This window comes from Rickettsia argasii T170-B (assembly GCF_000965185.1).
Lineage (GTDB): Bacteria > Pseudomonadota > Alphaproteobacteria > Rickettsiales > Rickettsiaceae > Rickettsia > Rickettsia rickettsii.
This window is the reverse complement of sequence record NZ_LAOQ01000005.1, coordinates 1-57,671: the sequence shown is the minus strand read 5'-3', so window position 1 is coordinate 57,671 and position 57,671 is coordinate 1. Positions and strand designations below refer to the sequence as shown.

Sequence of the window (57,671 nt, the reverse complement as noted above, 5' to 3'; positions counted from 1 at the left end):
AATTTAGAAAATAAAAAAATTACCATTTGGCCTATTCAAGAATTTTTAGATACTCTTTGGAATAATGAAATATGGCGATAAAATAATTAATAAATTTTTTCTTAAATTTTAATTTAAAACTAAACAGCATGGTTTATTACCCATATAAATATATGGACATTTAGTATAGAGCTAAGTATTATTAAATTAATCGATTAAATGCTAAAAATGCATTCTTCTTTTGAATGGGATAAAGAAAAAAATAAAATTAATATTGGTAGCATAACGTAAGCTTTTATGAAGCTCAAAAAGCTTTTCTAGATATCAAAAGGATAATCCTTCAAGATGTAGACCATAGTGTTACAGAAAAAAGATATTTTTGTTTAGGTAAAGTTGATGGTAATATTTAACAGTCCGTTTTATGTTCCGAGATAATCATATAAGAATTTTTGGAGCAGGATACTGGCGTAAAGATAAGAGAATTTATGAGCAAGAGAATAAAATACACTGATGGGGAAATAGGGGCAGTAAAAATAGTAAAAGATTTCTTAGCACATCCTAGAGAACTTTTATTAAAAGATGATTCCGTAAAAGTAACCATTTCTTTAAATAAAGAGAGCGTAGAATTTTTTAAATTAGAAGCAGCAACTGCACATGTCCCTTATCAAAAAATGATTAGGATTTTACTAGATAAATATACTAAGCACTATAAAGCAAATAAAATGGTATAATACTATAAACTGAGCTGGCGGATAGGGTGGGATTCGAACCCACGGTACGGTTGCCCGTACGCCAGTTTTCAAGACTAGTGCCTTAAACCACTCGGCCACCTATCCAAGAAGATTCATACCAAATAATCTTATATATTTCAAGGGAAATCTTGCAATATATGAATTTAAATTACAAATCCGAATTGTTCTTTCACTTCATTAACCGTTTCAGAAGCTCTAATTCTTGCTTTTTCTGCTCCTTTGTGCAGTATTTTTAATAAATATTCTTTATCATTCATTAATTCTAAATATTTATCACGTATCGGTTGTAGATTTGTAATAATAATTTCTGCCAAATCTTCTTTAAATTTTGCGAAACCTTGGTTCTGATAATTACCGATTATTTTTTCCAAGCTTTCTTCGGATAAACTGCTATAAATATCTAATAAATTACTAATTTCCGGTCTTGTTTCTTGATCATAGCTAACAAAACTTAAATGATCGGTTTTGGCTTTTTTTATTTTTTGATGAATAAGATCGTTATCGTCTTTTAAATTGATACGGGAAAAATCCGAAATATCAGATTTACTCATTTTCTTTAATCCATCCCGTAAGCTCATGATTCTTGTGCCTGTTTCGCTAATTAAAACCTCAGGAACTTTTAGAATTTCTTTGTTAAATTTTCTATTTATTACCCCTGCAATATCTCTTGTTAGCTCTAAATGCTGCTTCTGATCCTCACCTACAGGCACTATATCGGCTTTATATATTAAGATATCCGCTGCCATAAGTACCGGATAGGAAAATAACCCAAGACAAGCCTTTTCTTGATCGCTACCTGCTTTATCTTTAAATTGCGTCATGCGCTTTAACCATCCAAGCGGTGTAACGCAATTTAGTAGCCAAGCAAGTTCAGTATGCTCTTTCACCATACTTTGGGCAAAAATCGTTACTTTGTCGGGGTTAAGCCCTGCTGCTAAATAAACAGCAAGCACCTCCATAATTGAATTGTTAAGTTCTGATGGCTTAATATCAACCGTGATAGCATGCAAATCTGCTAAGAAGAAAAAACAATTATATTCTTCCTGCATTTTAACCCAGTTTTTAATTGCACCAAGATAGTTACCGAGATGTAAAGAACCGGTTGCTTGCACACCGGAAAGAACAGTTTTTTTCATTTAATACCTTTTTATTTTACTCATTGTAAAATTATGTTATAAATACCATTTTAATTAATATAATTATCTTAATAATTATGCTGTGGCGTTTAAGAATTTTATCATTTTACGGATTATTATCGTTATTTACATTTATTTTTTTTCTTATATGTTACATACCAGTAACATTTTTCAATGTCAACTATCACATAAGATATAGAATTGCCATTATCTTTTCTTATGCTTTTGTGTGGCTTGCAAAAATTTGTTGCGGTTTAAAATATGAAGTAGAGGGGCTTGAGAAATTACCGAAGACTACTTCAATAGTCGTGTCTAATCACCAATCCTTTTGGGATCAAATGTTTATGCAACTGATTATTCCTAAACATTCTTGGGTATTAAAGCGTGAATTATTTAATATACCTCTGCTTGGTTGGGGACTTCGGATGGTTAAACCTATTGCGGTTGACCGTGGTACTAATAGCTCGGTTGCTCAGATTTTAAGAGAAGGTCAGGAAAAAATAAAAGAAGGATTATGGTTAATAATATTTCCGGAATCAACTAAAGTTCCGCCTGATAGAACGGTAAAATTTAAACCAAGTGCCGTAAAGCTTGCTTCAATTACTAAAGTTCCAATTGTGATGATAGCTCATAATGCCGGTTTATTTTGGCCTAGAGGTTTTTGGTTTAAGCAACCTGGCACTATAAAGATAAAGATTATAGGTGTAATAGAAAAAGAAGAAATAGAGCAAACAGACGTACGTATACTTAATGACAAGGTTGAGCAATTGATTAACAGTGAAAAGCAAAAATTATTAAATTAATATTAGGTTTTAAAAATAATTAGTATTATCATAAAATTACAACTTAGTTCTTATGGAGTTATTTATGGTAAGGACAGCACCGTTAAAATTAATTGCGGTTATCGATAGTAAGCAAATGATGCTTTACGACGCTCAAGGAGTTAAAATTACTACTAATACACCTTTAAAATTATCTTTGGATTTAGAGGAGCATCACCACCATAGAGAAAAAAGACAAAGCCTTTACCAAAATAAATCTACACCGGCTTCGTTATTTGCGCCGCATACTTCGCTAAAAGATATAGCACATAAAGAAACAGCAAGGAGCGTTATTAAACATTTAGAGAAAGTAACTACTGCTGATCAAGCTAAATATAAGGAATTGCTAAGGATTTAGTGCAACATAGCGTATATGCAGTGGAACGAGCAGTATTTTCTTAGATAATCTTTATATGTCATTCCCGCGAAAGCGGGAATCCAGTAAAACCTATAAAAAACTTGTTTTTTTAGGTTTATTTTGTCAATAATCTGTAATTTTTATACTAGTATTAAGGTGATTCTTTCTAGACTCCAACTTTCGCGGGCATGACATAGAAGTCGTACAACAAGGTTTTTAGTTGTTTGCAATGATGATACAAATTAGGTGCCTAACTTATTAAATATTTCTTTTGTATTATTTGAGATAGTTAAACCAATTTGCTTATCTGTATCCTCAAAAGTTTTTATAGTCTTTTCATTAGGAATCTTAATATGTGGTTTGAAAGGCAAACCGCCGCTATTTATACATTGAGTTAGGAAAATATCCTCATGGCTTCTGACATAGTCATCCCCATTTGCTTAAATATTTCTGCTGCTTCAATTTTTATATCTGCTGAAACACGTAATCTAATATCTACTGTATTCATAATATAGCTCCATTCAGTTATTATTATCCGCTATAGTCAAAAATGATTTGAATTCACTTACATAGTCTCTCGTCGCTCTCCTATTATCTATAGGCTGCGCTTCTCACTCCTTGTAATTTACATCCAACTGATTTGACTACATTTTAGTATATATGGTGGCATGCGTCAATACACTCATATTTTAATTAAGAATAGTTGCACTAATAAGAAAAAGTGGTAAAATATCATATCGAACAAATTAAATATTATGAATAATTATGCCGCAAATTTATTTTAACGGTCCGGAAGGACGAATTGAAGGAAGATATGCAAAAGCTACCTCGCCTAACGCCCCTATTGCATTAGTTCTTCATCCTCATCCTTTATATGAGGGTAATATGAATAATAAAGTAGTTTATAATGCCTATAAGATTTTAGCAGATAACGGTTATACCGTCTTACGTATTAATTTTAGAGGAGTAGGGGGGTCACAAGGTAAATTTGATAACGGAGTCGGTGAAGTGGTTGATGCGGGGGCAGCTCTCGACTGGTTACAGCAGAATAACCCAAATGCTCAGTCTAATCTGATATTAGGATTTTCTTTCGGAGCATGGATAGCTATGCAACTTGTAATGCGACGTCCGGAAATAAATCATTTTATTGCTATTTCGCCGCCGGTTAATACAATTCATAAATATGACTTCTCATTCCTCTCACCTTGTCCTATTCCAGGGTTTATATTACAAGGAGATAATGATAGTATAGTATCGGCAGATGATGTAAAAGACCTAGCAAATAGATTATCTAAGCAACAATCCCATATTAAAGTTGATTATAAAATTATCAATGGAGCTGACCATTTCTTTCGTTATAAAACTGAAGAATTTTCTAAAGCAATAAATGCTTATTTAATAACAATTCAATCTAATTATCATCACCATAATAATAATGTAAATGAAGAAATTAGTAAGCACCCAAAGAAATTATTTTTATATTAGTTTTTGTTGTGTGGTTCGGCTTATCCATCATTGCGAGCAGGCGTTGTTGCGTAGGTACCCAAGTCGTCATTGCGAGGAAATTGCGTAGCAATTGACGAAGCAATCCAGTAAAAAATTCTGTAAATCAGAATTTTTTTTATTATTTTTCCGGATTGCCACGCAGTCTACGGCTGCTCGCAATTGACGATTTGCTATCCACGTGGGAATGACATAAAAGAATCCATATCACAACGTCTACAATTCTAAATAAGCTTCTATTGCCAAAATTAATATTTCATCTCTTTTAGCATCTAACTCTTGAGTTAATTCTTCGTAAATTTGCCTATCTGATAGAGAAGTAAAATTTTTAAATAGCTGCACTAATTTTAAAGAGGGGATAATACGAAAAGCATCTTTTAATATTTTGATCTTTTTATTGACATTAAGCTTATTATTTAAATTAAAGTAAAATTCTAGTAATTCTTCGTTATAAAAATTTAAATCTACAGCCGTTGCCAAATAATCTATAGCATTAGCCGTATTATTACTTTCTACTTCTTGCTTCGCTGCTAATAAATAATACTCAGCAATTTCCGGCATAGACTCATGTTTATGAAATTTTGCGAGCTTATTCGTTATAAAAATAAATTTCGTCCATAGAGAAAGTCTAGCATAACAACGCATTAAAGTAATTAAATTGTCAATATCAAGTTCATTGAAATTATAAGCCTTTGTTGCGTAATTTTCTGCTTTCTCATAAAAAGATTTATAATAATAAAGTTTTGCTAGATTTTTGCTACCGTAAAAAACAAATTCTTTAGATGTAATAAGTTTTTGAAAATAGGAAATTTTTCTATCTACATCCTCTTCAGTTACGGCTAAGATTAAATTATGGAATTCTTGTGAATCTTTTAGATCTTCAGAAAATAAATTTTTGCGAGCAATAGAAGCAGATTTAGCTTTATTATTCATAATATATTCGGCAAAAGCTAAAATTAAAGCATATCTATCGTGATTAATTTTTCGTTTACTAAAAATATTATGTATTTTAGATGGTAAATCGATAATTAATATTAGAAATCTAATGATAATAAAACAAGAAATTAGTAATAAAAGCCCTAAAATAAGACTAAAGAACAAGGTAGTCTCTATATTATAATCATATAAACTAATAAAAACTTTTGAATCAAAGCTCTCTATAAAAGTAAACCCGAAATAAAGCAGTAAAAAAGTAGCACATATTAATAATAACCTAAACATCTTTATTTACAAACTCCTGCATAAATTTTTCTGAATAAAGACAATCGATTAGATAGTTTAAGTTCTCTAAAATTAGAGGTTTATCTTGTTCTTTTATCATCATAGCAGAAGTTTTTTTTTCAATTTTGATAAACTTCTCCAGCCACTTATGGTTGGTAGGAAAAATTACTTCCGTACTACTTGATTTAGAAAAAAGATAATTATTATATGCTTCTAAGTTATTTAAAATATTCCTTATATCTTGAGGCAGCAGGCGGGATTTTACTATTCTTAGTTCTTTACTATAATCCTTATCTTGCATGAAATTATATACTAATAGATTTACATTTAATAAGTAATTAATATAGTCAAGTGATACCCATACGCCTATCTCGTCGCTCGTCGCTCTCCTATTAGTTATAGGCTTCGCTCCTTGTTCCTTGTATCCAAATGAGGCTGAATTGACTACAGTTTCTAATTTTGGTTCTACTAAATTAGTTGGTGCTTCAGGAAACTTTAAAGAACTTACGTAATTTAAAAGCGACTTGGTAGATAATAGAGGAGCTGCTTCCTTTTCTTCCAGGGTAGTATTTTCTTTATTTTCTACTGCTTGATCAGGAATTTGGCTTAAATCCTTATTTTCACTTTTAAACAGTTTTAAAATATCGGATCTATTATGATAAAGAGAAAAAGAAGATAAGACAAATATTACTATTGCTATAAAAAAGATATTTTTGCTTTTAAATAAACTATCGAATTTGTGCATTTTCAGATAATAACTTGATTATATCGTTAAGGTTTTGATCATCACAATAAACCACATTTTTTATAAAAGGTCTAACTATATTTGCGACTTTCAAACTTATGGCTACAACTAAACTATCTTGTAAGTACTCTAGTAAATTATTTTGCAGTAATAATTTTACTAAAGTCCTAGCACTATTTTGAGAAAAAGTAATATAAAATCAATATTATTTTTAAATTCTTTTATAATAGATACGGGCAACTCATTCAAATATTCTACATTATAAATGATATGTCTAACTATTTTGCTAGGTAAATCTTTAGTAATTTCATTTGAAGATAAATATATAGTCTGCTCATATAAATCAGGAGGAAAATGCTTAATCAAATCTTCCACGTTTTTAGCAGTATACATTACTTTCTTGCCTAATAATCGTTTTGACTTACTACCTACTACCCAAATATCTTGTTTTAAGTTATGACCGGTTAAGATACTTGCCGCATATTTACTAGTTATTATTATATTTGAGTAATTATCTAAAATATCTATATTAAAATCTAGAGTTTTATATTTAATTAAAGGACAATGAATATCACGTAAATCTAAATTATATTTACTTATTTCATTTATAGTTTCATTATTTTCTTCAATATGTCTAGTTAATAAAACCGATTTCATACAATATTTGTACTCCAATATAAAAAGCAACTGCCCAAATAATAATAGCAGCTATTTTATTAATTATAGTTAAAATCGTACTACTTTTATTTAGCTTTCTAATATTATAACCTGCAACTGCTAAAGAAAAAAACCATATCCAAGATATAAGTATGCAAGTTAAGGTAAATATAATTTTTGCAATACTGCTATACTTTAAAGCACTAATACCTATTACTATAATCGTATCCATAATTGCATGCGGATTTAATATTGACACCGATATAGCAAATAAAATTTGTTTTTGAGCTGAAAAAGCCCCGGAATTCATTGTAAGATCAATAGGCGGCTGATTCCAAGTATTATAGCCCATATAAATTAAGAAAATAAATCCAACAATAAATATAGATAATTTTAACCAAGAAATTTCAAGAATTAACAAAGATATCCCAAGAACTGCCATACATATAAGTATAGTATCACATATTGAGGCTGCAATTATGCTAGGTAAAGCCTTGCTAAACTTTGGCTGTTTTGCTCCTTGATTGAATATAAAAATATTCTGTACTCCGAGCGGCACTATTAAACCGAGAGCTAAAACGATGCCATGTAAAAAAGCACTTAATATATCATTATTCATTTAAATAGCCATTTTATATACTAGATTGTTACTGCTTCTATTTTATTAATTATTTTTAATATTATAGCATTTTTATTTAATTTTCTCATATTATAACCAATTATTGCCAATTATAAAAACCATATACAAATAAACATGTAAATAATTTTAATGTCATTTCCTTGATATTTGTAAAAACCAATATTTAATATACTCATTATATATGGGTTTAATATAGATAATATTGATATCACAATATAGAAACTAAACTTTGTTTCCACATAGAAATAGGCTAAGATTCTATTGTTAAATTAAAATATGATTGATTCCAAGTATTATATTCCATACAGATTAGAAAAATAAATCCAATTATGAAAAAAGGTATTGCTATATACCAAATCATAAAAATAAAGAAGAAATCATGATTGAAAACGATTATATGTATAAGTATATTATAACATATCAAAGCAACAATTACACTAGGTAGAGCTTTTTTGAAGCTACGATATTTTGCACTTTGATTTAATATAAAAATATTTGGTATAATGGAAGAAATAGCAAAATATGGTATTAAAAATATTATACTTAATATATATCATTCATTATTGTAATTTAGTTTTTATTTTTAATAATATTAATAAAGACGGAATAGTTATAATAATAGTAAATAAAAAGAAATTTTGCCAACCGAAATTTACTACCATATAGCCTGAAATTATAGGAAAAATTGAGCGCGAAATCCCCATCATCGATGAAAGAAAAGAATATTGAGTAGCTCGAAATTTACCTTGACAGAGTGCAGAAATAAAAGCGATATAAGCAGTCATTGTCATACCGCCGGTAATACTTTCTATTCCTATCGTAATAAATAATAATAAAGAATTTTTACCGTTTATTTCAAGAAAAATAAATAAAATATGTCCTAAAGCATGAATAATACCAAATAAAAATATACTATTTAATATATTTTTATGTTTCATAATAACACCGCCGACAAGTCCACCGATTATAGCTCCTACAACTCCACAAAACTTTCCAACACTTGCTATTTCAAAAGCATCATACTCAAGATGAAGCAAAAACGGATTAATCATAACATTAATTAAGTTATCCGGTAACCTATATAATACTAGGAAAATTAATATAAGAATAATGAAATAAACAGAACCTATAGGTTTTAACGCATTATATATAAAATTTATTATGTTTTTTTTATTTTGATTATTTTTTATATCATTCTTGATTATCTGTATATGTATGTTCTCGTTTAAACAACAATACTTAATTCCTACCATCAATAAAATTAAATAAATAAATACTAAACCGGCAAAGATTTTATATATTTCATTAAATGTTAAATAAAGAGATAAATAAATAGCTCCAGAACCGGCTAAAAGCATACCGACCCGATAACCGAATATATATATTCCTGAAGTAAACCCAAGAGATTCTTTAGGTACTATTTCCGTTCTTAAAGCACTTAATATAGTATCTTGTGCAGCACTAAAAAAAGAAATAATTAAAGCCGTGAAAGCAAATAATAATAGATTAGTACTAGGATCTAGAAAGCTGAAAATATATATAAGAAATATCAATGCACTACTAGTTAAGCAAATCCAAGATAATCTATGACCGAATATGTTGTTTAAATATTTAATTTGCACTGCATCAAAAATCGGTGCTAACAAGAAATTAATAGAGTAGGGAAGCGTTATGAATGATAATATACCGATTGTTTGCAGTGCTATATCTTCTTTAGCAAGCCAATAATTTAAAGTATTACCGGTAATCATTAGATTAAAACCGCTAATAAACCCAAACAACCAAATAATACATAAACGAGAGTTATTTAACATGAATTTATTTATATACTTCGAGTAAATGAAGAATTGATAGACGAAGATCAACTTCAAAAAGAGCAAGGAGTCTATAAGGCGAGGAGCGGAGCATATACTTTTTTGAAGTTGATCGAGTATATATGCCTTTAGCTCTAAGTTCCTATAGGCTTAATATGCAAAAATGTGAGTATTCTGTTTATTTGCGGCATGTAATGTAATCATGTTATTTTAATTTCTCAATATCTTTCTTATCTAATTTTGTTATTTTCATAATAGCTTCTAAAGAAAGTCCTTCTTTTTTTCATTTCTTTAGCCATAGTAATTTTCTCTTTTTTTCTACCTTCTTCCAATACCTTCTTGTTTCCAGCTATGAGCTAAGCTATTCATAAGGTTTCCTCCTAATGCAGGGTTTAAATGCGATTTAAGCATTTTTTCTATTTCTATTTTATCATTTTCCCTAATCTTATTTAAGGTGTAGAGGACAAAATTAACTCTATATAATCTATACCGATATTAACTTTAATAAATTCTGGTAAAAGATCAGCTACTTCTTGCCATCTCTTTAATAAATCTCGTTCGTGGATATGTTTAAAAAAAACTGCAAGATTCCAGACCAAGCTTTTTCTTTTAATTTTTCATCAGAAATATTTTGAACATTAATTAACTGATAATCATTAATCCATGTATTTTTTACAAGTTCACTGTTTTCAAATAACTCCCATAGATTAGTAGGTGCATTATAGTTTTGTACACCATTGTAGAACACACAAAGGTACACAAAAGGAAATTTTTTATTTCCTGTCGCCTTCCTTATGATATTCAGCAATTTTTAACATATACTTAAACACACGAAAAGCCATATACGGATCAGGAGTGCTGTGGTTTTCCAAAAGTAAAAATAAATATCCATTTTCATTATTAAATTTAGCGGAAAATAAAATATCTACTATAGATTTCTTTAGGCTACGCTCTACAAAACTATCTTTTTTCCATTCTAAGAGCTTCAAAAGAAAGTAAAGTTTTGATATGTGGCAGTAGGTAGGTTTCAAAGAACTCTTGAGTAACTATAGGGTTTTCAAATGCAACTCTTATAACCTCATCATGTTTTGGCTTGCTATTTTTCTTTTTAGACATAAATGTTATTTTTTGACAAAAAACATTATATAAGGTTCTTTATTATGAGTATATAAATAACTAATAAATTTTTTATCGCTATTTGTAATAATTATTGCTCTTTTGTTATTAATGGTTAAAATCCATTTTAATACTATCTTTTTTTATTTTTCTAGCAGTAATAATTACTGCAACTTTTTTTCGTAAGTAATTACAGAATTTATAAATTACAGGTTGTATTATAGATATTGGGAATTATAGTTATAAAAAGTTCTATAGTACCATATGTGAAGATCAATTAAATTTTGATCTAGCACTTGAGCAATTAGAAGATAGCGAATCTTTAAACTCAACAGATAAAGCAAGGTTAGAAAAAATTTGCTCTTTTCAAGTAGAAGACGGAATGGTGCGTTTGGAGGTAACACAGGGTTATGATTGCTTACTAAGTCTTTATCTAGACAAAAATGCTACTTTAGTTCAGCAATATAAAGCGATTAAAAACGATAGTTACGGTTTAGATACTTTATATATTAAAAAATGATGATGATTTCCTAAAATATTATAGCGGTTATACAGCGGATTAGATTCCTTTTTTAAACAGTTTACTCTCTTAATATACCGGGAACTTACTGCTAGATGTTTATATAGGCTTAGCTTAATTCATGTATTAGGCAGGTCATCTTTTAATGAACAAACTATACAAACCGATTACAGGCTTGCCATAGAAGAAATACAAAATATAATTAAACTAACCGGTATAAAGCAAAATAACATACTCGATATAGCATTGACTATTTAATGATAAGTTTGCTATTCATGCCGGCACAGTAATATCCTCTAGTCTACTAAATAGTGACTTAGATAGTTTCTATAGATTTCATATTGTTATGAATTCTAATGACCCCGTTAGTCAAGAATCAATGGAAAAATTAGCTTCCATGAAATATATCAGAGATTATTCTATAGATTTTACTACTTTTCCTGAAAATATATTAAATCAAGCTTTAGCCGATAAGAAAATAAAATTTACGGATAATTGGCCTAGTTCAATAATGTATAGGTTATATTTTGATCAAATCTTTCCTCATCTAGATTCTATATTATATCTTGATGCAGATATTGTAGTACTGCGTGATTTAAATTCTCTTAAAAAAATAGATATGAGTGATTATATATTGCTGCGGGTAGCATAGATACAGGTATTACATATTGTAGTCATAAAGTGACAAAAGAATATAAGAGAAATATAACTCATTCTTATAAAAATAGCAGGGTAGTATTTTTAAACTTAAAAAATATGCAAGAAAAGCAAGATAAAAATATGCTTTTAGAAACTTTACAAAATTCAAAATGTGATTTTTCTTTTCCTAACCAAGATTTATTAAATGTTGCATTTCAGCATTATATTTATCCCTTATCGATGAGATGGAACTGTTGTACATATTTTGAGACTCAAAGCCCTTATTTTTCTTATTTCATTTTACACTATGCAGGACCTAAGCCATGGACTACCGATAAGCAGGAATTATGGAAGACAAATCAGGACACATGAGATAAGATCACAAATATTACTGGTGATATAAAGAAATAACACCTTGGAGTAGTATAAATTAATTATTTTAATTGACTTTAGCACTTAAGAGATTTAAAAATTAACTTTAATATGTAAGGTTACAATAAAAATGTTACCGCCTAAAATTTTCTTTGAAAAAGTTAAAGAAATAATTTGGCCTATAGAAAGGAAAGAATTAAAGCTATTTATACCTATGGCTTTAATGATGTTATGTATCCTTTTTAATTTTGGGGCTTTAAGATCTATCAAAGATAGTTTAGTAGTACCCTCTATGGGGGCTGAAATTATTAGCTTCTTAAAATTATGGTTAGTATTACCCTCGTGCGTAATTTTTACCATACTTTATATTAAACTTAGTAATAACTTAAATTTTGAATATATTTTCTACATTATAGTCGGCAGTTTTTTACTATTTTTCTTATTATTTGCCTATATTATTTATCCAAATCAAGATATCTATCATCCTAATGATGAAATGATAAATAAATTAATTGCTTCATACCCTAATTTTAAATGGTTTATTAAAATAGGTAGTCAATGGAGTTATGCACTGATGTATATTTCCGCGGAATTATGGAGTGCAGTAGTCATAAACTTAATGTTTTGGCAGTTTGCCAATCACATTTTTGATACTTCTAAAGCTAAAAGATTCTATCCCGTTCTTGGAATGGTCGGTAATATCGGTCTTATAATAGCAGGCAGCGTACTTGTCTTTTTCTCAAGCGGGCAGGACGTCATTGATTCAGAATTATTACCGGATTCTTTTAATTCATCTGCCGGAAATGCTATAATGCTTCAGCCAATCATGTCAATTATTGTTACTGCAGGAATAATTGCTATGCTTCTATTTAGAATAATAAATAGATTTATTTTAACAGATTCCATAAATGTTTTAGATGCAAAAAAAGTTACAGCTAAAATGAAAACAAAACTTTCGGTAATTGAAAGTATCAAATTAGTAATTCACTCAAAATATATAGGTCGTATTGCCTTATTAATAATCTGTTATGGATTATTAATAAATATAGTTGAAGGACCTTGGAAAGCAAAAATAAAAGAATTACATCCAAACACTATAGACTATGTTAACTTTATGGGCAGGTTTAATATTTGGATGGGGATATCATGCGTTACTTTCATGATAATAGGCAGTAATATTCTTAGAAGACTCGGTTGGCTCATTTCTGCATTATTAACTCCTATTATGTTGTCTATTACCGGCTTGATGTTTTTTATCTTTATAATTTTTATTGAAGAAATAGGAGAATGTTTCGGTGGTTTTAATCTTCTATATGCAGCGATTATTGTTGGAGCAATTCAGAACATACTGAGTAAATCGTCCAAATATTCACTATTCGATTCAACAAAAGAAATGGCGTATATTCCTTTATCTTTAGAACTTAGAACTAAGGGAAAAGCTGCCGTAGAGGTAATAGGTACTAAATTCGGTAAATCGCTTGGAGCATTTATACAGTCTTTGATATTTATTATTATTCCGACTGCTACCTTTGATTCTATTATAATATATTTATTAGTAACTTTTATAGTTATGATGAGTTTATGGATTTGGAACGTTATAAAATTGAATAAGGAATATATAGAGCTGTGTAAGTAAACGTCATTGCAAGCGGGCATTGTTGCGTAGATACCACCCAGTCATTGCGAGCAGTTGTAGACTGCGTGGCAATCTCATGCAATAATAACAAACTCCTGAGATTGCTTCGTCAATTGTTATGCAATTTCCTTGCAATGACGAAAAAACTTATCCATACAACAACAGAAAACACACTATAATACCGATTTAAAGATGAAAAAAATTCTTAAAATAATATTATTTATAACTATCTTTATTATACTCGCATATAGTGGGCTGTGGTTTACTATTATGTTCTCTTTATCACACTCTATAAATCAAAAATATGCCGGTACCAACCTTAATATAGAAGAGGCTGATAATAATCCTAATCAGCAATATCTTATTAAGTTTTCTAAAGTTCAGCCATATGGTTTTCCTTTCAAATTAGGTATTTCAGTAATTAATTGGCAAGAAGAGAGTATTAATAGAGTAACTGAATTTACCACACCGATAAATATCGGTTATGATTTACTTAAGCAGAAATTATTTATACATTTTTCCGGAGAAGCATTTGGAAAATTTAAGCCGGTTCAAAGAGGCTTTGGAGTAAGATTTTATAATGAGAACTGTATATTATCAACAAAAATACCGTTAAATTTAAAATTATTTGAAATAGTACGATTTAAAAAAGATTTATTTGAAGTTATAAATTTAATAGAAAATATTAAATTTACTTCCAGTAAAACAGAAATTTTTGACTTAGTTGATAATCAAAAATTATATGAAGAAGATCATACTATACTTACTATGTTATTTGACAAAAGTAAGTATTATACAAGTAAACAGGATTTCCTTGATAACATACCGCAAAAATTAGCAATTTATTATGAAACCGAAATAGTACAAAGTAACCTTGAAGATAGAATAATACCTGCCGGCTTATTATTATATCGACCCGCTTGGAATAATAATTTCAAATTTTCCGGTAATTTCTTGATTAGTACTAGTAGTGTGCATTTTAAAGATATTGCTAAAGATTTAACAATTGAAGTTACTAATGCAAAAATCAATAGTAATAACTTTGAAAATAATATTAATTTATTATATAAAGGTAAGTTAAACGATTTCGGCAATAATAATATTGATCTTTTGGTAGATTCGCAATTTAAGCTAAAACCTGGTTTTATAATAGGTGCATTAGAATTTATAAAGAAATATTACGATAAGCAAACCTATTTATTTAAACTTTCTGATAATAAGCTATATAAAGATTTTAATAATGAACTAAGCTATATTTTAAATAATAATAAACAATATAATTTTAGTATTTTTGAAGATAGGGAATATAATTTTAATTTAAATATTAATTTAGTGACTGAATTAAACAAATTAACTAGAGCACAGATAAATGCTTTAAGTCTCTATTCAAACGCATCGGGATTTAATATAACAAATGAAACTATAGTAAATGCTCTTAAAGATTCTTACAGTAAAGGTACGATAGTAATTAATGATTACTCTAGAATAATAGATGTTTTAAGTGCATATATATACGGAATAGGGGATTTTAAAGATTTTTCGGAAGAGAGTAAGGAAGTATACGGGAATGCTTTGAAATCATTTTTAAAAACTATTTCCGATCACCCGAATTCATCTAATTTAATTGATGCTAGCATTGAGTATGTGTTTGATTTATCCGATTTAAACAAAGCTAAAATAGGTAATATAGATGATATAAATAAACTTATACCTTTATATTATTTATCTTTATATCAAGCAGCAGTAAAAAAAGTGCAACCCGGTGAAAATGTAAAAGAAAAAATTATGGAGTTAATTCCTAATGTTAATAAAAAAATATTAGAGGAATGTATACTCGATGAACTTCGTTAATCATCATTACGAGCGACTGAAAGACGCGTGGCAATCTCAGGATTTTGGCACGAGATTGCTTCATCAAAATTTTCAATTTTTTCTTGCAATGACAGAATAATAATTTAATCATTAGCTGTTTAAAAAGTGATGAAGAGTTAATAGAAAAGGTCGGTAAATATTTACTAGAAGCAGGAGGTAAAAGAATTCGTCCGCTTTTAACTTAATGACAGAACAATTTATAAAAATACCAACCATGAATATTATAGTAAAAATACAGCAAGATTTAAAAGATGAAGTAACTAAGTTAAACAATTTAATCATTAGCTGTTTAAAAAGTGATGAAGAGTTAATAGAAAAGGTCGGTAAATATTTACTAGAAGCAGGAGGTAAAAGAATTCGTCCGCTTTTAACTATAATAACTGCTAAAATGTTTGATTATAAAGGCGATAATCATATAAAGCTCGCAAGTGCCGTTGAATTCATTCACACCGCCACATTGCTTCATGATGATGTGGTAGACGACAGCACTTTAAGAAGATTCAAACCTACGGCTAACGTTATTTGGGGCAGTAAAACAAGTATTTTAGTGGGTGATTTCCTCTTTAGTCAGTCTTTTAAGTTAATGGTAGCTTCCGGCTCTATTAAAGCTATGAATGTTCTAGCTAAAGCTTCGGCAATTATTGCCGAAGGGGAGGTAGTACAGCTAGTGAAGTTAAATGAACGACGTATTATAACTATAGACGAATATCAGCAAATAGTTAAATCTAAAACCGCCGAACTATTTGGAGCTGCTTGTGCAGTTGGAGCTATTATAGCAGAGCAGGTAGACCATATTTCTAAAGATATGCAGGACTTTGGGAAATTACTCGGTACGATATTTCAGGTTATAGATGACTTGCTTGATTATTTGGGTAATGATAAACAGGTAGGCAAAAATATTGGCGATGATTTCTTAGAAGGAAAAGTTACGTTACCGCTGATTTTTTTATATAATAAGTTAGAGCAAGATAAGCAGCTTTGGCTCGAAAATATCATTAAATGTGATAAGCGTACTAACGATGACTTTGTAAAAATACATGACTTAATGGTAAAGCATAAAATTTACAATGAAACAGTTAATGATTTGAGTAACTTAGAAAATGAAGTAAGTAAGTTATTAAATAAAATTCCGGTTCAGAATATTTATAAAGACTATTTGTTTTCGATTATTAAATTTATTTTGGATCGCTCTTATTAAATTAAATTGCATTCGTAGCTCAGCTGGATAGAGCGTTGCCCTCCGAAGGCAAAGGTCGTTGGTTCAAATCCAATCGAATGCACCATCACTATTTTTATTTTCCATAATATAGATTATAGAACAATTACTTAATATTGAAAATTGACAAATGGCTGGGACGGGAGGATTCGAACCTCCGGATGACGATACCAAAAACCGTTGCCTTACCACTTGGCGACGTCCCAATGTAGAAATTAGAAATGTATAGACCTTATACCAATAAATAGCGGAAACGTCAATTACAATAATTATTGTAAAAATAAATTTATTTCATTATTAAGCCAATTCCTCGCTTGCGTGGATAATAAATCATAAATTTTAGCTCTAATTTTGTTATAATATTCCTTGATATAGTTTATTTCATCAATATTAAGTAGTTTCATATCAGTCAATTTACTAGCATAAGGCACTAGGCTTAAGGTCTCAAACTCAAGCCATCCATTATTTTCTTTTACATACATCAAATTCTCAATCCTAATACCATATTTGCCAGGAATATAAAAACCCGGTTCATTAGATAAGATCATACCTGCTTTAAGTATTATTTTATTACGAAGATTTATGCTTTGCGGTCCTTCGTGAACACTTAAGAAGCTCCCTACCCCATGCCCTGTACCGTGTGGATAATCTAGCACTTCTTGCCATAAATATTGCCGAGCGAGTATATCAAGATTAGCTCCTGCGATGATATTTTTTGGGAATTTAGCTTTAGCTAAAGCAATATGTCCTTTAAGTACTTGCGTATAACGCTTTTTCTGCTCATCTGTCGGTGTACCTATTACTATTGTTCTAGTTATATCGGTAGTAGCACCTTGATACTGACCGCCGGAATCTATCAGTAATATCCCCTGCCCTTCAATTTTTTTAGCAGTTTTTTGGTCAGCTCTATAATGAATAATAGCACTATTTTCCTGAAATCCGCAAATAGCAGGAAAACTATCCGAAACATATCCCTCTTGTTTAGCTCGTTGCTCTGTAAGCTTTAAACCGAGGGAATACTCGGTCAATTCGTTATTTCCTATGTCATCCCCGCGAAGGCGGGAATCCATATTATGTTTTTCTGGATCCCCGTTTTCACGGGGATGACATTGAGCAAAATCAGCAAAAAATTCACATAAAGCTACTGCATCTTTAATATGCAAATCGATTGCATGCTTAATTTCTACATCATTCTTACAAGCTTTAAGCATTAAGCATGGATCGGTAATTTGTTGTACTTTTTTATCAGCTACTAAGTCCATTATATGAACAGATGCTATAGTATCATCAATAAAAATATTAGACATCTTCCCACACTTCGCTTCTAGAGGTAATTTAGACATCGATCCGATACTCGCATCCTCACTTACGCTTTTGTACACTGCGGTGCTGCGTTTCGTATCTCCTTTAAGTTCCTCTCTATAAGCTGGTTTGGAAAGATGTTTATTCTCGCTATCTCTTAAAATATTTTCAAATTCTTCTTCCGGTAAAATCGTTATTTCAGGACGAGCATTAATAATTTCGGCATCGATTCTTGTAGGATTTATAAACAAATATAATTGTGTAGAAGTGAGTATAACTTTTGCAAACATTAAAGGCGTATAAGCAACGTCACTGGCCCGCAAATTTAGTAACCAACATATGGAGGAGCTATCGAGAATGACTAAGGCAGATTGCTCGGTGTCATTCCCACTTTCCTCTATGTCATTCCCGCAAAAGCGGGAATCCAAAAAAATTTCACGACATTTACTTATTTTATCAGTATGACTAACGCCCGCAAACTTAATATCATGCAAATAAACTTTAGAGTTTGGCTCTAGCGGCTGATTTGGCCAAATCTTATCAACTAAATTTCCATTAATCTTCTGAAAATTGAACTTTAAATTTGATATAGTGGGATAAGTAAATAATTCAGAATCATATCCTATTTTTGCATCTTTACCAAACTTAGATATATCTTTTAAGTCAAAAAGCTTAAAAAGCTCTAAATCCAGCTCTTTATTTGCTTGCTCTAAATAACGTCCATCGGTAAAGAATAATGCTGTATCTTTATATATAATAGCTATACCGTTTGAACCAGTAAAACCTGTTATATATTCAAGTCTCTTTGCGTAGCTTGGAACATATTCACTCATATATTTATCGTTAGACGGAATTATATAACCGTCTATATCATATTCTGTGAATAAATTTCTAAGCAGATTAATGCGGATTTTTGCCATGTTTATATCTCTTATGTCGTGCTCTTGCCCGCTTGGGGACTGAGCCGTCATTGCAATGAAATTACTTAAGTAATTGACGAAGCAATCCAGTTAAAAAATTCTGATTTACAGAATTTTTTTTATTATTTTTTCTGGATGGCCACGCTCCTTGCAGTCGCTCGCAATGACAGCTCAGCATCCAGCTAGGCAACGCTCATAGACGGGAATGACATTTATACCATCCATAATACAAAGGAATACCAAAGATAGTAAAAGAACTAGCTATAATCAAAGTTTTAACAGGTGTTTCATAGATAACCCATGCACAAAAGATAATCGATATTATAGCTATAAGTAAATAATAATAAGAAAAATTTTCTTTTGAGCTAAAAATCACCTTTAAAAAAGCTAAGCTACAAATTAAATAGACGAATAAGAATGTGATTGCCGAGAAATCTATTATTTGTGTAATCTGTTTGGCAAAATTATCATTTGCCGTAAAGACCAATAACGGCACAATGCCAAGGCAGCTTACAATAATTCCGTGAGTTGGAGCGTTATTGCTATTTTTCTTAGCAAAAAATTTCGGTAATAAACCGTCTTCTGCAAGCCCAAGAGCTATCTGTCCGCTAGTCAGCACCCAAGCATTGAGCGTACCTATACATATAATCGAGGCTATAACCGTAATTACGCTTGACCATTTACCTCCGAATAATAATGAAGCGGCATCGGCATAAGGAGCTTTAGCACTAATAAGTTCAGAAGCAGGGATTAATCCCATTATACCTATGCTATTAATAATATATAACACTGCTACGCAAAAAGTTCCAACTATTATGGCTCGTGGAATGGTTTTTGCCGGATCTTTTACTGCACCTGCCGTGGTAGTCGCACATTCTATGCCGATAAATCCCCAAAAAGTAAGAAGTGCAACTCTTCCCATAATGCTCGGAATGCTTAAATTCTCTACTTCCTCGGCAATAGTTATATTATCTATATTAAAATGTGATAAAGCACATAAACCTACTACAAGCAATGGAACAAATTTTAAGAGAGTTAAATAAAACTCTGCTTTCCCTGCTACTTCAGGACCTTTTAAATTTAAAACCATAATAGCACCTAATAATATGATTTGTAATATTAAGTCTAAAATCGCTTGTGATTTAAAAAAAGGCGTTAGATAACCTATTGCCGAAATGACTACTATACTTGTACTGACAAAGGATATAACCCAGTAAGTCCAACCGGTGAAAAAAGCTATTTTATCCCCGAAATTTGCCCGTACATAAACGTGCGGACCTCCTGTTTTAGGAAATTTTGCACAAAGGGTAGAAAATACAAGTGCTATACTCATAGCACCGAATAATGAAAGTACCCAGCCCCAAATGCTGTATATACCGAACGGTGCTAAACTTAACGGCAATATAAAAACGCTAGTACCGATTTGACTGCCGGTTACTAAGGCAAAAACCGCCCAGAAATCTAATTTTTGTGACATATTAATCTAATTTAAAGAAACAGCTTTAAAATAGCTGAAATAATGATTTTTAGCAATAGTTAAAACTACCTATAATTATTTTACTCTTGATTTCTAAACAAAAGATTAATAGCTTTTTAAGCTATCAAAAATAATCTTAGGAGTTAATATGCCAAATCGCACCACTAAAGTTTATACAGTGAAATCAGGAGATGCTTTATCAAAAATTTCACAAAATTATGATACTCCTGTTCAGGATTTAGTTAAATATAATAATATACGCGATCCTAATCAATCATATCGCAGTAGGCTGGGGGATTTTATTTTCCGGTGATTTGCATGATTTTTCTTAAAATAAAGCTATTGGTGTAATAGTCAACTGCAATTGACTTTTTATGGATGTGCTATAATTGCTAGAATAGTGTGATATTATCTTTGTTTGGTCCATAATACCAAAAAATTCTATAAGCAGCAGGAGTATTATTTTCAGCATAAGCTTCAAATATTTCTTCTCCGTTATGTCCTTTAACAGATTTTTATATTTATGGGTATTTAAACTAGGATGACGAGGGTTTGCCTGTAGATATGCCAGTGTTTTTTTACTGCTTTTAAACGTTTTTCTAATCCTTTATTATTTTCGAGTTCTTCCAAATCTTTACTAGGCGGAGAAAAGAAATCAATTCTTTCCTCTAGTGCTTTTCGTAAGCTTTCAATATTAGGTGAAGGATAAGAGAATATTTTATTATAAACCCAGTTAAACATATTTTAAAACCTTTATTGATTTTAAAGTGTTACACGCTAAAAGATTTGCCACAGCCGCAATTAGCTTTTTCGTTAGGATTGGTGAAAGTGAATTGGGATTTGAATTTAGTCTCTACATAATCCATTTCAGAACCTAGAATATACATTAATGCCTTTGGGTCGATTAGTATCCGTACGCCCTTTTCTTCAACTACTTCATCGAATTGATTTTTACTATCGGCATATTCCACGTAATAAGTCTGACCGGCACAACCGCCTGACTTAACCCCTACCCTAATACCAAAGGTAGGCTTGGCGCGTTTTTCTATTAGCAATTTTACTTGCTTTGCAGCAGAATCGGTTAATGAAATAACATTTTTCATGTTTTAAGAGTCTTTTTTGCTTTCTTTTTTCTGTTTGTAATCGGCTATAGCTGCTTTGATTGCATCTTCAGCAAGTAGTGAGCAATGTAATTTTACCGGTGGAAGTGACAATTCTTTTGCTATTTCGGTATTTTTAATAGTCTCAGCATCTTCTACCGATCTTCCTTTAACCCACTCCGTTACTAAAGAACTTGAAGCAATAGCTGAACCGCAGCCGAATGTTTTAAATTTAGCATCTGTAATAATCCCGTCATCATCAACTGCGATTTGTAACTTCATAACGTCACCACAAGCAGGAGCTCCAACTAGTCCTGTACCAACATTTTTATTTTCTTTATCAAACGATCCAACATTACGAGGATTTGCATAATGATCTATCACTTTTTTGCTATAAGCCATTGTTATTCCCTCAAATTTGGTTTTGTATGTTATACTTGCGTGAATACCTGAGCCGTCATTGCGAGGAAAAACTGCAAGTTTTGACAAAGCAATCTCAGGATATTTGACAAGATTGCCACGCAGCCTACGGCTGCTCGCAATGACTATATTCTCAATGTACAGCCCATTTAATCTTTTTCAAATCAATTCCCTCTTGCATCATTTCCCAAAGAGGGCTTAATTCCCTTAGTTTATCGATTTTTGAGCATATTAAATTTACTGCGTAGTCAACTTCCTGCTCGGTAGTAAATCTACCTATGCCGAACCTAATTGCAGTATGGGCAAGCTCTTCACCGATTCCCATAGAACGTAAAACATATGACGGCTCTAAAGAGGCAGAAGTACAAGCAGAACCGGAGGAAACCGCTAAATCTTTAATGGCAAGGATCATTGATTCTCCTTCAACTCCGGCAAAGCTTAAATTTAAATTACCTTTATATCTTTGATTTTTATCGCCGTTTAAATAAACTTCTGAAATTCGCTTATGTATATTATTTAAAAATCTGTCGAATAAGTAATTTACGTGCTTAGTATCTTTTTCCATCTCACTATACGCTATTTTAGCAGCCATGCCAAGCCCTACGATTAAAGGAGTCGGTAGCGTACCTGAACGCATACCTCTCTCCTGCCCACCACCGTTTATGAGCGGTGTAACACGCACACGAGGTTTTTTCCTTACATATAATGCACCTATTCCTTTCGGACCGTAAATTTTATGCCCTGAGATACTGGCAAGATCAATATTAAATGCGTTAACATCAATTGGAATTTTACCAAAACCTTGAGCAATATCGGAATGAAAAAAAACGCCCTTTTCACGGCAAATTTTCCCGATTTCCTTTAAAGGCTGAACAACACCTATTTCATTATTAACCACCATAACTGAAACTAACATAGTCTGATCGGTAATGGCATTTTTTAGAGTTTCTAAATCGATTATTCCATTTGGCTTAATCGGTAAGTATGTGATTTTTATACCTTCTTGCTCTAAATGCCTGCAAGCATCAAGTACACATTTATGTTCACTGACTACGGTAATAATATGATTCTTTTTATTGCTGTAAAATTTTGCTATTCCCTTTATTGCAAGATTGTTAGACTCAGTTGCACCGGAAGTGAAAATAATTTCTTTAGTATCCGCTCCTATTAACTTTGCTACCATACTCCTTGCCTCTTCAACGGCGTTTTCTGCCTCCCAACCGAAAGAATGGCTGCGTGAATGAGGATTGCCGAATTTGGTAGTAAAATAAGGCAACATTTCCTCCATTACTCTTGGATCTATTGGAGTTGTCGCCTGATAATCCATATATATCGGTAAGGTTAAATTGTTTAATTGTTGGTTCATATGGTTAAATTAATTCATGTTTTGGTATAGTTTAAACAGTCATCGATGTCATTCCCGCTTCCGCGGGAATGACATAAACAGAGCCGTGCAACAACGTCGCTTTTAGCTAGGAATGACATCGTAAATCTCCTCAAAAGCCTCTATAAAAGCCTCTATATCACTTACCGTATTAGTATGGCTTAAAGATATCCTAATCGAAGATTTTGCTTCTTCTTCCCCTACACCCATATTGGTTAATACATGCGATTTAGATATTTTTCCCGATGAACAAGCAGAACCGGAACTTACGCAAATATTATGTAAATCAAACCCAATTAATTTCACTTGTGCATCCGTATTTGGTATAGTAATTAAGGTAGTATTAGGCAACCTAGCTACGTTATTACTAACAATATTTACATTAGGATATTTTTTTAATTTTTTCTCTAAATTTTCTTGTAACTTTTTGATTTTTATATAATTTTCTGAGATATTGTTTGTCCTCAATGCAGAAGCTAAACCAAATCCTGCAATTGCTAAAACATTTTCAGTGCCTGAGCGTACTGATTTTTCCTGCCCTCCTCCTATAATCATTGGAGTAACTTGAAAATTAGAGCTAGAAATTAAAGCAGCACCACCCTGCCCCCCTCCTATTTTATGCCCTGAAATTGTAGCAAAATCTAATCCTAATGCTTTGATATTTATTGGTATTCTGCCAAAACCTTGCACTAAATCGCTATGAAATTTTGCCTCATATTTTTTAGTTATTTTACCTATCTCAGCTATATCTTGTAAAACTCCGCTTTCATTATTAGCCATTATTATGGAAACTAGTTTTTTACTAGTATTACTTTGAGCTAACAACTCTTCTAAATGTTCTAAATCAACTAGCCCTTGCGTATTAACACTTATAACTTTAATATTTGGAGCGTAGTTTATATGGTTATAGATCGATAAATGTTCAATAGCTGAAATAAAAATATCGCCGTCATAAAAATTTTTCATTATTAAATTATTACCTTCAGTCCCTGATGAAGTAAAAGTAATATCATATTCTCTAGATGATAAGGTTATACCAAGAGCCATCGCTATTTGTGCGCGTACCGTTTCTATGAGATTCTTAGCAAATCTACCTGAGCTATGTGCTGATGAAGGGTTAAGCTCCTTGTCCATTAAACTTATTATGAATTCCTTAACTCTAGGGTCGATAAAAGTAGTAGCATTATGGTCTAAATATATCATATATTTAAATTTGAGTTTAAAGCATCTTTAATTGAGATATTTTCAAAATAATCTCTAATATGCTTACCAAGACCTTGCCATAATTTATGCGAATTACATTTTATTGTATCAGGCACGCAAGTTTTAACTGACTTCTTATAGCAGGTAGTCATTATAAAATTTTCGTTAACGGCGTCCATAATATCGGAAATTTTTATTTCTTCTAGGTTACCGATTAAAATATACCCACCTTTCGATCCTCTAATAGCCTTAACTAGATCAGCTTTTTTAAGTTTAGAAAATATCTGCTCTAAATAGTTAAGCGATATATTTTGTTTTACGGACATTTCATTCAAAGTGACCGGTTCGGCACTTGATTTTGAAGCCATTTCAAGTATTGCCATTACGGCATATCTTCCTTTCGTCGTCAGCATCATATAACCAACCTATTAAAACTTAAAATTGTTTTATATCTACAATACCCAAGTAATTTAGTCAAGTATATAATTATATTATTTAATAAAAAATTAGCTTGTTAATATAAACTAAAATTTAATTGTGTAGAAACTAGTAGAAGTAGAAAAGAAGGAGAAAATATTATAAATAAGTGATTAATCCAACATTACCTAGGGACGTTGTTGCATGGTGCAAAAAACACCTTCGATATCATTCCTAGCTAGAAGCAGGAATCCAAAATTGCTTTGTCATCATCCCGCAAGCTTGTAGCGGGACCCAATTAATATTAGTACTTTAAATTATTTTTATGGTCCCAGTGGTCAAGCGAACTAGGTGACATAATGGGTTTTACCAATCCACGCAACAATGCCGGAGTATGACATTTAGCTGGATGCCTGCTTTCGCAGGAATGACATTTAATTATAAATAGTTAATTATTTTATTATCCACGCCCTCTGTTTGTTGTTCTATTTCTAGCTTTAGGTTTTGAAGAAGCAGCAATATTTTTTAAATTAGTTTGATAATTTTTAATTTTCTCTATTCTTTCCTATCTTAGTTTTTCATAATGAGTTTTAGCATTTTTTCTGAAACCTACTTTGGTTTCCATATTTTTTACAAAATCAGTAACAAGTATTTGTAGATGCCCTTGAATATCGATTTGACAATTTTTATCTAAAGCACCGATTTTTTCCCTATCATTTATCCCTATAACTCCTGCTGCTTCCTCAGGCTTTCCACTTAAAAATGAACCGTGAACAAGATTTTTAGTATTTGGCAAATATTGATTTTAGTACCCATATAAATTGTTCCATCCTCTCCCATTACAAATGCTTGAACATTATTCATGCTTTTACTTTCTTTACCGATAGTAGAAGCTACTTTACCGTTAGCATCAAGTAATCTTTGAGAGGAGGTATCATAGAATAATTGGTGCTTTTTTTCCTCTGGTCCCATACGTAATATTTTAAATTCATACCTATCCCATATTTGTTTACCTTGAGCTATTTTTTGAAGATGATGTTCTGCAAGTTTTGGATTTGGATGAACTACTTTAACTCTTACAGAATCTAATATTGCATCGTTTAATTTTCCTAACTCATGTTCCAGTATTAAAGCATGCTTAAATTTCTTTATTAATCTATTCCAATTATCTCTAGCTCTAGTTTTTGGATCTCTAAAAGGTGTATCAATCTTTCTTCCGACATCTCCAACTAGATAAACTTTATTATCTTTTTGGACTAAGTTATCTTTGTATAAAGGCTCTCCTTTTTGATTTATAAGTAGACCTTTTCTTTCAATAGCAGCTGATTGACCATCCTTATAAAGAATAATTTTTTCATTACTTAGTCCAAACTTTGAATTAATTTGTATTTTACCCTGATGATTTAAATGACCAATACCGATACCGTCAATATCTGCAATTTGAATATCTCTATTTTTATCAACAAATTTTCTAATTTCTTCAGAATTATTAATAAATTGACCGTTATCCTTTAATATTCCTTGTATATCGCCGGTAGTATAAGTAAATTCTTCTTTGATTGTTTTTGTGTCCTTTATAAGACCTACTGCAATGAAAATTTGTTGAAAGAAATTTAGATTGCTCTTGACTTCAACATTTTTTACTCCAATAGCTTCTCGTTCATGAATTACCAATTGATCCGGCTTAAGTAGCCGCCTTTATCATAAATATTAATTACTCTGCCTCTTATAAGGTCTACTTCTGTTGCTTCTTTATCTTGTGCAAATTCCTTAACTTGCAGCTCTTCTGCAAACCTTACTTTCTTTTTTTCTTACCCATTTAAATTACCTAAATTTATAAATAAATAACTTTAGGTTTTATTTTAACAATAAAAACTTTTATTTTTTTAATAATAGGCTGTTTTTTTAGTAAATTGAGAATTTAAAATCACATATTATATGATAACTGATTTTTCTTATATATAGTGTGATAGGTTCTTGTTAATTTGCCAAATAGCGACAAATACTAAACAAGTTGTAAACATTTGTAGTAGCTGTAATAATATGCTTAATTCCGGTATTAATATAATAATAACCGGTTGTAATATTATCGGGACTCCGCTTGAAAACATTACTAGCCTTATAGAAGTTTGTATTGAAGTTTTAGTAGTAAGTAAATTAGCTAAGCTATATACTAACAAAACTATAATACTTCTCTCTAATAAGAATGTTACAAACCAAAATAATATAATAGCCGGCATACCGAAATAAATAAATAAATTTGGTGCATATAATAAATGATCGGCAAAATATTTTTTTATTATTTCAGGAGTTAAAATAACTTCATTTTGCTTGAATATCTCAGAATAGTTAACAGTACTTAGAAAATTTTTCTTAGTATTGGCTACAATTAAATTTATCTTCAGCTTATTCTCTTCAAGTACAAACGGTATTTTGCTTTTTTCTTTGTTAGAAACTTGATTTTTTGTATCAATGACGACTATTTTATTGTTATTCTTGCTATATAAATATATAGGCTCTACTTCTTCAACTGAAATGTTTGAATTATTATATTTAATTTCCGGTAATTGATTGATAATATATTCAATGTTGGCTGTAACTTTTGATGATTGTATTCCGTTAAAATAATCTTTTAAAGTTATTATGTAATTTAATATAAAAATACAATAAATTATTGATGGAATAAAAGATAAGGTAAATACATATCTTATTCCGTACCCTTGATAGTTTTTATATACATCTTTATAAAACTCTATAGAGCGAATTGATAAATGTAATTGACGGAGTAGTGTATTTAATCCTCCTAATATAAATGATAATAAATACATGTATAAGTAATTTATTTAAGTTTTTCAACCTCTTCCTTCTTTAATCCGGTTGAGGTAGCTATTAAATCAGTTTTTACACCGGCTGTGATTAAATTTTTGGCTATATTAATTGTGATTTAAGTATTTTTTCTATTTCTATTATATCATTTTGACCAAGTTTGGTCAAAATGTAGAATAACATTAACTCTATATAATCAATCCCTATATTAACCTCAACAAATATAGTAAAAGGTCTGCTATTTCTTACCATCTCTTTAACAAATCTCGTGTATGAATGTGCTTCATAAAAAATTATAAAATTCCGGACCAAGTATTTTCTGTCAATTTTTCATCAGGAATTTCATGAACATTAATTAGCTGATAATCATTAATCCAAGTAGCTTTTACTAATTCACTATTTTCAAATAATTCCCATAAATTTAAAGGAGCAGTATATTTTTGTATGCCATTATAAAACACTAAAGGATATATGAAAGGAAATTTTGTGTTTTTTAGTACTTTCTATGATATTCAGCAATATTTAACATAATATCATCACGGTTTGTATATAAAGATTCAATAAATAAAATAGAGTCCTTTAAAGCTAGTTGCACAGCTATATTGTCCTGATCATGTCTTTCTATAGCTTTAGAAGAAAGCCCAAATTCTTTAACTACATCACCTAATTCTTTTATATTAGATAGATTTTTCAGTATTTTAGATGTGTCATGTGATATATTGGGGTTTATTTGTATTATCCAACCTAGGATTTTGGCGATTGTGAATTCAATATAATTACTAGGATTATTAAGTAGTGTATTCAATATTTTTAATGTCTCTTGGGCTAAACTAGGATTTATACGTACTGTTTCAGTTAAGCTCCAAATAACTACAATTTTGACTTCGTTGCCGGAATCGTTTAATACTTCTTTCAATATACTAAATATTGCTAATGTTAAACTTGACAATATAATTTATTTTTTTTATTTATTGCAACTATTAATTATTAATGTATAAGAAATTATACACTCAACAAAATTAGCACTTATAGTTATGAAATATAAAAATATGAAATGAACATCTAAAATATTAGCCATAGGAATTTTAATAGCCGGTAATAATATATTTGCACAGGATACGAAGTCTGCTAAAGAATAAGAACAAAGCAGGATTATTAGAACTAAGCTGTAGAGGGCTTTAGCAACTATAGGGTTTTCAAATGCACTACGTACAATCTCATCATGTTTAGGCTTTTTTTTGTATAATATAATTTTACGAAGAAAATAATTTTAATTAGAGGTAGTATTAAAGTGCAATATTATATATAAGTTTGTTGATAAAAAATGATTTATTTACTAATATCTATATTTCCATAAATAATATTAGTTTTATATGCTACTGCTACTTCCTGAAATAACTTTGACTTTAATAGCACTTTTAGGGCAGTTTTTTGCCGTAATGATCCCAAATAAAAATAGAATTATTTCTAATATCATTATTTTACTATGCATATTATCAATTTTTCTTACCTTTAAGTATTCAAGTTATGAAGGAGTATGGTACTCATTTGCTACCGGAATAAATATCGGTATTAGTAAAAGCATAGTGCTACTATTCACTATTATCTCCATGATTATATACCGTGATTACTCTATTCTTGTTGCTGAGGAATTAAAGTTTGAATTTATTACTTTAATGTTATTATCGGTCGTAGGTATTTTTGTTGCAATTTCATCACGGAATTTTCTATTATTATTCTGCGGTATGGAGCTTACTGCTTTAACTTCATATGCACTTGCAGGATTCAAATTAAATGATATGAAATCATCGGAAGGTGCTTTAAAATATTTTATCTTAGGTAGTTTAGTTAGTTGTTTATCATTATTCGGTATTTCTTTTATATACGGATTTGGCGGAAGCCTACAATTTGAGGATATCTTATATAAACTAAATGATAATTCCGGAATGAATCTTGGTTTAATAATCGGTATTGTACTATTTTTAAGTAGTATTTTCTTTAAACTCTCAAGTGTTCCACTCCATTTTTGGGTCCCTGACGTATATGAAGGATCACCGATTACTTCGGTTACTTATTTCACCGCTGCCTCAAAAATAGGTATGGTTATTGTTTTATTAAATATCAGCAAATTAATTATAGGTAATTACTACCTTATTAATTATAATTTAATAAAGATAATTGCTATGTTATCTATGCTGTTTGGAGCTTTTGGAGCCATTCGTCAAACTTCTCTAAAAAGATTAATGGCTTATAGTACTATTTTAAATATCGGTTATGTATTAATCGGCGTTCTTCTGCATAATCAAGAAGGATATAAAGCAACTCTACTATATATTCTAATATATGCGGTAGGGAGTATAGGATTTTTTACTTGCTTAATTATACTGCTCGGTAAAGACGTCGATAAAGCTAGTTTTAAAACTATACAAGGAATTGCAGAGCATCATAAAACTATAGCTGCCGTAATTAGCATAGTTATGTTTTCAATGATTGGAATCCCTCCTCTTACAGGATTTTTCGGTAAATATTACCTTTTTTATCAAGCAATTAATCAAGAAGAATTCGCATTAGCTTATTGTGGTATTTTTACCAGCGTAGTTGCTGCGTTTTATTATCTTAAAGTAGTAAAAGCCATGTATTTTTCTAAAAAGATTGAGATAATTAAGCTGCCGATGCAATATGGGCTTTTACTGATTAATTACTTAGTTGTAGGCTTCTTGTTGCTTGGTTCATTTATTATCTCGTTTTAGCCGGTGTAGACTTTTTATTAACAACACTAGCTGCAGTAGTTTGAGTAGGCTTCATAACCTTTTCTTTTAGACTCTTTATATGTTTTAGATTTTCTTCATCTAATTTTAATAAATCTTGGTCTTTTTGTTTAGCTTTTTTAGCTAGACCTAATTGACTTGGAGTAACACTAACCATATCATCCGTTCCAACTGCTTTCTTAAGTTTTTCTAGAGTATCTACATATTCTCTGTTTGCATATATATTTGTCTTTACCAATTTTTGTTTTGGTTCTTTCTTTATTTTATCAGAAGAACCAGCTAAATTTCTTTCATCTTTAATATCTTCATTTAAACTTTTTATTGTCTTTATTAAATGTTTTTTCACACTATCTCTAATACCAAGTATTTCTAAAATTCTTGCAAAATTAGTAGTAATTTTATTTCTTAATTTAAGTTTTTGTCCTCCTTTTTTTCTTTCTTCATAATTAAGAATTTTCGCAAAATAATCAGGATACTCTTTCATTAATGTTTTTAATCCTTGCTCTTTCACTTCGTAATAAGGAAAACTATCTTTTTTAGAAATTAAACTATTTACTTTAATTTCTAAGCCGTATTCCTTTAAGGATTCTTGCCTTTTTTTCATTGTATCTATTAAACTAGCCTTAATTTCTTCAGGCGTTATTTCTTTAGATTGTTTATTATTAAATTGTTTTGGCATCGCTTGTTTTGCAAATTCTGCAATTGCTTCATTACTATAATATTTAGTTAATTCATCAAAACTTTTATCAATAGTTTTGCTTAAATCAATTTTAGAAACTGCAAGTAAGCTATCGGCAAAATTAGGATTTTTTGTTCTTAAATTAGAAGGAAATTCTCTAAAATGGTTAGTGGGACCGAATCCAGGCAAATGTTTGGCTCTTGAATGCGGATATATATTATTTGTTAAATTATCAAAACTACCAGCAAAATCAATTCTTACTAATTTAGGTAAAGTTTTTGGATTTTTTTGATCTCTGATAACTCCTATATTTCCAACATGTATATCAAAATCGCCGATCAATAAACTTGCCGGCATAATGTTTTCAAAGTTCTGATACTTAATTTCCTTAAAAGCATTTTCTAAGGTTCTAAATAATTTATTTCTAGCCCCCATAAAAAGTGGTCTACCGCCGTCCTTTCTAAACCAAGAACTCGGTTTAGTTTTAGCAGACATATGTTTATCCATGTCCACATACATATCGCTACTATAATTCTCAAAAAATTCAGATTTGACATATATTTGCGAATCAACGGTTTTAGATTTATTAAAATCATCAGGAACAATTAAATTAACCTTTGCTCCATTTCCAGGACTTATAGCTTCAAAAATTTGAGATCCTAAAAACTCGGCTATATTTTTTGAGCTTGAAGCCTCTTTTTTTATCATTGCCGTAATTTTACCGTCTAAGCTTTGATATACTCCGCCATGCTCTCCTACCTCATTAGCTCCGCCTCCTTTAGGCTTTAAAAAATTCCAACCTTTAAATACTGATTTCTTATTTTGCGTCATCTTCGCCTCTTTACAATGATTTACATCAAATTGATAATTTTGATATAATTATAAAACATATTATTTATTTTATATCAAGAACAGAAGCCGTTTTCTACTTAATTTTATTGTTCTTTAATATTTCAGCTACTTCAAGAGCTGCATAGGTAAATATACCTGTGGCACCGGCACGTTTAAAACTAATTAATGACTCCATCAAAGCTCTCTCCCAATCAATTGCCCCTGCTTCTGCTGCAAATTTTAACATTGCATATTCTCCACTAACCTGATATGCAAAAATTTTAACATTAAAATTATTTGCCGCTTCACGAATAACATCCAAAAACGGCATACCAGGCTTCACCATTACTATATCGGCTCCCTCTGCTATATCATGCTCAATCTCAAGCATTGCTTCCTTAATATTACGTACATCCATTTGATAGCTTGATTTATCTAAATAATTCTTTTTATTACTCTTAACAGCATCGCGAAACGGACCGTAAAAACTTGACGCATATTTAGCGGCATAAGCAAGAATTCCAACATTTATAAATCCCTCTTTGTCAAGATATTCCCTTATAGCCCTGATTCTTCCATCCATCATATCGGAAGGTGCAACAATATCTAATCCAGCTTTTGCTAGCACTAATGCCTGATTACACAAAGCTCTTACTGATCTATCATTATCAACTTCCCCATGATGCACAATACCATCATGACCATGTGTAGTATAAGGATCAAGTGCTACATCGCATATTATACCAATATCGATATTAGCGTTTTTGATGCTTCTAATAGTTCTACATATTAAATTATCTAAATTATAAGCCTCATCGGCATTTTCACTTTTTAGACTTTGATCAATACTCGGAAATAATGCAATAACATTAATACCAAGCTCTGCTGCTTCTTTTGCCGTTTCTACTATTTGATCAATCGATAAACGATATATACCAGGCATAGTTTTAATTTCTTGCCTTTCATTATGTCCTTCAACAACAAATAAAGGCAACACTAAATCACTAACCGATAAATTACTTTCGGATATTAACTCTCTAAGCCAAAAAGCTTTTCTATTTCTTCTAAGTCTAATATGGGGATACATAAAATTCATATCTCATTTTAGTTAATAACTTGGATTCTAATATATAAAATATATAACCTAACTTATAGTAAAAATATTGCATTACAAAAAGAAATTTTGCTTGCAATTTATAAAAAATTTAAGCAAGCTGTTTAATTATGTAAATAAACATAGGAGCTTAATAAGGAGCTTAATATGGCACAATATAATATTCCAACATCAGTAAAAGATAGAATACAAGAGTGGGAAAAAAATCAAAAAATATGTCAAATAACCCACCAAAAAATACAAAACCGGCTATTCCTCCAAAACCCACTTCTGAGCAAATAAAGGCATGGAACGAGGCACATAAAAAACAGACTGACTTAACTACACATTCCCAAGCATTTGATATATTTGTTGACACCCCATCTCCGCAAGTTGAAACCCAAAAGCCTATTATTTTTTCAAAACCGGCTCCGGAACAAACAAAAGTACCGGAAGAAACACCTAAAAAACAATCTAATTTAACCGTAAAAGAGAAAATAGAGAAATTTTTTAAAGATCATACTATTGATACCAAAGATGCTTTGATTCCGGAATTTAGCCGCTATATAGCATTAAGCGGTTCTATGGCAGGGAAGCGTCTTGATGTTACTACTAAAGCTTATGAACAATCATTAGGACGGCTAATAAAACAAGTAGGAGTACCTCAAAAAGAGTTTGTTTCTTTTATAGAAGATGATCTAATAAAGAATCATACACACAAAGATAAATTTAAAAAAATCAATCAACATTATAAATTACCTGAACCACCTAAACTATCTGAGATAATTGATAATCTTAGAGAATTAGTAAACAATGATGATATAATAGCTTATTTGAAACAAAATAGAAAACACATTGAATTTAAAGAAAAAGTAAATAATATTATTCAGATTTATGATGATAATAAACATAATCCAGCTGCTATAGCTAAAGTTGAAGCAAAACTGAAAGAGGTAGGTAAATGGTGTGAAGAAACTACAAAATGGACAATAATCCTATTTGGAACAATATTGGTAATTTTATAAAATATTCTTTTACCGGAGATAAAGCTAAAGCTGCTTTTTATAAAGATGCTATAAAAATTCTACTCAAAATACTAAAAAAGCTATAGCAGAAATACAAAAATCTCTTACCAATCCTTCTCCCCATTCATCTAATGTTCCACCGTCAAGAACCAAGGAGCAAGATATAGAAGCTAATAAAAACTTTTAGGATCGATATCTATTTTTAGATGGCAAAAAGAAGGAATTTTTATAAGGCTTAGCCAAAATTTTAAATATTTCTGCAAATTAAATTTCTTATCGGCTATAATAAGTATTCGGTAACGATATTTACCAGCGAGCTTTGACATTAATGAGCTTGCCGGTCCTAAAATTTTCACGTTTGCTTTTGGTGCAATTCGGACCATATCCCTAGCAATTTCTAGAATTTTAGCCTCACTGGAACCTGATAAAATTACCGATGCTGTTTTGGAAAATGGCGGCATATCTGCTGATTTTCTTATTTCAAGTTCATTTGCAAAAAAACTATCTTCATCACCAGCTTTAACATAACTAAAAATTGTATTATCAGGATAATAGCTTTGTAAATATACTACACCTTTACTATCTCCTCTACCCGCTCTACCACCTACCTGATGTAGTAGCTGAAAAGTTCGCTCAGATGCTCTAAGATCGGCATTATTGCTTCCAAGATCGGCATCTATTACTCCAACTAAAGTAAGATTCGGAAAGTGATAACCTTTTGTTATTATTTGTGTGCCTATTAAAATATCAATTTCTAAATTTTCCATTTGATGTAGAAGCTGTGCTATTTTTTCCGGGCTTTTAGCATGATCTTTACTTATCACCGCAATTTTACTCTCAGGAAAAAGTGCTTTTGCTTCTTCCTCTATTCTCTCTATACCTGGACCACAGATAGTTAATGTTTCATCCTCTAGACATTCAGGACAAGAACTAAAAATTTTACTTTGATAACCGCAATGGTGACATTCAAGTTTTTTAGTCGCTTTATGTACTACCATCCAAGAAGAGCAAAATTTACAGGTCAATCTGTGACCGCAAGCTTTGCATAGCATGAGCGGAGCATAACCACGCCTATTAAGAAATAATAAGACTTGCTTTTTATTATCTAAATTACCTTTGATAGCTTCTATAAGAAGCTTGGATAAATAGGAATTCTTAGATAACTTTTCTTTAGTCATATCGATTATTTCTATATTTGGCAAATCGACATTTTTGTATCTATTAACCAATGTAACCAATTGATATTTACCCATTTCTATATTATGTATCGTTTCAATAGACGGTGTTGCCGAACACAAAACAATTTGTGCTTTATCAAATGTACCTCTTACGATAGCCGTATCCCTAGCATTATATAATATACCGTCATCTTGTTTATAGGAATCGTCATGTTCCTCATCTATAACTATTAAACCGAGATTTTTAAAAGGTAAAAACAAACTACTTCTAGCCCCAATTACTACTTTAACTTTATCGCTTAATATACCTCTTAAAATCATTTTCTTGTGAGCTTTGGTAACGCTTGAGTTCCATATGATAGGCTCAAAACCGAATCGCTCTATAAAACGATTAATAATTTGTGTACTTAAAGCAATTTCAGGCAACATAACAAGCACTTGTTTGCCTTTTGCTAAGTAATCTGCTATTAGATGAAAATATATTTCTGTTTTACCTGATCCAGTAACACCTTTAACAAGTGTTGGCTTATTACTTTCATTTAAAATTGTTACTGCTTGTTTCTGCTCCTCTGACAAATCAGGTAGCACAAAGTTACTATTGACCTTCTGCGCCTTAACTTTAATCGGTTTTTCAGCAATATCTATAGGTAATACTAATTTGGCTATGCTCCCAAGCTCTGACATATAGTAGCTACTCATCCATTTAATTAATTCTAAAACTTCTGAAGTAATATTTAAGTTTAACGGTACTTTCGCTCTAATAGTTTTTATTTTTTTTGCCTCGGAATTTGAAACAAGCTCCCATACTATGCCGGTTAATTCCTTATTTCTAAAAGGCACTACAACAAGATCACCTATGTTTAACTCTAAATCTTCAGGTATTAAATAATCTAGCGGAAATAATTTTGCTACCGGTAATAATATTTTTGCTATTCGCATATATAATGTATTTTATAATTTTTTTTTTATTATATACTAAACTGATAAATTATAGAAACCTAGATGAATAAAGAAACAAAAATTGTTATAGCAATTTCTGGAGCTTCAGGAGCAATATACGGTATTCGTTTGCTTGAAGTACTAAAGCAAAAAAATATCGAAACTCATTTGGTGATTTCAGAGGGAGCAGCTCTTACTATAAAGCTCGAAACTCAATATTCTATAGATGAAGTTAAGCTACTGGCTAATGATTATTATGACGATAAAGATTTAGGTGCTACTATTTCAAGCGGCTCTTTTAAAACTTCAGGCATGATAATAGCCCCTTGTAGTATGAAGACCTTAGCCAGTATTGCTCACTCAATGGAAGATAATTTAATTAGTAGAACGGCAGGTGTTGTACTTAAAGACAGAAGGAAACTTATTTTAATGACCCGTGAAACTCCTTTGCATATCGGACATTTAGAAAATATGTTAAAAGTAGCGAGTTACGGTGGCATTATATCGCCGCCCGTGCCGGCTTTTTATAATAACCCTGTAAGTATAGATGATATAGTGAATCATTCTATTACTAGAGTTTTAGATTTTTTCGATATCGAAACTAATTTAATTAAACGCTGGGATAGTTATGAGCAATAAAGTATCAACTTTACTATTAAAACTTGTATTTAAAAAAGCCCGTAATATCATTAATAAATATTTTTCACCGGAAGAAAGTTTAGTAGATAAATTAATCGCTGAACGTAGAAATGAAGCAAAGAATGAATAATGTAAAATGTTCTGTTTTGGGCTTTGTTGTGTGGATCGGTTTTAACGTCATTGTGAGGAAATTACATAAGTAATTGACGAAGCAATCCAGTAAAAATTCTGATTTACAGAATTTTTTTATCACCACGCAGCCTACGGCTGCTTGCAATGACGACTCGGTATCCTTTCAAACCATATAATAATTTAACAAACAACAATGATACGTAATAAAATAAATAACGAAACAAATATATTAGCTGATAACGAAGATAATTTACCTATATCAAGGGTTTTACCTTCAAATGTTCAAGCAGAGCAAATGCTACTTGGGGCGATTTTAACCAATAACGAATTACTAAATTACGTATCGGAATTTTTACGTGATGAACATTTTTTTGAACCTATTCATCAAAAAATCTATAAGGCAATTGAGAAAATTACTGAAAAAGGGCTAACAGCTACACCTATTACTTTACGTAGTATGTTAACTCAAGATGAACTATTTCAAGAAGTAGAAGGAGCGGCGTATTTAGCAAAATTGATAACTATGTCAATGATGGTAATAAATCCGGTTGATTATGGTAAAATAATATATGATTTAGCAATAAAGCGTAATTTAATAAATATCGGTGAAGAAGTAGTAAATAATGCCTATAATTCTTCATTAGAAGTTGAAGCAAAGGAACAGATTGAACATGCCGAAGCTAAACTTTACGATTTAGCTAGCGAAGGCTTGAATGAAAAAAGTTTTACCAAAATCGGTATATCTATTTCAGAGTCACTAGCTAGTATTAATAGGGCTATGAAAAATAATGATCATATAATCGGTATATCTACCGGTTTGATTGATCTAGATAATAAATTATGCGGCTTTCATAATTCCGATCTTATAATTCTTGCAGGACGTCCGTCGATGGGTAAAACGGCATTTGCTATAAATCTTGCACTTAATGCCTGTAATAATATGCGCCTTAAAAATATTAGAGATAATCAAGAAATTCAGTCAGTAGGTTTTTTCTCTTTAGAAATGTCCTCAGAACAGCTAACCACACGTCTACTTTCAATGTGTGCAGAAATTGATTCTACTTCTCTTCGTACGGGGATTCTAGGTGAAGAAAAATATAACCGTCTTCGCAAGGAAGCAAATACTTTATCGGAATTACAATTTTTTATCGATGATACCCCTGCTCTATCTATTTCCGCTATAAGAACAAGAGCTAGAAGAATGAAACGCAAGCATAATCTCGGTATATTATTTATTGATTATTTACAATTAATTAGAGGAGTAAGTAAATCTGAAAATAGAGTTAGCGAGATTTCAGAAATAACCCAAGGTTTAAAAGCAATAGCAAAAGAGTTAAATATTCCGGTTATTGCGTTATCTCAGCTTTCAAGAGCGGTAGAACTACGTGAGGATAAAAAACCTATGCTATCCGATCTTCGAGAATCGGGAACTATAGAACAGGATGCTGATATAGTAATGTTTATTTATCGTGAAGAATATTATTTAACTAGAAAAGAACCGGCAGCAGGTGATGCTAAACATGCCGCATGGTTAGATAAGCTCAACAAAGTATATAATATTGCCGATATAATTGTTGCAAAACATCGTAACGGACCAGTTGGAAATGTTCCGCTTTATTATGATAGTCAATTTTCTAAATTTGGTAATTTGGAGACAAGAACTTTTAACTCTAATTAAATCAGAATTGTTTTACGTCATTATTGCGTGGATACCAAATCGTCATTGCGAGCGAACGTTAGTGAGAGTGGCAATCTCAGGAATTTTTCCTGAGATTGCTTCGTCAGTTACTTCATACCTTCCTCACAATGACGATGTTTATCTTTTATTTTTTTCTGCCCATCCTATTGCTTTATCAAGCATCTCATTATTATTGTTCCTATAAAGCCACATCTCATTATCAGGAATGAACTTACCGGGCTTTATTATTATAGTACCGTCACTTAATGTTAAAACTTGTATCTGTTTTCCTGCATATTTCTTCCCCATGGATATTTGCCCGTTATTTCCTACATGTTTGATTGTTTCTATATTATTTCCTATTATCATAATATACAAAATTCCTATTTTTTAATATTACTAGTATATGTATAAATAATAAATAGCCTTATTATTTAGTTACTATATTAACAAGTTCATAGCCCATTATAAGCATTTCGACAATTACGCATATAATAATTAGATATTGTTTTTGTAATTCAAGATAATAAATTATTTATCTTTGCTTTATATAAAAGATAAACCGGTAATAAAATTGCAATAATTACAAGAATCATACCAGCAAATCCTAAAATTATAATAAAAGCATTAGGTACTACTCTACTGCTACAATATAAGCTGGTAATATAGTAACTATAGAAGCGGTCATATTACGCATTACTACATTCGGTATCGAATTCATAAACATAGTTTTAAGGGAATCACATAGCCCTACTCCGAGTATTGATGTAACGATAGCAAGAGTTGAAATTATCCAAACTAATAATTGTACGGACGGCCATTTTGCTATATTACTTAATTCCTTAAATCTCTGACTTCTACATTACTGGTAATCATTTGTTGATAAAATGTTGGATTATTATGATGTACTACAATAAGAATACTACAAGTCCAAATTATATATACTATTGCAGGAATTAAGCTTCCAAATAAAAACGCCGTCTTTAGCATTTTTGTTACAATAATTAGTTAAGGTATGGAAGATTGCTTGAAAACCAAATGAAGTAAAAACTACCGGAGTGACTATACCCCATATAGATATTTCTTTTAGAGGTAATAATAATACACCATGCTCCTATATAAGTTATACTTGTATTTAAAGCTAATAACTTCTGTAATATTGAAGAGCCTCCGTATATAAATACTGCAAGTAAAGCATATGAAAGGAGCTTAAGACTTACCGTACCGATGATTTGAGCAGTATGTCCTGAAAAATATTTTCCCAATGCCCAAGTGTTAAGCCTTTACCCGCTTGAAGATTAAGCTCTAGGTTAATTAAAGAAGTATAATACATTATAAACCAAATTATAAACATCAATATTATACTAGGTATTATACCTAATTTTGCTAATACCATGGGTAGTGCTATCATACCGCTACCTATACAAGTACCTGAAATTAACAGGATTGAACCAATAAGTTTTTGCATATTTTGCATAATTTAATGAAGTTTAGATTAAAGCAAAGGACTTAATTTTTGTTAAAAAGAAAATCAGCTAAAAAAAGACGATAAGAATTTTAAAGAATAAAAAGTTTTGATAAGTAAAAGTAACATTCGTATAATTTTGTTAAAACATATGTAGCGGTATAGTATAATTATATTAATAATTAATGTAAAATTATTAATATTGCTTTTTAAGGGTATTTTTATATATTCTTATTAGACCTCTTCCCAAACCAACTTATAGAGAGGAATTGAAAGGAGACACGGAACACAGCACTACAGCGTATATAGAAATACGTGAAGATGCGAGTACCGGATCGACGTATAAATTATCTCTAGAAGCGACGCTTGGGAAGAGGTCTATTGAAAATTACTATATTTAAAAATGCATAGATTAGCTAAAATAATTAGTAATGCAGGAGTTTGTTCTAGGCGTGATGCTGAAAAGCTGATAGTTGAAGGACAGGTAAAAGTAGACGGCATTACAATTTTATCACCGGCTACAAATGTTGATATTAGTAATCAAATTGAAGTATCAGGCACATTAATCAATAATATACACAAACCAAGGCTTTGGATTTATTACAAACCTGTTGGTTTAATTACCACTCATAAAGATCCTTTATCTCGTAAAACGGTGTTTGAACAGCTAACCGGTTTACCTCGTGTTATTTCAATAGGTAGGCTGGATTTAAATAGCGAAGGTTTATTATTACTAACTAATAGCGGTGATTTAGCTCGTCAGTTTGAGCTCCCCTCAAGTAGGTTAAAGCGAGTATATCATGTTAGGGCGTATGGGCAGTTTGATATTCTACTAAAAAGCAATTATAAAAATTTAGAAATTGACGGGATATTTTATAACCCTCATTCGATAAAATTACTTAAGCAAAATAAGACTAATTCTTGGTTTGAAGTAGTTTTATTTGAAGGAAAAAATCGTGAAATTAGAAGAATATTCGAGTATTGTGGACTAAAAGTTAACAAATTAATTAGGATTCAATATGGTAGTTTTACAATAGATAATCTAAAACCCGGAGACTATAAAGAAATAAATAATAAAGTACTGGAAAAATAATTAGTAATGTGTTATTATTAATACATCTTAACTAATCATATAGAATACATATGACAAATCTTAATATATATAAAAAATGTGCAGAAAAAGACCTAAACGATTACCTTGGTTATATAAAAGACAACCCTAGTGTCTCGCTAAATGATTTTATCAAAAATAAATATTTCGCTGAAGATAATGATAAAATTATCATTACTAGTTTAGAAAATATGGAAATTAACGCAGATTTAGCCAATGCTAATTTCCAAGGTACAATACTAACAGATGCCGTATTTAATAATTGTGACTTAACAAATACCATATTATGTGATTCAGATTTAACAAATGTAAAATTTAATGATTGTACATTTATCGGTACCGACTTTAGAGGAGCAAATCTTCATTATACAGATTTTAATTATAAAGATTATGATTATGATAACTATAAAATCCCCAATCTCAAAGATAAAATACTAGATATAAAACTATCTTTTTCAGATCTTGAAAGATTAAATCAATATATAGATAAAGATTTAGAAAAAGAACATATCAAAGAAATAGTTATAGATGAAGCTACGAAGACAAAGAAATATATTTTGGCTGGAGAAGACGAAAAAACTTTATGGGAAATCAAATCAAAAGAGCTAAAGACTAAGCAAGAAGAGTTAGAAACTCTAAAGCAAAATTTAGATAATCCTGGGATTGCTACCAATCTTTTAAATGCTTTTTGGAATAGTGCAGAAACTATTGCTAGAAACCGACAAAACGAACTAGAAAAAATCAACAAGTTACAGCATGAAGTAAACAAATTAGAAACTGAAGTATATGCTTTAGATAATCTTAGAATGTTCTGCGGTAAGGGTTTAGATGGTATTTTTGAGCAGTTAAAAGACGAAGAAATACAAATAAAACTAGACCCATCATATATTATAGGCTCGACTGCCAAAGAACGAGATATACCGAAAGAATATATAAAATTAACTTCTGCCGAATTTGATCTATATTTAGCTGAAGCAGCAAAACAATCCAATACAAAATTATCTCTTACCGAATTTGTTAGAAAGCAAAAAAATCTTTCAGAAGATTTAAATATAGTTCCTGATCTTTCAGCGATTAATTTATCAGGTAAAACTCTTACTAATCTTAACCTGAAGAATACATTATTTGCTTCAGCCAACTTAGAGAATATCAAAATCTCAAATTGTAATTTAGATTTTACTAATTTTGAAGGAGCTAATTTACAAAATGCCGTTTTTCAAAATGTTACGGCTCGTAACGCAGGATTTCTTTTTGCTGATCTTAAAAAGAGCAAAATTGAAAATAGTGATATGTCGAGAGCTTACATGCCTAAAGTAGATTTAGCTGAAGTAGAGGTAACAAATAGCAAATTTAATGCGGTTATGATGGTTAATGCCGATGCCGAAAAGTTAATTATTAAAGATTCAGAATGGAAAAATTCTAATCTTACCGGTATATCGCTTGCCTATGCAGATATGCAAAGAGTTCAAATGCAGGGGGTAGTTTTAAATAATGCACTTCTAGATCAAGCAAATATCGTTTCTACTGATCTTGAAAATGTTTTTATGAATAAAACACATGCATTAGAAGCAAAATTTAAAGAGCAATGTAACATGCAAGGCATAACTGCAAGAAATGCCTATTTTAGCGATGCTGAATTTGAAAATATACTATCTTTAAAAGAAGCGGACTTAAGAGAAGCTATAATGCAGCGTGTTAAACTTAAGAACGCTGATTTAACAAAAGCACAGCTTGATAAAGCAAATCTTGAATATGCTGATCTTACAAACGCTACGCTTACTAATGCAACTGCACAATTTGCTAAGTTAAGTAATGCTACTTTAGAAAAAGCAGAAGCCGAAGGATTAAATATTTCGGATGCTATTGCTAAAAATATTAATGCTAAGGAAGCTAACTTTAAAAATGCAATTATGAAACGTGCCGATCTTACTAAAGCCAATTTCACTAAAGCAGTGTTGGAAAATGCCGATATGCAAGCAGTGGAAGCAGCCGAGGCTATATTTAAAGAAGCAAATCTAAAACAAGCGAATCTAAAAGCAGCAAATCTAGCTGGAATTAATAAAGAAGGAGCAGATTTTGATAAAGCAAAAATCAACGATGCTACAAAGATGCATGATACTAAAGGTGAGACTAAAGGGAATTTAGATCATCAAGATAAAGACGGTAAAAAAACATCTGTCAATGTTAACGAACATGCTAAATTACAAGATAAAATTCATACAAGAGAGAAAAGCGGTTGGTTTCTGAAAACCGGAGTAGGACAGCTTTGTACAAAACTTGCTAAAAGTACTATATCAGGAATTAGCCGCGTAACAAATTTTTTAGCAAGTAAAAAATTTTTAGTAGGATTTGCCGTAGTATCGGGTCTTGCAGTAACAGCTGCACCTTTCGTAGCAATGCCTGTGTTATTGGTCACCGGCACGGCCCTTACTACTAAAGCTGTCATTCTAGGAGCAGGTATTTTGGCCGGAGGGCTAGTTGCTACCGGAACTTATAAACTCACTCAAAAACCTTTACACAATCTTCAGAAGTCATTTGAAAACTTAACTAGTAGTATAGATAAATATATCTCACCGCCTCCTAAAAATATTGATGAATTAGTAATAGAAAAACAACAAGCAAGACAAAAAGCTGAGACAGAAAAATCTAAAGAAAGGGAAGAAAATTTAAATAATGTAAATAATAATATTGATAAAGCTAAAGAACAAGATCTTTTAAAACAAGCAACGCCAAAAGTAGAAATAAAAGAAAAGCAAGATAAAACTGTAGAAAAACAACAAGCAACATCTAATACATTCGCAGTAAAATTTAAGCCTAACACTAAAGGCAAAGGATTTGCCACAAAAATAAAAGACGAAAAAAAATCACGCTCAATAAAAGAAGTATATAACTAAATAAGTGTTAAAAATAATATCCGGTAAATATAGAAACCACATTATACCTACCGCTAAAAATATCAAATATCGACCTTCCACCGGTAAGCTCAAAGAGGCAATATTTAGTATATTAACCTCCGGTGAGTTTACCGGTAATAAATTATTTAACGAAAATACTCACATTCTTGATTTATTTGCCGGTAGCGGTAGCCTTGCTTTTGAGAGCCTATCAAGAGGAGCAGGTTTTGCTACCTTAATTGATATTGATACATCCTCATTAAAAATAGCAGAAGGATTTGCTAAATCTCTAAACATTGAAAATAATGTTAATTTCGTTAATATTAATGCTTTAAATCTACCAAAAGCTACTAGACATCTTTTTAAACCAGCTTATAGAGAGGGATCTAAAGGAGACACGGAACGCAGCACCACAGCGTACACACTAGTACGTGAGGATGCGAGTACTGGATCGACGTCTAAATTACCTCTAGAAGCGAAGTTTGGGAAAATATATAATAAATCATTTGATCTTGTCTTTATAGACCCCCCTTATCATAAAAATATAGTGCCTAAAGTAATGAAACTGCTGATAAAAAATAATTGGCTCAAAGACGGTGCTATTATAGTTATTGAGATGGCTAAAACAGATGATTATGTTTTAGATGAAAATATTGAAATTATACGTGAAAAACTATATGGTAAGAGTAAGCTGTTGGTTTTGAGCTTTACCGTCATTCCCGCAAAAGCGGGAATCCAGTAAAACATATAAAATATAAAAACAAGTTTTTATATTTTATTTTATTAATAGTATGTAATTTTGTACCTGTATTGCGTAACAAGACATTAAAAAACAAACATGACCAAAAAACATTACATATGTTCTAACTGTGGAAATATTAGTCCTAAATGGTCAGGGCAGTGCTTTGATTGCGGTGTATGGGGTAGTATTGTCGAAGAGATAGTCAGTACAAATCAAGCAATTGTTAAAGTCGGTAGCAAGCAAGACTTCGATAAGCTTTCAGGGCATGTAACCGAGCAGTTACGCATCCTTACCCCTATAGGTGAATTAAATAGAGTACTAGGCGGCGGTTTAGTGCTTGGTTCTGCTATATTAATAGGAGGAGACCCTGGTATAGGCAAATCTACTTTGTTACTACAGCTAGCAGCAAGTAATTTTGCATCAAAGATGAATTGCTTATATATAACGGGCGAAGAATCGTTAGACCAAATAAAATTAAGGGCCATAAGGCTAAACCTAACTAACTATAATACCGATATTTTAGCAGCTACTAATTTGGAAGATATTATTGCGAGTATAGAAGCTAATAAAAATAATATTGATTTAATAGTGATTGATTCTATTCAAACAATTACCACACAAGAATTATCATCGCCTCCAGGCACTGTTTCGCAAATTCGTACATGTGCAAATGAGCTTGTTAATTATGCTAAGCAAAACAATATAATTATTTTATTAAGCTGTCACGTCACTAAAGACGGACAACTAGCAGGTCCTAAGATACTTGAACATTTAGTTGATACCGTGCTATATTTTGAGGGAGATCATAATAATCATTTCCGTATTTTACGCTCATATAAAAATCGTTTTGGCGGTGTGGGTGAAATAGGAGTATTTGAGATGAGCGGCAGCGGGCTTATTGAAGTAACAAATCCGTCTGAACTATTTTTAATGAAGCGAGAACAGAACGTTATAGGTACGTCTATTTTTGCAGGAATCGAAGGTTCAAGACCGTTACTTATGGAAGTACAAGCCCTTATAGTACCCTCAAATATGGTAACTCCTAGACGCTCTGCGGTGGGCTGGGATGCTAATAGGTTATCAATGATACTTGCCGTGCTTAGTAGTAGGATAGGACTTAATCTTGCTAATTATGAGGTATATTTAAGCATTGCGGGGGGACTTAAAATTGCCGATCCTGCTTCTGATTTAGCAGTAACAGCGAGCTTAATATCTGCTGCAACCGGCAAACCTGTACCCGAACATAGCGTCTTTTTCGGCGAAATAAGCTTATCGGGTGAAATAAGAAAAACCGCAAAAGCAGAAACAAGAATAAAAGAAGCCATAAAACTTGGATTTAATAAGATTATCTGCTCTAAATTTGAAAATTTAACGTATGACTTGATATCTTCCGTCTCACATTTAAAGGACCTAAAAGAGATAATTAAATGAGTATAGTTTATGAAATAAGAAATTTGGAAGAAGCACGTAATTTTTTATCTAGTGTAGAAGAGCAGCTGATATTAACAAATCATGCCTCTAGCATAAAATATTACGGTATACTAGCAATTGATTACATGTTTAAAACTCTAAGTAAAGAATTTCCGGAAAAAGTTTTAGATCTTACCGTAAATGTAGGAGAGGATCACGCTGCTTTATTTACTGCAATCAAACTAGGGTATAAGAATATATCATATACAGGGAATTCTGAGGAAGCTAGGGGGTTGTTGTACGGCTATCAAACCGTCATTACGAACGACTGAAAGGAACACGGCAATCCAGAAAATAATTAAAAAAATGCTAAAATTAGCATTTTTAACTGGGTTGCTTTGTCAATTACTCCGTAATTTTCCTCGCAATGACGAAAATTTAATAATAAAAATCATGAATATCAAAGATATAGGAGTAATAATTGCTAAAAAACCTTTGAAAGAAAATACATTTATTATTACGGTTTTTACTAAAAATCATGGTTTATATTCGGGAGTTGTAAAAGAATTTTCTAGAAAAAGTAAATTTATATATCAAGAAGGGAATATTATAGATTTTCTTTGGCAGGCAAGATTACATGAACATATTGGTATGGCTAAATGTGAACTCATTAAATCTTACACCGGTTATTTTATCACAAATAAAGCTAAATTATATGCCTTTAATTCTGTTATATCTTTAATCAAAGAGTTATTTCATGAAAGAGAAGAACATTCTAAATTTTTTTCATTTCTAATTAACTATTTAGATCATTTATCAAAGAATTTTTGTTTTCGTGATTATATTAATTTTGAGCTAGCTTTACTTGCCGAGACGGGTTATAAACTTGATCTTACCAAGTGCGGCGTGAGCCATGTTACAACTGATTTAATCTATGTATCACCTAAATCAGCTAGAGCATTATCATATGAAGTAGGAAAACCTTATAAAGATAAATTATTGATGTTACCAAGATTTTTACTTTCAGATAATAGTGAGATTACATTAGAAGAAAAACGGCAAGCTTTAGCTCTAACAAACTATTTTTTTAATAGATATTTATTTCATAATAATAGACAGGTTGAAGCACGCCAAACTTTCATTGAATATACTTTAAATAATTTTTAGAGACTATATTTTTACTTTTATTTTTCTTATTTTATTGATATACTTACTTAAGTAATTACTTAAATAAGTATGTAATATGACTAGACTAAGCATAGATATACCAAACAAATTACATCATTTCTTAAAGTTCACACTGCACATAAAAATATTAATAAATATTCTGCGTATAAAGAAATGTATAAAAAGCTTAATTTAATATGATTCTGCAAACCTCTACTATTTTATTCCATGTCATTCCTGCGAAAGCGGGAATCCAGTTGAGTAAAGCTTCTTAAAAGCTTTACTCAAGAAGAAAGTAATATAATAAAAAAATCTTTAAAATCAAGATTTTTTTTAGCCTGGATTCTGCTTTTACAGGAATGACATAAGGGCTTTTCAAAAATTCCCCGGTACACTATTTTATACATACCGGTACACATAGTGTAGTAATCTATGAAAATACTAGCATTTGACACAGCCAATAATACTGCATCGGTAGCAATATCCGAAAATGAGAATATCCTTGCATGTATAGAAGAATTATGTCCTTCTATGCAAGCAGAAAATCTAATGCCGATGATAGAAGACGTGATGAAATCAGCTAAATGTTCATATGATGATTTAGATTATTTAGCGGTAACTAACGGACCCGGTAGCTTTACTGGTATTAGAATAGGACTTGCTAGTGCTAAAGGTATATTATTTTCCAAGGAGAATATTACAGCAGTAGCGGTTAGCAATTTTGAATATGCTTATTTTAGAGCCATAACTCAAGTTAAAGATTATGATAAAATATATGTCTTTTTAAACGCTTATCGCTCACAGCTTTATATGCAAGTTTTTCATAAATCAGGACAAATAGAAGAGCCGTTGTTGATAGATTTCGAGTATGCTATCAAACTGCTTACAAATGAGAAAGGGAATATAGTTTGTTGCGGTAGCGGACTTGAATTTATATATCACCAAATTATGCATTTGCCGAATATAATAACCTTGCCACGTTTTGCACGAGTTAAAGCTTGGGTTACCTGTAGATATATTGCTAGTAGATTGTCGAGCGATGTAAAATTAAATAGCTCTATCGAGCCACTATACATACGCCCTCCTGATGCTAAAATCGCAATCAATTATGCCATTCCTAGTTAAAAATAGGAATCCATTTACTGGATCTCTATAATCAACGAAATGACATAAGAGCTTTATTATAAGTATACTACATCATCTTCATAATCAAAGACTCCAAAATAATTATAAGATAATTTCTCACCTGATAACTTCATAGTAAAATTACTATTAGAGTGTTCTACTTGATTGTCTGATACTTCTACTTCATCTTCATAATCAGAGAATCCGGAATCACTATCAGATACTGCACCTGATTCTTGCTTTACACACTTCTTGCCGTGTATTAAGGCTATTATTTGCCCAACTAATGATTTCGATAAATCATGATTACCCGAGTTAATAATATCAATGATTCTTACTAGACTTTCATCTGAGGCGTGCGAAATTATTGTTGCTAGCTTATTATTTGAAATATTACTCATGATTCTTACTAAATTTTTATTTGGAATAATATCAAAATTTTCTGCAAGTTTTTCTTCTCCTGCTAAAATAATTATATTTTCAAGCTGTTCATTAGAAATATCCTCATCTGATAATTTTTTTAGTTCCTGCTCGGTAAGCTTTTCTAAAGAAATGGTAGTATCTAAATATGTATTTAATTTATCTAATGGAATAAATTGTATTAATTTTTCAAAATGCTCCGGCAAAATATAATGAATTAATTTTTGTGCTTGTTCGTCGGAAATATTATCAATTAATTCTACCAATTTTTTATATGTTATACTTTCAAAAACTTCATCTAATGCATTTTCAGACGTGTTTAAAATTTCTTCTACTAACTCATTATCAGGAAGAGTTGCTAGTTGATCTAAGAGATTAAATGTTTCTTCAGTGTTATGATTTAAATAAGAAAAAACTTTATTACTCACAAAATTAAAAGTTTCAGCAACTTTAGAAGAAAGAATACTAGATGTATTTTTTATAATATTAAAACTCTTTACTCCGAAATCATAAACTGTTTTTAATGATGAACTAAATGTACTGAAAAAACCTTTACTTTGAGGTGTGTTAGTTACTTTTTCACTACCATCAAGCTTATTTAAAAGATCTGTAAATCTGATTTGAGAGATGCCTAGAGTATTAGTAGTTTGCTTTGGAGAAGTTATAAACTCAAATTCATCGTTAGCAAGATAGGAGGCTAGCTTTGGAGAGGTATTATGTGGGATTAAATTTTGTAACTTATTAAAAATTGATGTTATGGCCATAATTTTTCCTCATTTCTGATTATAATAATCAACATTGCATTATAATAGAAATTATGAGGAGGTCAAGATAAAGGATAATAATTATTAACTTTTTATTATATTTTACTTAAAATTGATTAATTTATCAAAAAGGGATATTCTACTAAATGTCATACCCACGAAAGCAGGGCGTTGTTACGTGGTTCTAACTTTTCATCATTGCGAAGAAATTACGAAGTAATTGACGAAGCAATCTCAGAAGTTTGTTATTATTTAATGAGATTGCCATGCAGTATACAACTACTCGCAATGACGATTTAGTAGTATCCATGCAACAACGCCGCAGTACTTGTATGATAATGTAGCCAATTTTTGAAGTTCAACGCGTATATTATAATTGTCTTTGTTCTTGAATTAGCTCAAAAACTTCAACTGTGTCTCCTTCTCTAATATCTTCGTAATTTTCAAATGCTATACCACACTCATATCCTTCTCTAACTTCTTTAACTTCATCTTTAACGCGTTTTAAAGTTTTGAGTTTTCCTTCATGAATGACTACATTATCACGTAATAAGCGTAGGCCCGCTCCTTTCTTAATAATCCCTTTAGTTACGTAGCTACCGGCGATTTTACCGACTTTGGTAATATTAAATATTTGTCTAATTTCTGCGCTTCCGATATACTGCTCTCTAACGATCGGATCAAGCATACCGCTCATAATGGCTTTTATATCATCAATTAAATGATATATTATACTATAATATCGAATATCGACTTTTTCTTTTTCTGCGGCAGTTAAGGCATTTGCCCCTGCTCTAACGTTAAAGCCGACAATAATAGCCGAAGAAACATGTGCAAGAGATACATCGGATTCCGTTATCGGACCTACACCGCTATGAAGTATACGAAGCTTTATCTCATCACTCGGTAATTTTAATAAGCTACCTGAAATAGCTTCAACCGACCCTTGAACATCACCTTTAATAATTAAAGGTAATTCCTTAATTTTACTATTACCGGAAGCTTTTAAAAACAAATCTTCTAAACTTGAACGCGGTGCAATAGATATTTTTTTTTCTTTAGCAAGACGCATTCTATATTCGGCTATATCTTTTGCTTGTTTCTCATTTTGTACTATGTTAAATTTATCGCCGGCAAAAGGCACTTCATTTAACCCCTGAATTTCTACAGGAACAGACGGAGTTGCTTCTACTATTTCTAGTCCCTTATCATTAGTCATCTTTTTAACTTTACCGTAAGCAGTACCAGCTATTATAATATCACTGTTTCTTAAAGTACCTCGCTGCACTAATATAGTGGTTAGTGTTCCTCTTCCTTGTGCAATTTTTGACTCGATTACAACACCGGCAGCTGAACCGAAAGGATTTGCCTTTAAATCCTGCATTTCTGCAATTAATAAAATTGCTTCTTCAAGTTTATCTAAGTTAATTTTCTTTAGTGCCGAGATAGGAATAATCATAACGTCACCACCTGCCTCTTCGCCGATAATTTCGTGGACATATAATTCGTTCTTTACACGCTCAATATCAATATCAGGCTTATCAATCTTATTAATAGCTACAATTATAGGCACACCTGCTGCTTTCGCATGATTAATTGCCTCAACCGTTTGCGTTTTGATTCCATCATCTGCTGCGACCACTATAATAACTATATCTGTTACTTTAGCACCTCTTGACCGCATTTCCGAAAAAGCTTCATGCCCCGGAGTATCAATAAAAGTAATTGCTCTACCGTCTGCAAGAGTTACTCTATAAGCCCCAATATGTTGTGTAATTCCGCCTAGCTCACCTGCAGCAATATCTGTAGACTTAAGAGCGTCAAGCAATGAGGTTTTACCATGATCGACATGACCCATTACCGTCACGACCGGAGCACGCGTTCTTAAATCCTCAACCTTATCATCACTAATTAAAACATTTTCAACATCTGACTCTTGGACTCTTTTTACCGTATGCCCTAAATTTGTTGCAACTAGTTCTGCCGTATCGGCATCTATTGTTTGGCTAGCATTTGCAAGAATACCGAGTTTCATTAATTCTTTAATTACATCAGCCACTCTTTCAGACATAGCATTTGCAAGATCTCCGACTCCGATAACTTCCGGGATCGTCACTTCTCTATATACTTTCTCAGGTGCTTGTGATACTAATTTACGCTTTTCTTTTTCTCTAGCTCTTTTTATAGAAGCAAGACTTCTAGTTCTACCGCTACCGCTTTCGTCGTCGCTAAGCATATTGAAAAGATCGGCTTTTTTGAATTTTTTTGGCTCTTCTAGCTTAATTTTTGGTGCTACTATTTTACTATCTGCTGTTTTATCTAATTCTTTCTCTGATTCTATACCGTAACGTGTTCGCATTCCTACTAAAGGAGACTTTACAAAAGTTTCTTCTTTCTTTTTAGGTATTTGTGACGGTATATCTTCATCATCTTGAACGATTTTAGCACTAACTTCTACTTTATTTTCTTCGATATTTTGCTGTTTTTGTTCAACTTCTTTATCAGTTTCTAGCGGTTCTATTTTTGAGTTAGCAGACTGGTTAATACTTGCAAGTTTACTTAAAGTGCTTATTTTTGAAGGGTCATTTAATTGAGATTGCTCAGCAGCTTTTTTCAGAATAGATAAACGTCTTTTAAATTCTTCCTTATTAGCATCAATAACAGTTTGATCTAAGCTATTCCTTTCTTTATTTAATGAAAGGGTAGTAGCACTACCGGTAGAGCTTTTTCTAACTTCTACTAGCGTTTTAGATTTAGCATTAACAAAGCTTTGAGCTCCTGTAAGAGAGTCAAAAGACTTATTAAGCGATAATTTTGAATTGCCAAGTGTCAACTTTTTGGGTTTGATTTCCTGGTTATCCGTCATATTTAAAACCTTTGTGTTTCTGTTTTTTCCGTCTACTACTTGATTATGTCATTCCTAGCTAAAAGCGGCGTTGCTCGCATGGCTCGTGTATGTCATTCCCGCGAAAGCGGGAATCCACTAAAATTTATAAAAAAACTTATTTTTATAGGTTTATTTTTCAAGGACGCCCTAATTACTAAGCTATTTATTCTGGATGCCTGCTTTCGCAGAAATGACCCTACATTCAACCCACTAACTATCCTTCAATTCACCATGCTGTCTAGCAGTTTTAATCAGCAATTTAATATTTTCGTCCGTTATATTAGAATTTGGAGCTAAATTTTTAAATTCATTTACGCTCATCTCTCCTAAATCTTCTATGGTCTTTATACCATATTCGGCAAATTGTAATATTAATTCAAGCGATAATTCTAATATATCTATTAATTCTTGCTCAACTCCTAGATCCTCTAGCTTTTTGATAATCTTTTCATTCTTAAGGTCGACGTAATTAATAGCTCGATTTTTAATCTCTACGGCAAGTTCTTCCTCAAAGCCTTCGATTCTTGTTAAAGTACTAATCTCACTACTAGCAATTTGTTCTACTGAATTAAATCCCGTTACCGATAAAAGCTGACCTATAACTTCTTCAACATCTAAAGCTTCCATAAATAATTCCGTAGAAGTTAAGAACTCTTCATTTCTTCTTTTTGATTCTTGCTCTTCGGTCATTATATCGATATTCCAACCTGTAAGCTGAGAAGCTAAACGAACATTCTGCCCTCTTCTACCTATTGCAATACTTTGATTTTCTTGCGAAACTACTACTTCTACCTTATGCCTATCCTCATCAATCAAAATTTTTGTGATTTCCCCAGGTGCAAGCGGTGCAAGAGCATTAACTATAAACTGTGCAAGATCATTACTCCATAATACTATATCAATTTTCTCTCCGTTTAATTCATTTGTTACGGCTTTTACTCTATTACCTCTAATACCTACGCATGAGCCTACGGGATCTATACTACTATCCGAAGCAAATACCGCTATTTTTGCTTTTGAACCAGGATCACGTGCTACTGATTTTATTTGAATAATAGATTCAAGAATTTCAGGCACTTCTAGCTTAAATAGTTTAACTAGCATCTGGTTATCTACTCTAGACAAGAAAATCTGCGGTCCTTTTGTTTCTTGCCTTACATCCTGTACATATGCTTTTATACGATCATTAGGTTTAAAATTCTCACCCTTAATTAATTGATCTTTTTTTATTATTGCTTCAGCACGACTCAAGTCAACTATTATATCACCGTATTCTATTCTCTTAACTATCCCATTTATAATTTCGCCTTTTCTATCTTTAAAGTCATGATATTGTTTTTCACGTTCAGCTTCTATAACACGTTGAATTATAACTTGTTTTGCAGCTTGAGCCGATACTCTAGCATGATCAATCGGCGGTAAATATTCATATATCTCATCACCGATTTTAGCTTCCGGATTCTTTATTAAAGCTTCTTCAAGTGAGATTTGCGTTAAGTAATCTTCTACATCTTCTACTATTTTTAAGATCCTTAAAAGATTTATCTCACCGGTTTTCCTATTTATCTGAGTTTTAATATTATATTCATTACCGTATTTTTTTCGTCCTGCTGCTTGTACCGCTTGTTCAACCGTTGCAATCAAAATTTCTTTTGATATTCCTTTCTCACGAGCTACAGAATCTATAATTTGTAAAATTTCTACATTACCTATATTAGACATACATTATCTCTTATTGCTTTAGCAATTTTTTAAATACTTCTTCAGTTAAAACTAGATTAGCATTTTTAATTAAATCATAATCAATTAGTACTTCTTGTTCTTCACATTTTAAATATATTTTATTATTTTCGGCTTTAATTATTTTACCCTGATAACGAGTTTTGCCGTTCAATAATTCTTTAAGTTTGATTTTAACTTCTCTTTCTAAAAATCTATTATAATTTTCAAACTTTACTAACGGACGTTCAAGACCGCTTGATGCTACCTCTAAAGAATATGCAGCTTCTATTAAATCTTCAACATCTAGAATAGCGGAGATAGTCCTACTTGCTTTAGTACAATCTTCCACAGATATTTTTTCGCCGTTTAAGCTATCAATCAATATCTCGACTACTTTAGGGTTAACACCTTTAAACTTAACAAGAACTAACTCAAACCCCATATCCGTCAAGGATTCTTCTATTACGTTTGTTATTTGTTGTTCAATAGTTTGCATATTTGATATTTATAACAAAAAAGGTGGGATAAACCCACCTATCTATAATTTTTATAATGCTTATCCGTAACGAAAATACACTAATTAGAATATATAAGCAATATTTAACTTTATATTTTTGTAAAACTACATATTCATAAAGGGGCAAATACTCGATAATCCCTCTGATCCGCTTAGAGATGGATCATAGTCTCCTCCTGATGAACAAAATGCTTTCCTACTATATTTAATATTTCCGTTACCAGCTTGTTACCCTCATCTACATTTGATATAAGCTCTTCAGCAACAGGTTGATATAACTCTGAAGGAATATTACGCCCTACATGTATACCAACAATTTTTGATACCGCCCTTTTAAATTTATGATCATTCTCTAATGCTTGATTGGATCACTTCTAAAAGATCTATTTCATCTGTTTCGCTATATGCACTCAAAACCTTTAGAATACTACTGCCGATAAGATTTAAAAAATTTTTCATTGCATTTGGCTGTATTCCTTTCTCAGGTTTTTCAGTATTAAAACTATTACTATTAAAAAATTCATTTACCACTGCTTCATATTTAGTTGCTAAATTTCCATAAAAATTTAAAGATTTAGTAATATCAAAATTCTTAAATAGCTCAGCAGTTTTTCTCATTTCTCTCACTATAGTTGTTCTAGACATGATTACTCCTTTTTAAATAATATAACCTTTACTATATAATATATAATATGCATTTAAAATACATATTATAGTAACTAGACTTATATAGACGTTTTTTTGTATATTCAAGGTAAAAATAAATAAAATTTTTATGCAGTTAACAAATTTTACCGACTACGGATTACGTAGCCTTATATATCTTGCTTCAAAACCGGAAAGAATTTGTAGTGTAAAAGAGATATCAGAGTACCATAATATTTCCCTTAATCATTTGATAAAAGTGATTCATAGATTAGCACAATTAGGATATATTAATAGTAGTAAAGGAAAAGGAGGAGGAATTAAGCTAGCATTTAGCCCTTCTTCCATGAAGTTGGGAGATATAATAGAAAAATTAGAACCTAATATGGATATAGTAGAATGTTTCAATAAAAATACTAATAGCTGCAGAATTACAAATTCATGCCAATTTAAACATTTTATTAAAGAAGCAAGTGAAGCATTTATAAAAACATTGAATAATTATACATTAGAAGATGCAATGATTACTAAAACAATTCAAATTAAGGATAAACTATAAAAAAATAACCGTTTTTCTTTTTCCGCATATTAAAAACTCTTGATTCCCCTTAGCTCCTAGTATTGGACTTGCTATTATACCGAATATTTTAAAATTATGCTCTTTCTCAAGCCAATCTTTGATTTTATCGCATACTTTTTGATGTAAGAGAGGATTTTTAATAACTCCTCCCTGCGCTACTTCATGCTTTTCAACCTCAAACTGCGGTTTTATTAAAGCAATAAGCATGCAATCTTCTTTAACTAAATTTAGTGCAGTCGGTAATATAGTAGTTAAACTAATAAAGCTGGCATCGCAAACAATTAAATCAGGCTTCGTTATTATTTGTTTATCGGTTAAATATCGTGCATTAGTCTTCTCAAGCACCTTAATGTGTGGATTGTCGCGTAATTTAGGATGAAGTTCGCCATAACCGACATCTATGGCAAAAATTAATTTTGCTTTACGCTCAAGTAACACTTCCGTAAAACCACCGGTGCTACTACCGATATCAATACAAACTAAATTTTCGGGATCAATTTTAAAATAATCCAAAGCGGCAATTAATTTTAATGCACCTCTTGAAACATAATTATGCTGCGGTAGCTTTACCTTAATGTCGGTGTCATTTATATTAACCTGTATCCCAGGCTTAATTAACTGCTCATGTAGAAGTCAAGATTTGATCTTACAGACACTATAAATTTTGTACTTGATTGTCAGTTAAGTTTTGACTGTCAGATATGTAATCAAGATACAAGATTTCATTATTCTTTTCAACAGCTAATTTCTTACTATCCTTAAAAGTTTGCATAGGAGTTTTTCCATAACAATATTTACCGGAATGAGGTCTTTCATTATTAAAATGCTCTAACCAAATATCAAGATCTAATTGTAGATCATCAAGATCTGTATAAATCTTTTTCCGCATTGCTGTATCAAAGAATTCTTGTTTCATGGTTTTATTAAAACGCTCACACATACCGTTTGTTTGTGGAGAATATGCCTTAGTTGTAGTATGTTCTATACCTTCTATGCTAAGAAATAACTCAAAAGCATGATGCTCTATATTCCCCTTATATTCTGACCCACGATCTGTCAGAATACGAAGTATTGGTATCCCTTGGCTCTCATACCATGGTAACACGCGATCATTAAGCATATCAGCAGCAGTAATAGCGGTCTTATCAGTATATAATTTTGCATCAGCTACTCTGCTGTAACTGTCAATAAATACCTGAGAATAAACTTTACCT

The 57,671-nt window shown here is 31.2% G+C and carries 55 protein-coding genes, 3 tRNA genes and 10 pseudogenes; 24 read left to right on the top strand and 44 right to left on the bottom strand.

Annotation, left to right across the window (positions count from 1 at the left end):
• Positions 1-464 precede the first annotated feature (464 nt).
• Positions 465-710, top strand: a complete 246-nt coding sequence (locus RAT170B_RS06095) for a hypothetical protein (RefSeq protein ID WP_045805879.1) — start codon at positions 465-467, stop codon at positions 708-710.
• Between the two features lie 15 nt (positions 711-725).
• On the opposite strand, the gene RAT170B_RS06090 is transcribed toward RAT170B_RS06095, so the two are convergent.
• Both RAT170B_RS06090 and trpS read right to left on the bottom strand, forming a co-directional pair.
• Positions 726-815: transfer RNA gene (locus RAT170B_RS06090), tRNA-Ser, on the bottom strand.
• A 59-nt stretch (positions 816-874) separates the two neighbouring features.
• Positions 875-1,867 (bottom strand): tryptophan--tRNA ligase, encoded by a 993-nt coding sequence (gene trpS / locus RAT170B_RS06085; RefSeq protein ID WP_014120857.1) that lies wholly within the window; start codon positions 1,865-1,867, stop codon positions 875-877.
• Between the two features lie 77 nt (positions 1,868-1,944).
• On the opposite strand from trpS, the gene RAT170B_RS06080 reads away from it, so the two are divergent.
• Together RAT170B_RS06080 and RAT170B_RS06075 are read left to right on the top strand one after the other, a co-directional pair.
• On the top strand, positions 1,945-2,670 hold the full coding sequence (locus tag RAT170B_RS06080; protein WP_045805878.1) for a lysophospholipid acyltransferase family protein: 726 nt from the start codon (positions 1,945-1,947) through the stop codon (positions 2,668-2,670).
• 64 nt (positions 2,671-2,734) lie between these two features.
• Positions 2,735-3,090 (top strand): annotated as a pseudogene (locus RAT170B_RS06075) (hypothetical protein).
• Positions 3,091-3,288: 198 nt separating this feature from the next.
• Here RAT170B_RS06075 and RAT170B_RS10620 read toward each other — a convergent pair.
• Complete coding sequence (locus tag RAT170B_RS10620; RefSeq protein ID WP_014014418.1) at positions 3,289-3,417, bottom strand: hypothetical protein; 129 nt, start codon at positions 3,415-3,417, stop codon at positions 3,289-3,291.
• Positions 3,418-3,440: 23 nt separating this feature from the next.
• A complete protein-coding gene (locus RAT170B_RS10615; RefSeq protein ID WP_014014419.1) occupies positions 3,441-3,554 on the bottom strand; it encodes a type II toxin-antitoxin system RelB/DinJ family antitoxin in 114 nt (37 codons plus the stop codon).
• A gap of 257 nt (positions 3,555-3,811) precedes the next feature.
• On the opposite strand from RAT170B_RS10615, the gene RAT170B_RS06060 reads away from it, so the two are divergent.
• Entirely contained in the window at positions 3,812-4,531 is a 720-nt protein-coding gene (locus RAT170B_RS06060; protein ID WP_014014420.1) for an alpha/beta hydrolase, read from the top strand.
• A 234-nt stretch (positions 4,532-4,765) separates the two neighbouring features.
• Here RAT170B_RS06060 and RAT170B_RS06055 read toward each other — a convergent pair whose 3' ends face one another.
• The 10 genes and pseudogenes from RAT170B_RS06055 to RAT170B_RS11715 all read right to left on the bottom strand — a co-directional run bounded on the left by RAT170B_RS06055 (position 4,766) and on the right by RAT170B_RS11715 (position 10,742).
• The gene (locus RAT170B_RS06055) at positions 4,766-5,770 is read right to left on the bottom strand and encodes a tetratricopeptide repeat protein (RefSeq protein WP_045805877.1); all 1,005 of its coding nucleotides are present in this window, start codon (positions 5,768-5,770) and stop codon (positions 4,766-4,768) included.
• Positions 5,763-6,515: a palindromic element RPE2 domain-containing protein gene (locus tag RAT170B_RS06050; RefSeq protein WP_045805876.1), complete on the bottom strand. Its 753-nt coding sequence runs from the start codon at positions 6,513-6,515 to the stop codon at positions 5,763-5,765. Before RAT170B_RS06050 ends, RAT170B_RS06055 begins: the two co-directional genes overlap by 8 nt.
• Positions 6,499-7,172, bottom strand: a pseudogene (locus tag RAT170B_RS06045) (uroporphyrinogen-III synthase). The gene RAT170B_RS06050 and the pseudogene RAT170B_RS06045 overlap by 17 nt, the downstream one beginning before the upstream one ends.
• Positions 7,150-7,791 carry a LysE/ArgO family amino acid transporter gene (locus RAT170B_RS06040; RefSeq protein ID WP_045805875.1) on the bottom strand — a complete coding sequence of 214 codons (642 nt, stop codon included), beginning with the start codon at positions 7,789-7,791 and terminating at the stop codon, positions 7,150-7,152. Before RAT170B_RS06040 ends, RAT170B_RS06045 begins: the two are co-directional and overlap by 23 nt.
• Before the next feature lie 581 nt (positions 7,792-8,372).
• On the bottom strand, positions 8,373-9,626 hold the full coding sequence (locus RAT170B_RS06035; RefSeq protein WP_014014425.1) for an AmpG family muropeptide MFS transporter: 1,254 nt from the start codon (positions 9,624-9,626) through the stop codon (positions 8,373-8,375).
• A gap of 205 nt (positions 9,627-9,831) precedes the next feature.
• Positions 9,832-10,037 (bottom strand): annotated as a pseudogene (locus RAT170B_RS12230) (transposase).
• A gap of 38 nt (positions 10,038-10,075) precedes the next feature.
• Complete coding sequence (locus RAT170B_RS11730; protein WP_014014427.1) at positions 10,076-10,225, bottom strand: transposase; 150 nt, start codon at positions 10,223-10,225, stop codon at positions 10,076-10,078.
• Positions 10,171-10,374 (bottom strand): Rpn family recombination-promoting nuclease/putative transposase, encoded by a 204-nt coding sequence (locus tag RAT170B_RS11725; RefSeq protein ID WP_024704577.1) that lies wholly within the window; start codon positions 10,372-10,374, stop codon positions 10,171-10,173. Before RAT170B_RS11725 ends, RAT170B_RS11730 begins: the two co-directional genes overlap by 55 nt.
• 25 nt (positions 10,375-10,399) lie before the next feature.
• Complete coding sequence (locus RAT170B_RS11720) at positions 10,400-10,615, bottom strand: Rpn family recombination-promoting nuclease/putative transposase (protein ID WP_041404334.1); 216 nt, start codon at positions 10,613-10,615, stop codon at positions 10,400-10,402.
• A complete protein-coding gene (locus RAT170B_RS11715) occupies positions 10,587-10,742 on the bottom strand; it encodes an Rpn family recombination-promoting nuclease/putative transposase (protein ID WP_261368747.1) in 156 nt (51 codons plus the stop codon). Before RAT170B_RS11715 ends, RAT170B_RS11720 begins: the two co-directional genes overlap by 29 nt.
• Positions 10,743-10,905: 163 nt before the next feature.
• Here RAT170B_RS11715 and RAT170B_RS12225 point away from each other — a divergent pair.
• The 5 genes and pseudogenes from RAT170B_RS12225 (at position 10,906) to RAT170B_RS05990 (ending at position 17,064) form a co-directional block, all read left to right on the top strand.
• Positions 10,906-12,299: pseudogene (locus tag RAT170B_RS12225) on the top strand (glycosyltransferase family 8 protein).
• A gap of 104 nt (positions 12,300-12,403) precedes the next feature.
• On the top strand, positions 12,404-13,909 hold the full coding sequence (gene tlc3, locus RAT170B_RS06005) for a nucleotide exchange transporter Tlc3 (RefSeq protein ID WP_045805873.1): 1,506 nt from the start codon (positions 12,404-12,406) through the stop codon (positions 13,907-13,909).
• Positions 13,910-14,101: 192 nt separating this feature from the next.
• Positions 14,102-15,760 (top strand): hypothetical protein, encoded by a 1,659-nt coding sequence (locus RAT170B_RS06000; RefSeq protein WP_045805872.1) that lies wholly within the window; start codon positions 14,102-14,104, stop codon positions 15,758-15,760.
• Between the two features lie 235 nt (positions 15,761-15,995).
• On the top strand, positions 15,996-16,979 hold the full coding sequence (locus tag RAT170B_RS05995; protein WP_014014430.1) for a polyprenyl synthetase family protein: 984 nt from the start codon (positions 15,996-15,998) through the stop codon (positions 16,977-16,979).
• An 8-nt stretch (positions 16,980-16,987) separates the two neighbouring features.
• Positions 16,988-17,064: transfer RNA gene (locus RAT170B_RS05990), tRNA-Arg, on the top strand.
• A gap of 64 nt (positions 17,065-17,128) precedes the next feature.
• Here the strand turns inward: RAT170B_RS05990 and RAT170B_RS05985 are convergent.
• The 4 genes and pseudogenes from RAT170B_RS05985 to RAT170B_RS05975 form a co-directional block, all read right to left on the bottom strand.
• Positions 17,129-17,203, bottom strand: a tRNA-Gln gene (locus tag RAT170B_RS05985).
• A 63-nt stretch (positions 17,204-17,266) separates the two neighbouring features.
• A complete protein-coding gene (locus RAT170B_RS05980; protein ID WP_045805907.1) occupies positions 17,267-19,219 on the bottom strand; it encodes an aminopeptidase P family protein in 1,953 nt (650 codons plus the stop codon).
• Positions 19,220-19,283: 64 nt separating this feature from the next.
• Positions 19,284-19,397 (bottom strand): annotated as a pseudogene (locus tag RAT170B_RS12430) (lytic transglycosylase domain-containing protein); the annotation flags it as partial.
• A gap of 15 nt (positions 19,398-19,412) precedes the next feature.
• Positions 19,413-20,696 carry an APC family permease gene (locus RAT170B_RS05975; protein ID WP_045805871.1) on the bottom strand — a complete coding sequence of 428 codons (1,284 nt, stop codon included), beginning with the start codon at positions 20,694-20,696 and terminating at the stop codon, positions 19,413-19,415.
• 148 nt (positions 20,697-20,844) lie between these two features.
• Between RAT170B_RS05975 and RAT170B_RS05970 the strand changes: the two are divergent.
• Positions 20,845-21,028, top strand: a pseudogene (locus RAT170B_RS05970) (LysM peptidoglycan-binding domain-containing protein).
• Positions 21,029-21,227: 199 nt separating this feature from the next.
• Here RAT170B_RS05970 and RAT170B_RS05965 read toward each other — a convergent pair.
• From RAT170B_RS05965 to RAT170B_RS11690, 12 genes and pseudogenes are all read right to left on the bottom strand, one after another.
• Positions 21,228-21,437, bottom strand: coding sequence for a hypothetical protein (locus RAT170B_RS05965; RefSeq protein ID WP_045805870.1), 210 nt, complete (start codon positions 21,435-21,437; stop codon positions 21,228-21,230).
• Between the two features lie 29 nt (positions 21,438-21,466).
• Positions 21,467-21,799 (bottom strand): iron-sulfur cluster assembly accessory protein, encoded by a 333-nt coding sequence (locus RAT170B_RS05960; RefSeq protein WP_004998325.1) that lies wholly within the window; start codon positions 21,797-21,799, stop codon positions 21,467-21,469.
• Between the two features lie 3 nt (positions 21,800-21,802).
• A complete protein-coding gene (gene iscU / locus RAT170B_RS05955) occupies positions 21,803-22,198 on the bottom strand; it encodes a Fe-S cluster assembly scaffold IscU (protein ID WP_045805906.1) in 396 nt (131 codons plus the stop codon).
• 151 nt (positions 22,199-22,349) lie between these two features.
• Complete coding sequence (locus RAT170B_RS05950) at positions 22,350-23,582, bottom strand: IscS subfamily cysteine desulfurase (protein WP_014014437.1); 1,233 nt, start codon at positions 23,580-23,582, stop codon at positions 22,350-22,352.
• A gap of 102 nt (positions 23,583-23,684) precedes the next feature.
• The gene (locus tag RAT170B_RS05945; RefSeq protein WP_014014438.1) at positions 23,685-24,803 is read right to left on the bottom strand and encodes a cysteine desulfurase family protein; all 1,119 of its coding nucleotides are present in this window, start codon (positions 24,801-24,803) and stop codon (positions 23,685-23,687) included.
• The gene (locus RAT170B_RS05940; RefSeq protein WP_012150915.1) at positions 24,800-25,219 is read right to left on the bottom strand and encodes a Fe-S cluster assembly transcription factor; all 420 of its coding nucleotides are present in this window, start codon (positions 25,217-25,219) and stop codon (positions 24,800-24,802) included. Before RAT170B_RS05940 ends, RAT170B_RS05945 begins: the two co-directional genes overlap by 4 nt.
• Positions 25,220-25,680: 461 nt before the next feature.
• A pseudogene (locus RAT170B_RS12220) lies at positions 25,681-25,923 on the bottom strand (hypothetical protein).
• A gap of 53 nt (positions 25,924-25,976) precedes the next feature.
• Positions 25,977-26,894 carry a hypothetical protein gene (locus RAT170B_RS05930; protein ID WP_261368743.1) on the bottom strand — a complete coding sequence of 306 codons (918 nt, stop codon included), beginning with the start codon at positions 26,892-26,894 and terminating at the stop codon, positions 25,977-25,979.
• A gap of 281 nt (positions 26,895-27,175) precedes the next feature.
• Positions 27,176-28,048: a DUF1189 family protein gene (locus RAT170B_RS05925; RefSeq protein WP_045805869.1), complete on the bottom strand. Its 873-nt coding sequence runs from the start codon at positions 28,046-28,048 to the stop codon at positions 27,176-27,178.
• 100 nt (positions 28,049-28,148) lie between these two features.
• Positions 28,149-28,298, bottom strand: coding sequence for a hypothetical protein (locus RAT170B_RS10605; RefSeq protein WP_014014441.1), 150 nt, complete (start codon positions 28,296-28,298; stop codon positions 28,149-28,151).
• Between the two features lie 41 nt (positions 28,299-28,339).
• Positions 28,340-28,507, bottom strand: coding sequence for an Rpn family recombination-promoting nuclease/putative transposase (locus RAT170B_RS05920; RefSeq protein WP_014120874.1), 168 nt, complete (start codon positions 28,505-28,507; stop codon positions 28,340-28,342).
• Positions 28,508-28,539: 32 nt separating this feature from the next.
• Positions 28,540-28,962: a hypothetical protein gene (locus RAT170B_RS11690; protein WP_045805905.1), complete on the bottom strand. Its 423-nt coding sequence runs from the start codon at positions 28,960-28,962 to the stop codon at positions 28,540-28,542.
• 457 nt (positions 28,963-29,419) lie between these two features.
• Between RAT170B_RS11690 and nuoN the strand changes: the two genes are divergently transcribed.
• Positions 29,420-30,796 carry an NADH-quinone oxidoreductase subunit NuoN gene (gene nuoN / locus RAT170B_RS05910; protein WP_045805868.1) on the top strand — a complete coding sequence of 459 codons (1,377 nt, stop codon included), beginning with the start codon at positions 29,420-29,422 and terminating at the stop codon, positions 30,794-30,796.
• Here the strand turns inward: nuoN and RAT170B_RS05905 are convergent.
• The gene (locus RAT170B_RS05905; protein WP_045805867.1) at positions 30,783-32,324 is read right to left on the bottom strand and encodes a hypothetical protein; all 1,542 of its coding nucleotides are present in this window, start codon (positions 32,322-32,324) and stop codon (positions 30,783-30,785) included. The genes nuoN and RAT170B_RS05905 overlap by 14 nt on opposite strands.
• 94 nt (positions 32,325-32,418) lie before the next feature.
• A complete protein-coding gene (gene hemB / locus RAT170B_RS05900; protein WP_014014446.1) occupies positions 32,419-33,411 on the bottom strand; it encodes a porphobilinogen synthase in 993 nt (330 codons plus the stop codon).
• Between the two features lie 221 nt (positions 33,412-33,632).
• On the opposite strand from hemB, the gene RAT170B_RS11685 reads away from it, so the two are divergent.
• The gene (locus RAT170B_RS11685; protein WP_261368742.1) at positions 33,633-34,442 is read left to right on the top strand and encodes a hypothetical protein; all 810 of its coding nucleotides are present in this window, start codon (positions 33,633-33,635) and stop codon (positions 34,440-34,442) included.
• A gap of 170 nt (positions 34,443-34,612) precedes the next feature.
• Here RAT170B_RS11685 and RAT170B_RS05890 read toward each other — a convergent pair whose 3' ends face one another.
• Positions 34,613-36,559, bottom strand: coding sequence for a primosomal protein N' (locus tag RAT170B_RS05890; RefSeq protein ID WP_014014447.1), 1,947 nt, complete (start codon positions 36,557-36,559; stop codon positions 34,613-34,615).
• 63 nt (positions 36,560-36,622) lie between these two features.
• On the opposite strand from RAT170B_RS05890, the gene RAT170B_RS05885 reads away from it, so the two are divergent.
• From RAT170B_RS05885 to RAT170B_RS05880, 3 genes are all read left to right on the top strand, one after another.
• Entirely contained in the window at positions 36,623-37,198 is a 576-nt protein-coding gene (locus RAT170B_RS05885) for a UbiX family flavin prenyltransferase (protein WP_045805866.1), read from the top strand.
• Positions 37,188-37,328 carry a hypothetical protein gene (locus tag RAT170B_RS10595; protein WP_014014449.1) on the top strand — a complete coding sequence of 47 codons (141 nt, stop codon included), beginning with the start codon at positions 37,188-37,190 and terminating at the stop codon, positions 37,326-37,328. The genes RAT170B_RS05885 and RAT170B_RS10595 overlap by 11 nt, the downstream gene beginning before the upstream one ends.
• A gap of 195 nt (positions 37,329-37,523) precedes the next feature.
• Positions 37,524-39,008, top strand: coding sequence for a replicative DNA helicase (locus RAT170B_RS05880; protein WP_045805865.1), 1,485 nt, complete (start codon positions 37,524-37,526; stop codon positions 39,006-39,008).
• A 138-nt stretch (positions 39,009-39,146) separates the two neighbouring features.
• On the opposite strand, the gene RAT170B_RS05875 is transcribed toward RAT170B_RS05880, so the two are convergent.
• From RAT170B_RS05875 to RAT170B_RS11675, 4 genes and pseudogenes are all read right to left on the bottom strand, one after another.
• A complete protein-coding gene (locus RAT170B_RS05875) occupies positions 39,147-39,377 on the bottom strand; it encodes a hypothetical protein (protein ID WP_014014451.1) in 231 nt (76 codons plus the stop codon).
• A 149-nt stretch (positions 39,378-39,526) separates the two neighbouring features.
• Positions 39,527-39,735, bottom strand: a pseudogene (locus RAT170B_RS12215) (aromatic amino acid transport family protein).
• Positions 39,736-40,012: 277 nt separating this feature from the next.
• Positions 40,013-40,273: a to amino acid permease gene (locus RAT170B_RS11680; RefSeq protein WP_261368741.1), complete on the bottom strand. Its 261-nt coding sequence runs from the start codon at positions 40,271-40,273 to the stop codon at positions 40,013-40,015.
• Positions 40,225-40,476 carry an aromatic amino acid transport family protein gene (locus tag RAT170B_RS11675; protein WP_024704589.1) on the bottom strand — a complete coding sequence of 84 codons (252 nt, stop codon included), beginning with the start codon at positions 40,474-40,476 and terminating at the stop codon, positions 40,225-40,227. The genes RAT170B_RS11680 and RAT170B_RS11675 overlap by 49 nt, the downstream gene beginning before the upstream one ends.
• Positions 40,477-40,706: 230 nt before the next feature.
• Here RAT170B_RS11675 and RAT170B_RS09025 point away from each other — a divergent pair.
• From RAT170B_RS09025 to tsaB, 8 genes and pseudogenes are all read left to right on the top strand, one after another.
• Positions 40,707-40,859 (top strand): annotated as a pseudogene (locus tag RAT170B_RS09025) (palindromic element RPE1 domain-containing protein); the annotation flags it as partial.
• Positions 40,860-40,876: 17 nt separating this feature from the next.
• Positions 40,877-41,566 (top strand): pseudouridine synthase, encoded by a 690-nt coding sequence (locus tag RAT170B_RS05860; protein WP_045805864.1) that lies wholly within the window; start codon positions 40,877-40,879, stop codon positions 41,564-41,566.
• Positions 41,567-41,616: 50 nt separating this feature from the next.
• Entirely contained in the window at positions 41,617-44,478 is a 2,862-nt protein-coding gene (locus tag RAT170B_RS05855; RefSeq protein ID WP_045805863.1) for a pentapeptide repeat-containing protein, read from the top strand.
• Positions 44,479-44,482: 4 nt separating this feature from the next.
• On the top strand, positions 44,483-45,220 hold the full coding sequence (locus RAT170B_RS05850) for an RsmD family RNA methyltransferase (protein ID WP_014014455.1): 738 nt from the start codon (positions 44,483-44,485) through the stop codon (positions 45,218-45,220).
• Positions 45,221-45,316: 96 nt separating this feature from the next.
• Positions 45,317-46,651 carry a DNA repair protein RadA gene (gene radA / locus RAT170B_RS05845; protein WP_045805862.1) on the top strand — a complete coding sequence of 445 codons (1,335 nt, stop codon included), beginning with the start codon at positions 45,317-45,319 and terminating at the stop codon, positions 46,649-46,651.
• Complete coding sequence (locus RAT170B_RS05840; protein WP_014014457.1) at positions 46,648-46,962, top strand: hypothetical protein; 315 nt, start codon at positions 46,648-46,650, stop codon at positions 46,960-46,962. Before radA ends, RAT170B_RS05840 begins: the two co-directional genes overlap by 4 nt.
• A 121-nt stretch (positions 46,963-47,083) precedes the next feature.
• Positions 47,084-47,797 carry a DNA repair protein RecO gene (recO, locus tag RAT170B_RS05835; protein WP_014120886.1) on the top strand — a complete coding sequence of 238 codons (714 nt, stop codon included), beginning with the start codon at positions 47,084-47,086 and terminating at the stop codon, positions 47,795-47,797.
• Positions 47,798-48,229: 432 nt separating this feature from the next.
• The gene (gene tsaB / locus RAT170B_RS05830) at positions 48,230-48,922 is read left to right on the top strand and encodes a tRNA (adenosine(37)-N6)-threonylcarbamoyltransferase complex dimerization subunit type 1 TsaB (RefSeq protein WP_045805861.1); all 693 of its coding nucleotides are present in this window, start codon (positions 48,230-48,232) and stop codon (positions 48,920-48,922) included.
• Positions 48,923-48,978: 56 nt separating this feature from the next.
• Here tsaB and RAT170B_RS05825 read toward each other — a convergent pair whose 3' ends face one another.
• The 5 genes from RAT170B_RS05825 to RAT170B_RS11670 form a co-directional block, all read right to left on the bottom strand.
• Positions 48,979-50,106 carry a hypothetical protein gene (locus RAT170B_RS05825; protein WP_045805860.1) on the bottom strand — a complete coding sequence of 376 codons (1,128 nt, stop codon included), beginning with the start codon at positions 50,104-50,106 and terminating at the stop codon, positions 48,979-48,981.
• A 370-nt stretch (positions 50,107-50,476) separates the two neighbouring features.
• Positions 50,477-52,972, bottom strand: coding sequence for a translation initiation factor IF-2 (gene infB / locus RAT170B_RS05820; RefSeq protein WP_045805859.1), 2,496 nt, complete (start codon positions 52,970-52,972; stop codon positions 50,477-50,479).
• 231 nt (positions 52,973-53,203) lie between these two features.
• Positions 53,204-54,715, bottom strand: coding sequence for a transcription termination factor NusA (gene nusA, locus RAT170B_RS05815; RefSeq protein WP_045805858.1), 1,512 nt, complete (start codon positions 54,713-54,715; stop codon positions 53,204-53,206).
• 10 nt (positions 54,716-54,725) lie between these two features.
• Entirely contained in the window at positions 54,726-55,211 is a 486-nt protein-coding gene (gene rimP, locus RAT170B_RS05810) for a ribosome maturation factor RimP (protein WP_014014463.1), read from the bottom strand.
• 366 nt (positions 55,212-55,577) lie between these two features.
• Positions 55,578-55,877: a hypothetical protein gene (locus RAT170B_RS11670; protein ID WP_014014465.1), complete on the bottom strand. Its 300-nt coding sequence runs from the start codon at positions 55,875-55,877 to the stop codon at positions 55,578-55,580.
• Positions 55,878-56,007: 130 nt separating this feature from the next.
• On the opposite strand from RAT170B_RS11670, the gene RAT170B_RS05800 reads away from it, so the two are divergent.
• Positions 56,008-56,436 (top strand): Rrf2 family transcriptional regulator, encoded by a 429-nt coding sequence (locus RAT170B_RS05800; RefSeq protein WP_045805857.1) that lies wholly within the window; start codon positions 56,008-56,010, stop codon positions 56,434-56,436.
• Here RAT170B_RS05800 and RAT170B_RS05795 read toward each other — a convergent pair.
• Positions 56,431-57,084, bottom strand: a pseudogene (locus RAT170B_RS05795) (TlyA family RNA methyltransferase); the annotation flags it as partial. The gene RAT170B_RS05800 and the pseudogene RAT170B_RS05795 overlap by 6 nt on opposite strands.
• A 28-nt stretch (positions 57,085-57,112) precedes the next feature.
• Positions 57,113-57,671, bottom strand: a 559-nt coding sequence (locus tag RAT170B_RS05790; RefSeq protein WP_045805856.1) for an integrase core domain-containing protein, incomplete at its 5' end; no start/stop codon positions are given.

Coding starts and splice junctions, on each gene's coding strand:
- RAT170B_RS05995 (WP_014014430.1), top strand. CDS start 15,996: ATGAATATTATAGTAAAAATACAGCAAGATTTAAAAGATGAAGTAACT.
- RAT170B_RS05925 (WP_045805869.1), bottom strand. CDS start 28,048: ATGTATTTATTATCATTTATATTAGGAGGATTAAATACACTACTCCGT.
- RAT170B_RS06035 (WP_014014425.1), bottom strand. CDS start 9,626: ATGTTAAATAACTCTCGTTTATGTATTATTTGGTTGTTTGGGTTTATT.
- RAT170B_RS05950 (WP_014014437.1), bottom strand. CDS start 23,582: ATGAACCAACAATTAAACAATTTAACCTTACCGATATATATGGATTAT.
- RAT170B_RS05875 (WP_014014451.1), bottom strand. CDS start 39,377: ATGATAATAGGAAATAATATAGAAACAATCAAACATGTAGGAAATAAC.
- RAT170B_RS10595 (WP_014014449.1), top strand. CDS start 37,188: ATGAGCAATAAAGTATCAACTTTACTATTAAAACTTGTATTTAAAAAA.
- rimP (WP_014014463.1), bottom strand. CDS start 55,211: ATGCAAACTATTGAACAACAAATAACAAACGTAATAGAAGAATCCTTG.
- RAT170B_RS05860 (WP_045805864.1), top strand. CDS start 40,877: ATGCATAGATTAGCTAAAATAATTAGTAATGCAGGAGTTTGTTCTAGG.
- RAT170B_RS05945 (WP_014014438.1), bottom strand. CDS start 24,803: ATGATATATTTAGACCATAATGCTACTACTTTTATCGACCCTAGAGTT.
- RAT170B_RS05880 (WP_045805865.1), top strand. CDS start 37,524: ATGATACGTAATAAAATAAATAACGAAACAAATATATTAGCTGATAAC.
- radA (WP_045805862.1), top strand. CDS start 45,317: ATGACCAAAAAACATTACATATGTTCTAACTGTGGAAATATTAGTCCT.
- tlc3 (WP_045805873.1), top strand. CDS start 12,404: ATGTTACCGCCTAAAATTTTCTTTGAAAAAGTTAAAGAAATAATTTGG.
- RAT170B_RS06000 (WP_045805872.1), top strand. CDS start 14,102: ATGAAAAAAATTCTTAAAATAATATTATTTATAACTATCTTTATTATA.
- RAT170B_RS10605 (WP_014014441.1), bottom strand. CDS start 28,298: ATGGTAAGAAATAGCAGACCTTTTACTATATTTGTTGAGGTTAATATA.
- nuoN (WP_045805868.1), top strand. CDS start 29,420: ATGCTACTGCTACTTCCTGAAATAACTTTGACTTTAATAGCACTTTTA.
- recO (WP_014120886.1), top strand. CDS start 47,084: ATGAATATCAAAGATATAGGAGTAATAATTGCTAAAAAACCTTTGAAA.
- RAT170B_RS05800 (WP_045805857.1), top strand. CDS start 56,008: ATGCAGTTAACAAATTTTACCGACTACGGATTACGTAGCCTTATATAT.
- hemB (WP_014014446.1), bottom strand. CDS start 33,411: ATGTATCCCCATATTAGACTTAGAAGAAATAGAAAAGCTTTTTGGCTT.
- RAT170B_RS05855 (WP_045805863.1), top strand. CDS start 41,617: ATGACAAATCTTAATATATATAAAAAATGTGCAGAAAAAGACCTAAAC.
- RAT170B_RS05980 (WP_045805907.1), bottom strand. CDS start 19,219: ATGGCAAAAATCCGCATTAATCTGCTTAGAAATTTATTCACAGAATAT.
- infB (WP_045805859.1), bottom strand. CDS start 52,972: ATGACGGATAACCAGGAAATCAAACCCAAAAAGTTGACACTTGGCAAT.
- RAT170B_RS05975 (WP_045805871.1), bottom strand. CDS start 20,696: ATGTCACAAAAATTAGATTTCTGGGCGGTTTTTGCCTTAGTAACCGGC.
- RAT170B_RS11670 (WP_014014465.1), bottom strand. CDS start 55,877: ATGTCTAGAACAACTATAGTGAGAGAAATGAGAAAAACTGCTGAGCTA.
- RAT170B_RS05905 (WP_045805867.1), bottom strand. CDS start 32,324: ATGACGCAAAATAAGAAATCAGTATTTAAAGGTTGGAATTTTTTAAAG.
- RAT170B_RS06050 (WP_045805876.1), bottom strand. CDS start 6,515: ATGCACAAATTCGATAGTTTATTTAAAAGCAAAAATATCTTTTTTATA.
- RAT170B_RS11715 (WP_261368747.1), bottom strand. CDS start 10,742: ATGTCTAAAAAGAAAAATAGCAAGCCAAAACATGATGAGGTTATAAGA.
- tsaB (WP_045805861.1), top strand. CDS start 48,230: ATGAAAATACTAGCATTTGACACAGCCAATAATACTGCATCGGTAGCA.
- RAT170B_RS05940 (WP_012150915.1), bottom strand. CDS start 25,219: ATGATGCTGACGACGAAAGGAAGATATGCCGTAATGGCAATACTTGAA.
- RAT170B_RS06095 (WP_045805879.1), top strand. CDS start 465: ATGAGCAAGAGAATAAAATACACTGATGGGGAAATAGGGGCAGTAAAA.
- RAT170B_RS10615 (WP_014014419.1), bottom strand. CDS start 3,554: ATGAATACAGTAGATATTAGATTACGTGTTTCAGCAGATATAAAAATT.
- RAT170B_RS05965 (WP_045805870.1), bottom strand. CDS start 21,437: ATGTTTAACTGGGTTTATAATAAAATATTCTCTTATCCTTCACCTAAT.
- RAT170B_RS06060 (WP_014014420.1), top strand. CDS start 3,812: ATGCCGCAAATTTATTTTAACGGTCCGGAAGGACGAATTGAAGGAAGA.
- iscU (WP_045805906.1), bottom strand. CDS start 22,198: ATGGCTTATAGCAAAAAAGTGATAGATCATTATGCAAATCCTCGTAAT.
- RAT170B_RS05840 (WP_014014457.1), top strand. CDS start 46,648: ATGAGTATAGTTTATGAAATAAGAAATTTGGAAGAAGCACGTAATTTT.
- RAT170B_RS11675 (WP_024704589.1), bottom strand. CDS start 40,476: ATGCAAAAACTTATTGGTTCAATCCTGTTAATTTCAGGTACTTGTATA.
- RAT170B_RS05825 (WP_045805860.1), bottom strand. CDS start 50,106: ATGGCCATAACATCAATTTTTAATAAGTTACAAAATTTAATCCCACAT.
- RAT170B_RS05890 (WP_014014447.1), bottom strand. CDS start 36,559: ATGCGAATAGCAAAAATATTATTACCGGTAGCAAAATTATTTCCGCTA.
- RAT170B_RS05960 (WP_004998325.1), bottom strand. CDS start 21,799: ATGAAAAATGTTATTTCATTAACCGATTCTGCTGCAAAGCAAGTAAAA.
- RAT170B_RS05885 (WP_045805866.1), top strand. CDS start 36,623: ATGAATAAAGAAACAAAAATTGTTATAGCAATTTCTGGAGCTTCAGGA.
- RAT170B_RS06055 (WP_045805877.1), bottom strand. CDS start 5,770: ATGTTTAGGTTATTATTAATATGTGCTACTTTTTTACTGCTTTATTTC.
- trpS (WP_014120857.1), bottom strand. CDS start 1,867: ATGAAAAAAACTGTTCTTTCCGGTGTGCAAGCAACCGGTTCTTTACAT.
- nusA (WP_045805858.1), bottom strand. CDS start 54,715: ATGTCTAATATAGGTAATGTAGAAATTTTACAAATTATAGATTCTGTA.
- RAT170B_RS06080 (WP_045805878.1), top strand. CDS start 1,945: ATGCTGTGGCGTTTAAGAATTTTATCATTTTACGGATTATTATCGTTA.
- RAT170B_RS06040 (WP_045805875.1), bottom strand. CDS start 7,791: ATGAATAATGATATATTAAGTGCTTTTTTACATGGCATCGTTTTAGCT.